The organism is Thauera sp. 28, assembly GCF_000310145.2.
GTDB lineage: Bacteria > Pseudomonadota > Gammaproteobacteria > Burkholderiales > Rhodocyclaceae > Thauera > Thauera mechernichensis.
In genome coordinates, this window is the sequence record NZ_AMXA01000008.1 from 57672 (window position 1) to 115342 (window position 57671).

At 65.3% G+C, this 57671-nt stretch carries 48 protein-coding genes (2 of these 48 cut by a window edge); 20 read left to right on the forward strand and 28 right to left on the reverse strand.

Annotated features, from left to right (window positions below; translation table 11 throughout):
- The 10 genes from C662_RS08240 to C662_RS08285 form a co-directional block, all read left to right on the forward strand.
- Positions 1–490 carry the 3' portion of a cbb3-type cytochrome c oxidase subunit I gene (locus C662_RS08240; protein ID WP_002927169.1) on the forward strand. It extends 890 nt beyond the left edge of the window, so 490 of the gene's 1380 nt are visible here — the last part of the coding sequence; its start codon lies beyond the left edge, outside the window; its stop codon occupies positions 488–490.
- 248 nt (positions 491–738) lie between these two features.
- Positions 739–1776 (forward strand): type I glyceraldehyde-3-phosphate dehydrogenase, encoded by a 1038-nt coding sequence (locus C662_RS08245; protein WP_002927171.1) that lies wholly within the window; start codon positions 739–741, stop codon positions 1774–1776.
- Positions 1777–1821: 45 nt separating this feature from the next.
- On the forward strand, positions 1822–2436 hold the full coding sequence (locus tag C662_RS08250; RefSeq protein WP_002927174.1) for a cytochrome c oxidase subunit 3: 615 nt from the start codon (positions 1822–1824) through the stop codon (positions 2434–2436).
- 11 nt (positions 2437–2447) lie between these two features.
- Positions 2448–2729, forward strand: a complete 282-nt coding sequence (locus tag C662_RS08255; RefSeq protein WP_002927180.1) for a cytochrome C oxidase subunit IV family protein — start codon at positions 2448–2450, stop codon at positions 2727–2729.
- Positions 2726–3526, forward strand: coding sequence for a CbbQ/NirQ/NorQ/GpvN family protein (locus C662_RS08260; RefSeq protein ID WP_002927181.1), 801 nt, complete (start codon positions 2726–2728; stop codon positions 3524–3526). Before C662_RS08255 ends, C662_RS08260 begins: the two co-directional genes overlap by 4 nt.
- A gap of 28 nt (positions 3527–3554) precedes the next feature.
- Positions 3555–3962, forward strand: a complete 408-nt coding sequence (locus C662_RS08265) for a hypothetical protein (protein ID WP_002927183.1) — start codon at positions 3555–3557, stop codon at positions 3960–3962.
- A gap of 16 nt (positions 3963–3978) precedes the next feature.
- The gene (locus C662_RS08270; protein WP_002927185.1) at positions 3979–4986 is read left to right on the forward strand and encodes a 4Fe-4S binding protein; all 1008 of its coding nucleotides are present in this window, start codon (positions 3979–3981) and stop codon (positions 4984–4986) included.
- Positions 4987–5005: 19 nt separating this feature from the next.
- Positions 5006–6931, forward strand: a complete 1926-nt coding sequence (locus C662_RS08275; protein WP_002927187.1) for a nitric oxide reductase activation protein NorD — start codon at positions 5006–5008, stop codon at positions 6929–6931.
- 4 nt (positions 6932–6935) lie between these two features.
- Entirely contained in the window at positions 6936–7694 is a 759-nt protein-coding gene (locus C662_RS08280; RefSeq protein ID WP_002927189.1) for a Crp/Fnr family transcriptional regulator, read from the forward strand.
- Positions 7695–7829: 135 nt separating this feature from the next.
- Positions 7830–8636, forward strand: a complete 807-nt coding sequence (locus tag C662_RS08285; RefSeq protein ID WP_002927191.1) for an EAL domain-containing protein — start codon at positions 7830–7832, stop codon at positions 8634–8636.
- A gap of 46 nt (positions 8637–8682) precedes the next feature.
- On the opposite strand, the gene C662_RS08290 is transcribed toward C662_RS08285, so the two are convergent.
- From C662_RS08290 to C662_RS08345, 12 genes are all read right to left on the reverse strand, one after another.
- Positions 8683–9870, reverse strand: a complete 1188-nt coding sequence (locus tag C662_RS08290; RefSeq protein WP_002927193.1) for an NnrS family protein — start codon at positions 9868–9870, stop codon at positions 8683–8685.
- A gap of 103 nt (positions 9871–9973) precedes the next feature.
- On the reverse strand, positions 9974–11590 hold the full coding sequence (locus C662_RS08295) for a cytochrome D1 domain-containing protein (protein WP_083485746.1): 1617 nt from the start codon (positions 11588–11590) through the stop codon (positions 9974–9976).
- A complete protein-coding gene (nirJ, locus tag C662_RS08300; RefSeq protein ID WP_198291884.1) occupies positions 11587–12795 on the reverse strand; it encodes a heme d1 biosynthesis radical SAM protein NirJ in 1209 nt (402 codons plus the stop codon). Before nirJ ends, C662_RS08295 begins: the two co-directional genes overlap by 4 nt.
- A gap of 114 nt (positions 12796–12909) precedes the next feature.
- On the reverse strand, positions 12910–13473 hold the full coding sequence (gene ahbB / locus C662_RS08305) for a siroheme decarboxylase subunit beta (protein WP_002927199.1): 564 nt from the start codon (positions 13471–13473) through the stop codon (positions 12910–12912).
- A complete protein-coding gene (locus C662_RS08310; protein ID WP_002927204.1) occupies positions 13470–13985 on the reverse strand; it encodes an Lrp/AsnC family transcriptional regulator in 516 nt (171 codons plus the stop codon). Before C662_RS08310 ends, ahbB (C662_RS08305) begins: the two co-directional genes overlap by 4 nt.
- The gene (gene ahbB / locus C662_RS08315; RefSeq protein ID WP_002927206.1) at positions 13978–15033 is read right to left on the reverse strand and encodes a siroheme decarboxylase subunit beta; all 1056 of its coding nucleotides are present in this window, start codon (positions 15031–15033) and stop codon (positions 13978–13980) included. The genes C662_RS08310 and ahbB (C662_RS08315) overlap by 8 nt, the downstream gene beginning before the upstream one ends.
- Positions 15033–16241, reverse strand: a complete 1209-nt coding sequence (locus C662_RS08320; protein ID WP_002927208.1) for a cytochrome D1 domain-containing protein — start codon at positions 16239–16241, stop codon at positions 15033–15035. Before C662_RS08320 ends, ahbB (C662_RS08315) begins: the two co-directional genes overlap by 1 nt.
- A gap of 151 nt (positions 16242–16392) precedes the next feature.
- A complete protein-coding gene (locus C662_RS08325; RefSeq protein ID WP_002927210.1) occupies positions 16393–16776 on the reverse strand; it encodes a c-type cytochrome in 384 nt (127 codons plus the stop codon).
- 114 nt (positions 16777–16890) lie between these two features.
- Entirely contained in the window at positions 16891–17220 is a 330-nt protein-coding gene (locus tag C662_RS08330) for a cupredoxin domain-containing protein (RefSeq protein WP_002927212.1), read from the reverse strand.
- Positions 17221–17364: 144 nt separating this feature from the next.
- The gene (locus C662_RS08335) at positions 17365–18243 is read right to left on the reverse strand and encodes an ethylbenzene dehydrogenase-related protein (protein ID WP_002927213.1); all 879 of its coding nucleotides are present in this window, start codon (positions 18241–18243) and stop codon (positions 17365–17367) included.
- A gap of 42 nt (positions 18244–18285) precedes the next feature.
- Complete coding sequence (locus C662_RS08340; protein WP_002927217.1) at positions 18286–18846, reverse strand: NapC/NirT family cytochrome c; 561 nt, start codon at positions 18844–18846, stop codon at positions 18286–18288.
- Positions 18847–18962: 116 nt separating this feature from the next.
- Complete coding sequence (locus C662_RS08345; protein ID WP_002927218.1) at positions 18963–20645, reverse strand: nitrite reductase; 1683 nt, start codon at positions 20643–20645, stop codon at positions 18963–18965.
- Between the two features lie 266 nt (positions 20646–20911).
- Between C662_RS08345 and cobA the strand changes: the two genes are divergently transcribed.
- Positions 20912–21814, forward strand: coding sequence for a uroporphyrinogen-III C-methyltransferase (gene cobA / locus C662_RS08350; RefSeq protein WP_002927223.1), 903 nt, complete (start codon positions 20912–20914; stop codon positions 21812–21814).
- A gap of 85 nt (positions 21815–21899) precedes the next feature.
- A complete protein-coding gene (locus tag C662_RS08355) occupies positions 21900–23342 on the forward strand; it encodes a DUF294 nucleotidyltransferase-like domain-containing protein (protein ID WP_002927225.1) in 1443 nt (480 codons plus the stop codon).
- Between the two features lie 9 nt (positions 23343–23351).
- Here C662_RS08355 and C662_RS08360 read toward each other — a convergent pair whose 3' ends face one another.
- The gene (locus tag C662_RS08360) at positions 23352–24251 is read right to left on the reverse strand and encodes a YihY/virulence factor BrkB family protein (protein ID WP_002927226.1); all 900 of its coding nucleotides are present in this window, start codon (positions 24249–24251) and stop codon (positions 23352–23354) included.
- Positions 24251–24439, reverse strand: a complete 189-nt coding sequence (locus C662_RS08365) for a hypothetical protein (protein WP_232431405.1) — start codon at positions 24437–24439, stop codon at positions 24251–24253. The genes C662_RS08360 and C662_RS08365 overlap by 1 nt, the downstream gene beginning before the upstream one ends.
- A gap of 54 nt (positions 24440–24493) precedes the next feature.
- Here C662_RS08365 and C662_RS08370 point away from each other — a divergent pair, with 54 nt between their 5' ends.
- The 4 genes from C662_RS08370 to C662_RS08385 are packed head-to-tail and all read left to right on the forward strand — an operon-like array spanning position 24494 to position 31504.
- A complete protein-coding gene (locus tag C662_RS08370; RefSeq protein WP_002927230.1) occupies positions 24494–24919 on the forward strand; it encodes a response regulator in 426 nt (141 codons plus the stop codon).
- 5 nt (positions 24920–24924) lie between these two features.
- Positions 24925–28281: an EAL domain-containing protein gene (locus C662_RS08375; RefSeq protein ID WP_232433244.1), complete on the forward strand. Its 3357-nt coding sequence runs from the start codon at positions 24925–24927 to the stop codon at positions 28279–28281.
- Positions 28278–29210: an ABC transporter substrate-binding protein gene (locus C662_RS08380; protein WP_002927234.1), complete on the forward strand. Its 933-nt coding sequence runs from the start codon at positions 28278–28280 to the stop codon at positions 29208–29210. Before C662_RS08375 ends, C662_RS08380 begins: the two co-directional genes overlap by 4 nt.
- Positions 29207–31504: a PAS domain-containing protein gene (locus tag C662_RS08385; protein WP_002927235.1), complete on the forward strand. Its 2298-nt coding sequence runs from the start codon at positions 29207–29209 to the stop codon at positions 31502–31504. The genes C662_RS08380 and C662_RS08385 overlap by 4 nt, the downstream gene beginning before the upstream one ends.
- 22 nt (positions 31505–31526) lie before the next feature.
- Here C662_RS08385 and guaA read toward each other — a convergent pair whose 3' ends face one another.
- Positions 31527–33092 (reverse strand): glutamine-hydrolyzing GMP synthase, encoded by a 1566-nt coding sequence (guaA, locus tag C662_RS08390; protein WP_002927237.1) that lies wholly within the window; start codon positions 33090–33092, stop codon positions 31527–31529.
- A gap of 75 nt (positions 33093–33167) precedes the next feature.
- Entirely contained in the window at positions 33168–34631 is a 1464-nt protein-coding gene (gene guaB, locus C662_RS08395) for an IMP dehydrogenase (RefSeq protein ID WP_002927238.1), read from the reverse strand.
- 79 nt (positions 34632–34710) lie between these two features.
- On the opposite strand from guaB, the gene C662_RS08400 reads away from it, so the two are divergent.
- On the forward strand, positions 34711–35211 hold the full coding sequence (locus C662_RS08400; RefSeq protein ID WP_002927239.1) for a DUF4124 domain-containing protein: 501 nt from the start codon (positions 34711–34713) through the stop codon (positions 35209–35211).
- 5 nt (positions 35212–35216) lie between these two features.
- Here the strand turns inward: C662_RS08400 and C662_RS08405 are convergent, their stop codons facing one another.
- Positions 35217–35543, reverse strand: a complete 327-nt coding sequence (locus C662_RS08405) for an RnfH family protein (RefSeq protein WP_002927241.1) — start codon at positions 35541–35543, stop codon at positions 35217–35219.
- Positions 35543–35983, reverse strand: coding sequence for a type II toxin-antitoxin system RatA family toxin (locus tag C662_RS08410; protein WP_002927243.1), 441 nt, complete (start codon positions 35981–35983; stop codon positions 35543–35545). The genes C662_RS08405 and C662_RS08410 overlap by 1 nt, the downstream gene beginning before the upstream one ends.
- Positions 35984–36115: 132 nt before the next feature.
- Here C662_RS08410 and smpB point away from each other — a divergent pair, with 132 nt between their 5' ends.
- Positions 36116–36562 (forward strand): SsrA-binding protein SmpB, encoded by a 447-nt coding sequence (gene smpB / locus C662_RS08415; protein WP_002927245.1) that lies wholly within the window; start codon positions 36116–36118, stop codon positions 36560–36562.
- A gap of 13 nt (positions 36563–36575) precedes the next feature.
- On the opposite strand, the gene C662_RS08420 is transcribed toward smpB, so the two are convergent.
- The 4 genes from C662_RS08420 to C662_RS08435 are packed head-to-tail and all read right to left on the reverse strand — an operon-like array spanning position 36576 to position 42936.
- Positions 36576–38180 carry a protein adenylyltransferase SelO gene (locus tag C662_RS08420; RefSeq protein WP_002927247.1) on the reverse strand — a complete coding sequence of 535 codons (1605 nt, stop codon included), beginning with the start codon at positions 38178–38180 and terminating at the stop codon, positions 36576–36578.
- A 15-nt stretch (positions 38181–38195) separates the two neighbouring features.
- Positions 38196–39722, reverse strand: a complete 1527-nt coding sequence (locus C662_RS08425; RefSeq protein WP_002927248.1) for an ABC transporter permease — start codon at positions 39720–39722, stop codon at positions 38196–38198.
- A gap of 20 nt (positions 39723–39742) precedes the next feature.
- Positions 39743–40720: an ABC transporter permease gene (locus C662_RS08430; RefSeq protein ID WP_002927249.1), complete on the reverse strand. Its 978-nt coding sequence runs from the start codon at positions 40718–40720 to the stop codon at positions 39743–39745.
- On the reverse strand, positions 40720–42936 hold the full coding sequence (locus tag C662_RS08435) for an ABC transporter substrate-binding protein (protein ID WP_051018555.1): 2217 nt from the start codon (positions 42934–42936) through the stop codon (positions 40720–40722). The genes C662_RS08430 and C662_RS08435 overlap by 1 nt, the downstream gene beginning before the upstream one ends.
- Positions 42937–43112: 176 nt before the next feature.
- Between C662_RS08435 and fabI the strand changes: the two genes are divergently transcribed.
- A complete protein-coding gene (gene fabI / locus C662_RS08440; protein ID WP_002927251.1) occupies positions 43113–43907 on the forward strand; it encodes an enoyl-ACP reductase FabI in 795 nt (264 codons plus the stop codon).
- A gap of 97 nt (positions 43908–44004) precedes the next feature.
- Here fabI and C662_RS08445 read toward each other — a convergent pair whose 3' ends face one another.
- Positions 44005–45894, reverse strand: a complete 1890-nt coding sequence (locus C662_RS08445; protein ID WP_002927253.1) for a SurA N-terminal domain-containing protein — start codon at positions 45892–45894, stop codon at positions 44005–44007.
- Between the two features lie 172 nt (positions 45895–46066).
- Here C662_RS08445 and C662_RS08450 point away from each other — a divergent pair, with 172 nt between their 5' ends.
- Positions 46067–49363, forward strand: a complete 3297-nt coding sequence (locus C662_RS08450) for an EAL domain-containing protein (protein WP_002927264.1) — start codon at positions 46067–46069, stop codon at positions 49361–49363.
- A gap of 6 nt (positions 49364–49369) precedes the next feature.
- Here C662_RS08450 and clpB read toward each other — a convergent pair whose 3' ends face one another.
- From clpB to C662_RS08475, 5 genes are all read right to left on the reverse strand, one after another.
- Positions 49370–51955 (reverse strand): ATP-dependent chaperone ClpB, encoded by a 2586-nt coding sequence (clpB, locus tag C662_RS08455; protein ID WP_002927268.1) that lies wholly within the window; start codon positions 51953–51955, stop codon positions 49370–49372.
- A gap of 70 nt (positions 51956–52025) precedes the next feature.
- Complete coding sequence (locus tag C662_RS08460; protein WP_002927270.1) at positions 52026–54071, reverse strand: sodium:solute symporter family protein; 2046 nt, start codon at positions 54069–54071, stop codon at positions 52026–52028.
- Between the two features lie 34 nt (positions 54072–54105).
- Positions 54106–56364, reverse strand: coding sequence for an exonuclease domain-containing protein (locus tag C662_RS08465; protein WP_002927273.1), 2259 nt, complete (start codon positions 56362–56364; stop codon positions 54106–54108).
- A gap of 3 nt (positions 56365–56367) precedes the next feature.
- Positions 56368–56736, reverse strand: coding sequence for a response regulator transcription factor (locus C662_RS08470; protein ID WP_002927274.1), 369 nt, complete (start codon positions 56734–56736; stop codon positions 56368–56370).
- A gap of 18 nt (positions 56737–56754) precedes the next feature.
- Positions 56755–57671, reverse strand: the end of a protein-coding gene (locus C662_RS08475) for a sensor histidine kinase (protein ID WP_002927276.1). The gene runs 1840 nt beyond the window's last position; the window shows 917 of its 2757 coding nt (coding positions 1841–2757); the start codon falls outside the window, past its right edge; it ends in the stop codon at positions 56755–56757.

Sequence of the window (57671 nt, forward strand, 5' to 3'; positions counted from 1 at the left end):
CAAGGCTGCCGTGCTGTGGGCACTGGGCACCGGCGTGATGGCCTTCCTCGGCGCCGGCGTGTGGGGCTTCCTGCACACTCTGGCTCCGGTGAACTACTTCACCCACGGCTCGCAGATCACCGCTGCACACGGTCACATGGCCTTCTACGGTGCGTACGTGATGGTCGTCATCACCATCATCAGCTACGCGATGCCGATCCTGCGCGGCCGTGCCGCCAACAGCGAGAAGGCTCAGGTCGTAGAGATGTGGTCGTTCTGGCTGATGACGATCGCCATGGTCTTCATCACCCTGTTCCTGACCGCCGCCGGCATCCTGCAGGTCTGGCTGCAGCGCATCTCCGATACGCCCATGTCCTTCATGGCGACCCAGGACCAGCTCATGCTGTTCTACTGGATGCGTGAATGGGCAGGTGTGATGTTCTTCATCGGTCTGCTGACCTATCTCGCCAGCTTCTTCATCAAGGGCGAAGCGAAGACAGCGAAGGCCTGATGAGCAAGGGTGTCTCTCTGTAGTACCTCCTGGGCGATCCAGGGGAAGGGGTTGGGGCGGCGAAAGCCGCCCCTTTTTTTCGTCCCGGCGCCGGAGGCCGCCGCGCCAGCCGCTAGAATGAGCGCTTCGCGCGGGTGCCACACCTCGGCCCCGCCAGGCCAAGCCCTACTGTCGACATCGTGCCCGCTGCAAGCCACTCCCCTGTACCCTCGACGCCCTGCGCCGATCAGTCGTCCCCTTTTCGCATCGTGATCAACGGCTACGGCCGCATCGGGCGCTGCTACCTGCGCGCGCTCCACGAAGCTGGTCTGGTCGACACCTTCAAGGTCGTCGCCATCAACGAACCGGCCGATCTCGCAAGCATCAGCTACCTGACCCGCTTCGACTCCACGCATGGCCGCTTTCCCGGACAGGTGGACAGCAGCGATGAAGCCCTGCTGGTGGACGGTCATCCGATCCTGATCAGCCATGCCGACAGCCCCGAGGCCGTGGACTGGGCCGCGCTCGAACCCGACCTGATCGTGGAGTGCTCAGGCCAGTACGGCAGTCGTGCCGAACTTCAGCGCTTCATCGACGCCGGCTGCCCCCGCCTGCTCCTGTCCCACCCCGGCAACGGCGCCGAGGACGTGGACGCCACCATCGTGTACGGCATCAACCACGAGACGCTGGACGGCCGCGAGGGGCTGGTATCGAACGCCTCATGCACGACCAACGCGGTGGTTCCCGTACTCGACCTGCTGCAGCGCGAGATCGGCATCGACAACGTGCTGCTGAGCACATTGCACTCCGCCATGAATGATCAGCCGCTGATCGACGGCTACCACCACACCGACCTGCGCCGCACGCGGTCGGCGATGCAATCCATCATCCCGGTGTCGACCGGACTGGCACGCGGGGTGGAGCGCCTGCTGCCCGAGCTCGCGGGCAAGGTCCAGGCCAAGGCGATCCGCGTCCCGACGCACAATGTCTCGGCGATTGACATGGTGCTCGGCTTCTCGCGCGACGTCACCGCAGGCGAGATCAACCGCTTGCTGCGCGAGGCGGCCCAGGGTCGCTACCGCAATCTGATCGCCTATTCGGACGAGCCGCACGCTTCGATCGACTTCAACCACGATCCCCACTCCGCAATCGTCGACGGCGGCCAGACGCGCAGCATCGGCAAGCGCATGGTCAACCTGATGGTGTGGTTCGACAACGAGTGGGGGTTCGCGAGCCGCATGGTGGATGTGACTCGCCATTGGCTGGCCCGCACGAGGCGCGCGGACGCGGGTCCCGGCACCAGTTAACCACGATCAAGTTCAAACCATGCGCGCTTGCCTAGACTGCCGCGCATGGAAACGACAAGCACATCCCTCCCCCACGGCGCCGCAGGTCACCCCACACCGGCAGCCGAGCCACGCCTTGCCGGCGACCTGGCGATCTGGGTCTTCATCATGGCGGAGCTGCTTGCCTTCGGCGCCTTCTTCGCCGCCTACGCCTTCACCCGTGCAAACAACATCGAGCTGTTCAATGCCGAGCAGGCAGGGCTCGACCGTACGGCAGGCGCAATCAACACGATCCTGCTGCTGACCTCGAGCTACTTCGTTGTTCGTGCCGTACAGGCTGCCGAGCTGCGTGCCGCACGTGCCGCTGCGAACTGGCTGCTGGCCGCCATCGTCACCGGCCTGGGCTTCATCGTCGTCAAGCTCGGCGAGTACGCCGCTGCCTTCGCACACGACATCAGCCTGTCGAGCAGCCCCTTCCACATGTTCTACCTGTCGCTCACCTTCTTTCACTTCATGCACGTGATCCTCGGGCTCGTGATCCTGGTGGCGATGTGGAACAACGCCCGCCAGGGGCGCTACGGCCCGGGCAACATGAACGGGATAGAGACCGGCGCCGCCTACTGGCACATGGTGGATCTGGTGTGGCTGATCCTCTTTCCCCTTGTCTACGTGATCCACTGAGGAGCCCGGCCATGGACACGCACATGCACGGCACCCCCAAGCGCGCCACCTGGCTGTGGCTCTCGCTGATCGGCGCAACCTTGCTCACCTGGGGCATGGGCACGCACGGCGCAGCGGGCACCTGGGCCATCGCTGCCCTCGCCGCCATCTCCTTCTGGAAAGGCGCAGTGATCATTCTCGATTTCATGGCCCTGCGCCACGCGCCCCTCCTTTGGCGTGCCATCACCATGGGCTGGATGATCCTGGTGTGGGCCGTCATCGCCATCGCCTATCTCAAAGGACTCGGACAATGAAGCCCGACACGCCCAACCTCGACATCCCCTTCTACCAACCCGCCGCAGACGAGGTCGAGGTCTTCCAGCACGCCTGGAAGAACCGTCTGCCCCTGCTCATCAAGGGCCCCACCGGTTGCGGCAAGACCCGCTTCGTCGCCCACATGGCCGCGCGCCTCGGCTTGCCGCTGTTTACCGTGGCCTGCCACGACGATCTCACCGCAGCCGATCTCGTCGGTCGCCACCTGATCGGCGAGGGCCGCACCATGTGGTGCGACGGTCCGCTCACACGCGCGGTGCGCGAGGGTGGCATCTGCTACCTGGACGAAGTGGTCGAGGCGCGCAAGGACACGACCGTCGTCCTACACCCGCTGGCCGACGATCGCCGCATCCTGCCCATCGACCGCACCGGCGAGCTCATCGAGGCTCCACCCAGCTTCATGCTGGTGGTGTCCTACAACCCGGGCTACCAGAACCTGCTCAAGGGCATGAAGCCGTCCACCCGCCAGCGCTTCATCAGCCTGCGCTTCGACTTTCCGCGCGCCGAACAGGAGGAGGCCATCCTGATCGGTGAAACCGCCTGCCCGCCGGATCTCGCTCGCCGCCTGGTCGCCATCGCCGGTGCGCTGCGCTCGCTCAAGGACCGCGACCTCGAGGAATCAGCCAGCACACGCTTGCTCGTCTATGCCGCACTGCTCATCAAGGACGGCATGGACCCCGTGGCAGCCTGCCGCGTCGGCATCGTCGAGAGCCTGACCGACGACGCCGACATCGCCGAGGGACTCATGGAGGTGGTATCCGCCACCTTCGGCCGCTGAACACCACCCCACGCGTCACAAGGAAGCCATGAACATCCAACGCCAGGACCCGCTCAAGCACGCCATGCCGGGGCCGCAACTCGCCGTGGTGGCCGAGGCCCTGTTCCTGATCAACCTGATGCTGCTGCCCGTCCTGGCCTTCCTGGTGCTGATGGTGCTGTGGGCCAAGTTTCACGACCACGAAGACCCACTGGTGCGCAACCACCTGCGCCAGACCGGCTGGACCTGCATCTGGGGCGGCCTGGTACTCGTATGCACCAGCATCGCAATCCTGCTGCTCGGCGGCTTCGACAACCCGTGGACCTGGGTCATCGGCATCCTGTACTTCGTACTCGTCCATGCGGGTCTGATCCTGCTTGGCGTCATGGGGCTGTCGCGCGCCATCAACGGCCGCAGCTGGCGCTACCCGGTGTTCGGGCCGCGCGAACCCGTCTGAGTACCACGAGCCCGTGATGAGCACACCCGCGCCGGCACGCCGAATCATCCCCATCGCCCGGGCAGGTACGGACGATGGGGCGCACAGCCCGCGCCAGAGCTTGCGACTGGCCTTTCAGGTCGGCTTTTTTGCACTCTTCGTGCTCGCACCGGTGTTCGACCTCTTTCGCTACGACCTCAACGCCGACCATGCGTGGTTGCTGGGCATGGAGTGGCGGCTCGGGCTTGACCCATTTCTTGCCGGCCAGGCAAGCGCGCTCGAGGCTGCCGGCAGCATCATGCTGCGCCTGTTCGTGCCGCTGCTGACGGTCGCTGCAGTGGTGCTCTGGGTGGCCTGGAAGTGGGGGCGCATGTATTGCGGCTGGCTATGCCCGCACTTCTCGGTGGTCGAATCCATCAACAAGCTCATGGCGCGCGCCTCGGGCAAACCCAGCGTGTGGGAAAAACACCGCCTGCCGGCCTGGAAGCCGGACGGTTCACGCGCCAAGGTCGATGCACGCTGGTGGGGCCTCGTCGTACCTGCAGCCGTCGCCTTCGCCTTCCTGTGGGCGGTGGTACTGCTGACCTACCTGCTGCCACCTGCCGAGGTGTATGGAAACCTCATCGCTGGCGAACTGACGCGCAACCAGTTCATCTTCATCACTGCCGCAACGGTCGTGCTGAGCCTGGAGTTCCTGTTCGCACGCCACCTGTTCTGCCGCTTCGTCTGTGCGGTCGGCCTGTTCCAGAGCCTGGCCTGGATGGGCAACCGCGACGCGATGGTGGTGGGCTTTGCGCGCGCTCGTGCCACCAACTGCTCGAGCTGCCTCCCCGAGCGCCAGTCGGCCTGTGACGCGGTATGCCCGATGCGGCTGCGCCCGCGCAACATCAAGCGCCACATGTTCACCTGCACGCAATGCCGGCAGTGCATCGACGCCTGTGGCGAGACCCAGCGCGACAACCCCGAAGGCCCGCTACTGAGCTGGGTGACGGGCGAAGCCGCGCGCCAGAACGAAGCGGGTTTCCGCGCGTTCAAGGAACGCTGAACCGAGGGAACGCTGAACCATGGAAGAACACGTCGGACTATTCTGGCACCGTCTGATCACCCGCGCAGCGGGCGGGCACTTCCCCAAGGCCGCGGTCAGGCTCAAGGACATCGAGAAGGTCGCGGGGGTGTTCTTCCGCGCGCTCGGCGGCGACCCGGGCTTGCGCGTGGCCGCTGCCACCGTTGATACCCATGGCGCGCGGCGCAGCCTGCTACAGCGCATCGCCGGCGCAGACGAACGCATTGCCCGCGGCCGCATGGACATCGCCACCCTGCGCCTGCCGCCGGAGATCGACGCCCTGCCAGAACGCAGCCTCAACCGCGACCTCTATCTGTGGCTGGCCGCACTGGCCGCGGGTCATGGCAACGGCGATGCCACCCATGACGCACAGGTGGAGGCCGCACTCGCCCCCCTGCCGACCGGCACCTTCGATACCGAGGCCAGTCGTGAACTGCGCGAGAACCAGCGTGCCACCCTGCGCGCGCTACAACGCTGGCCAGGTATCGAGCCGCGCTATCGCCGACTGGTGGACGCCGTGATCGCCCAGCGCCGCAACCCCGCCAAGCTACCTGCAGCCGAAGCCGAGCGCGAACGCCTGCTGCGCCAGGCAATGCATGCACCGGGCAGCGTTGCCGCCTTACCGGCATTGCCGGTCAAGGCACAGCCCACGCAACCGGTGCTGCTGTGGCTGAGCGACTTCCGTGCCAAGCCCGCAGCAGGCCTCGCCGGCAGCGGCAGCGGCGCCGAGGCTGCCGAGGGCGGCAGCACCAAGCCGGGTCGCGACGCCAGCCAGCAGGCCCACCGTGTCGAGCGCCAGGAGAACGCGCCCGAGAAGCACGGCATGATCATTCCCTTCCGCGCCGAAAGCCTGCTATCGGTTGCCGAATTCATCAAGGTCAAGCGCAGCACCGACGACGACCCGGACGACAACGCCGCCGATGCCGCAGCCAACCTCGACCACCTGTCGATCACCCGCGACAACGAGCGTGTTGCTTCCAAGGTCCGCTTCGACCTCGACCTGCCCTCGGCCGCCGAGGACGACGTCGTCCTCGGCGACGGCATCCCGCTGCCGGAGTGGGACTACCGCAAGAACCTGCTGCGCGAGGATCATGTCCGCCTCAACGAACTGACGCCGTCGATCAACGATCCTCGTGCGGCACCCTGCGCGCTACCCGAACACCTGCGCCGCACCGCCCGCCGCCTGCACCGTCAGTTCGCCGCGCTGACACCGGGCCGGCGCTGGCTCAAGGGCCAGGTCGACGGCACCGAGCTCGACGTCGACGCCGTGGTGCGCGCGACCACCGACCGTGCCTGCGGTCACCACCCATCCGACCAGCTCTACCTGTCGCTGGAGAAGCGCGAGCGCGATCTGGCTTGCCTCGCACTCGCCGACCTTTCCTTGTCAACCGACGCCTGGGTGTCCTCCGAAGCACGCGTGATCGACGTCATCCGCGACTCGTTGCTGCTGTTCGGTGAAGCGCTGATGGCGACCGGCGACCGCTTCGCACTGTGTGGCTTCTCCTCGGTCAAGCGCAGCAACGTGCGCTTTCATCGTCTCAAGGACTTCGACCAGCGCTTCGACGACCGTGCCCGCGGCCGCATCATGGCGATCAAGCCCGGCTACTACACCCGCCTGGGTGCCGCCATCCGCCACGCCACCACCATCCTCGAAAAGCAGACCGCAGCGCGCCGCATTCTGCTCATCCTCTCCGATGGCAAACCGAACGACCTCGACCTTTACGACGGCCGCTACGGCATCGAGGACACCCGGGTCGCGATCGTCGAGGCCCGCAGCCATGGCATCGTTCCCTTCTGCGTCACCATCGACCGCGAAGGCGCAAGCTACCTGCCACACCTGTTCGGTCCGGCGGGCTTCGCAGTGATCCGCCAGCCCGATGAACTCCCCGCCCGCCTGCCCATGTTCTATGCCCAGCTCACTCGGTGAAGCCATGAACTACCGCGACCTCCCCTGCACCGAAGCACTGCGCGACACGCCGCCCGCCGACCAGCCTTCGCCCGAGATCGAGCGCCTGTGCCGCCTGCTGAGCCAGGCCTCGCTCTTCAACGGCCTGGGTTGCCACGACATCGCCCGCTTCGCGCGTGGCGTGCGCGAGCTCAAGGTCGGGCGGGGCGACATTCTTTTCCACCGCGGCGATACCTGCTCCGGCTTTCACTTCATCCTCAGCGGCCAGGTCAAGCTCGCGTTCACCTCTGCGGAGGGCAACGAGAAGGTCGTCGACATCCTGCGTCCTGGGCAGAGCTTCGGCGAAGCCGTGATGTTCATGGACAAACCCTATGTGGTGATGGCCCAGGCCCTGACCGATGCCAGTCTTCTCCACATCGCCAAGCAGGTGTTCTTCGATGAAATGGCTGGCGACCCGGTGTTCTGCCGCAAGATCATCGCCGGCCTGGCCCAGCGCCTGCACCACCTGATGGCCGACGTCGAGAGCTACTCGCTGCGCTCGGGGCGCGAACGCATCATTGGCTACCTGCTGCGCGAGGAAGAGCGCGAGGGCGACGGCATTGCCAACGGGCGGGTGTCAATTCGCCTGCCGACCAGCAAGGGCACGATCGCCTCGCGCCTGAACCTCACCCAGGAGCACTTCTCACGCATCCTGCACGAGCTCACCGACTCCGGCCTGATCGAAGTCGAGGGCCGCACGATCCATATCCCCGACATCGGCAAACTCAGGCGAAGCCTGGGCTGAGGCGGCCCTGTCAGCTCGCTCGGGTGCAGCCACCTACTGAGACGCCGCTATCGCACTTCGTGCATGTACCCGACCTTGACGAGGCCTGTTCGACATCATTACTGTCGCACTTACAACCCAACCCAGGCAGCGCACATGACCAACACGGAATTCCCGCTGCACGCGCCACGAAGTGAGTCCTTACTCCCCGACTGCGGCCGTTGCCGCGCACTTCCGCCCCTGCCCTTCGACTTTACGATGGCCTTCCAGCCGATCATCGACCTCGACAGCGGTTCGTCGTGGGCATGGGAGGCATTGGTCCGCGGCCCCAATGGCGAGAGTGCAGCCAGCGTATTGGCCAAGCTCACGGACGAAAACCGCTATCAGTTCGACCAGCGTTGCCGGACGAAGGCGATCGAACTCGCTCACCAGCTCGGCTTGTCGTCACGGCTTAGCATCAACTTCCTGCCTAATGCGGTGTACGAACCGCGAGCCTGCATCCGCGCCACCATCGAGGCTGCAAACCGGGTCGGATTTCCGCTCGAGCGGCTTCAGTTCGAAATCACCGAGGTCGAGGAAGTGCGCAATGACGGCCACCTGCGCCGCATCGTAGAGGAATACCGTGCAATCGGCTTTGGCACTGCGATCGACGATTTCGGCGCCGGCTACGCGGGGCTCAACCTGCTGACATACTTCCAGCCCGACGTGTTGAAGCTCGACATGAACCTGATTCGCAACATCGATCAGGACCGCCGTCGGCAATTGATCGTTCGCCACCTGGTCAGCCTCGCCGCTGAACTGCCGTGCACTCTGATTGCAGAAGGCGTGGAAACGCTCGACGAGGCGCGCTGTCTCGCCGGCATGGGAATCAGGCTGCAGCAGGGCTATCTATACGCCCGCCCGGGCTTCGAAGCGCTGCCCGTTGCCGACCCGGGGGTACTGGCAGCACTGCTTGGCAGCTGATCGCCCCTGCCCCACCGCACGCACAGGGGCGATCGGCACGAGGGTCTCAACCCTCCTTGCCATCAACCCGCGCCTTGAGCAGGAAAGGCGCATAGCGCCACAGATAGAGGGCAAAGCCAAGCGCCCATAGCGTCGCCGCGGCATGCACACCGCCCACCAGCGCGGCGGGAAAGAGCGCCACGCTCAACACGCGAACCAGCGCCGCCAGCAGCACCAGCGCGTAGGCGGCGGTCTCCACCGGCCCCGCCACGAGCATGCGTCCAGTGTGTCCAAGCGCAGTGCGGGTGATCATGCCGATGATCAATCCACCTGTTGCGCCAATCGCAAGCGCATGAATGCCCGCCGAACGCGGCAGTACGCCGAACTGGGTGAGCGCGATCAGCGCCAGACCGAGCGGAATCCACAGGTAGGCCAGATGCAGTACCCACAGCAGAGGGGCGCCTCGCGTCGCCCACGGGTTCCAGCCGCCCAGCCGCAGCGCCTGCAACAAGGCGGCGACCAGCGACACCGCGCCCGCCCACATGCCGGCCCCGAGTGCCCACAGCAACAGCGCGACACCCGTCGCAATCGCCGCCGCCCAGTCCAGGCGCGGATCTCGCCACTGCTTGATGCCGCGCACGGCGTTGAAGGTGAACATCGGGATCACGCGCCCGCCGACAATCGTCTCGAGTACCACGATCAGCCCGAGCGCCAGATGCATCGCCATCAGCGGATCGACCGCAAGCACGCCGAGTACGGCGAGATGGAAGACCAGGTTCGCCAGCGCGAGCAGGGCCGGCAGGACGCCGACAAAGTAATTGCGCCTGCTCTTGGCCTTGATCAGCACACGCAACAACAGGGCTGCCGCGACGGGCAGAAAAGCCATGTCGACGATCGCCACCCAGGCACCACTGCCGAATGCCATCGCCAGCCGTCCAGCCAGCCACAGCGCCGCCAGCGCTGCAAGCGGCGGGCCCGCGGGCGTATCGAGCCCGGTCCAGTTGCGCCCAGCGGTAAACAGGAAACCGATGATCACCGCCACCGCGAAACCGAAGATCATCTCGTGTGCGTGCCACCACATCCCGGGAATCGGCAGTTCGATTCCACCCGAGTAGGCCACCGCCCATACCGGTACGGCGATGGCGGCAAACAGCGCCGCAAGCAGGTAGAAAGGCCTGAAACCAAGCGCCCAGAGCGAGAAGGTATCGGGCGGAATACGGCGGGTGGTGGGTTCGTCGATGCGAATCAGCGGCATGTCTATTTTCTCTGTAATGCTCTTGGGGTTGATGAAGTCAGCTGCAGCGAAGGCACCCGCGGCATACCTGGCGCCCGCGCACCTGCGCGGATGCCGGCTGCACTCAGTGGCTGGTGCCTTCCTCGCGCGTGATCTTGTTCCAGACGTTGTACTTGCCGACGGGTTTTCTCATCGGCAGACGCTTGACCTCTTCGAGGGTCTGCGCGTCGAGAACGATGACCGCCCCCTCATCCTCCCACAGGCTGGCCAGCGCATAGCGGCCATCGCGGGTGAACTCGATGTGGGCAAGCGTCTTGCCAGGCTCGCCGACAATCTCCCTGACCACCTCCAGCGTCTGCTTGTCGATCACCTGCAGGATGTGCTTGGCCTCCGGACTCATCATCGAATCGACGAAGGCATAGCGGCTGTTGCCGTGGCTGCGCAGGAAGAAGCCCGGGCCGCGGGTCTGGATGCGCTTGATGACTTCCCAGGTCTTCATGTCGATGACCGTGACCTCGCCCGCCTTGAGGTTGGTGCTCGCCATGACCGTGCGCGGCTTCGCGTCAGGTCCTGCGGCAGGGTCGGTCCACTCCCAGGTGATGCCCGAGCCCAGGTGGGGCATGCCGTCCAGCGGCAGGTTGGCGATCTTCTTGCGCACATCCAGGTTCACCACCTGGCCGACACCCTCACGCGATGCGCCCATCAGCTCGGAGTAGTCCTGGGTGAAGAAGAAATCGTCGAGCACCTCGGCGAGGATGGTGCGGCGCGGATTGAGATAGCCGGGGATGAAGGTCCCCTCGCGCTGGGTGTAGTCGTGGATGTAGCTGGTCGGGATGTCCTCGACCGCCTTGGTGTAGCTGATCTCCCACACCTCGCCGACATCCTTGAGCGCGGCGATGAAGGACTGGCGCGGGGTGGCGTCGTACACCGCCGAGACGCGCGAACTCTGCTTGCCATCCCGATCCATCGCGGGGAGGGTCTTGATCAGGTTCAGATCGCCATCGAGCAACACCAGCGTGTGCGGCAGGTAGTTGGCCACCGCGACGTGCTTGCCATCGGGCGAGGCCGCGACGTTACGGGTATTGATGCCGGCACGCACCTCGGCCACCACCTTCAGGTTCCACAGGTCGAACTTGGTGATCCAGCCGTCGCGCGAACCGAAGAACACATACCGCCCTTCGGCTGCGAACTTGGGACCGCCGTGCAGCGCAAAGCGCGACTGGAAGCGGAAGATCGGCTCGAGCTTGTCGCCGTCGAGCACGCTGACATGGTGGTCCCCTGCCTCGACGACGAGGAAAAGGTTGAGCGGGTCGGCGTCGAACACCGGCTTGTCCGACAAGGTGGCCGGGTCGACATGCTCGATGCGCGAGGCGGTGATGTCGGCATCCGACCAGCGCGGCTCGGGCACCACCGGTGTGTAGATCCAGTCGGCAATCGCGGCGATCTCATGTTGGCCGAGTTGGGCCGCGAAGCCAGGCATCTGGGTGGCTGTACGCCCCTCTGCGATCACCTTGAGCGCTTCGCCCTTGCGCAGACGCGACAGGTTCTCGGGCAGCAGCGCCGGCCCCATCCCGCCCAATCGGCTCGAGGCGTGGCAAGCGGCACAGTGCTGCTCATAGAGTGCGGCAACATCGGCAACAGGCGTAACGGCTGCGGGCGATGCGGCAACAACGGACTGCGCCGCAGGGAAGGCAAGGGCGAGACCCGCCACAACGGCGGCGACGGAACGGAGCGGCTTCATGCGGACACCTTGTTGAGGCGGACCCAGGGCGTGGTGACGACGCGCTCGGCACCGTAGTCATCGGCGCTGACGCCGATCTCTTCGTCATCCAGATAACAGGCCGGATCCTCCGCCCAGGGGTTGCCAGTCACCTGCTCGGCACGCACCCGCGAACTGCCATTGCAGATGTCCAGATAACGGCAGGCGCCGCAGCGCCCCTTGAGCTTGCGCGGGTGCTGCTTGAGGCCGGCGAGCAGCGGATTGCTCAGGTCGTTCCAGATCTCGCCGAAGGCACGCTGGCGAACGTTGCCCAGCGGCACATGCCACCACATGGTGTCGGGGTGCACGATGCCGAGGTTGTCGATATTCGAGACATTCACCCCGCTCGCATTGCCGCCCCATTGGCGCAGCCTGGCCTCGACGTGTGCGGCCTTGTCAGGGAATCGGCGCTGCACCCAGTGCAGCAGGAAGGGGCCATCGGCGTCGTTGTTGCCGGTGACGAAGTCCTTTTCGATGCCGCGCCGGTGCAGGTCCAGACAGGTCTCGAACAGCAGTTCCATCGCCTCACGCGTGGTGCGGTGGCGAGCATCGCCTGCGCGGTTCTTGTTGCCGCGGCCGGCGTAGTTCAGGTGTGAGAAGTAGAACTTGTCGATACGCTCGTCCTCGACCAGCTTCAACAGCGCGGGCAGATCGTGGGCGTTGCCCTCTGTCATGGTGTAGCGCACGCCGACCTTGATGCCACGGTCCCGGCACAGGCGGATGCCGTGCATCGAGGCCTCGAAGGCCCCCTGCTTGCGGCGGAAGTGGTCGTGGGTGGCGCCGATTCCGTCCAGGCTCACGCCAACGTAATCGAAGCCGATCTCGTCTATGGCGTCAATGTTCGATTCGTCGATCAAGGTGCCATTGGACGACAGGCCGACATAAAAGCCCATGCCCTTGGCACGACGGGCAATGTCGAAGATGTCCGGCCGCAACAGCGGCTCGCCGCCCGACAGGATCAACACCGGCACGTGCGCTGCCTTGAGATCATCCATGACCTTGAAGATCTCGGCGGTATTCAGCTCACCCGGAAAGTCCTTGTCTGCAGAGATGGAATAGCAGTGCTCGCAGGTGAGGTTGCAGCGCCGGATCAGGTTCCAGATGACCACCGGCCCGGGCGGGTTACGGCGCGGGCCGGCGGGGGTCGGGTGGTCGAGTTCGCGGATGAATTGGGAGATGCGGAACATGGAAGCCTCCTTGTTGCCGCGATTACAGCCGACCTTGGTGGCGGGAAAAATGACGCCGGTCAAGGGGCCGGCCTGGCGCAGCAAATCGCGCTGCTGCGCCCTTCGGCGAGTTCCTCAAGCGCCGATGCGCAAGCCTGTTTTCTTCAGGATCCCGGCCGAAAACAACACGTCGCGGCTACGGCAGACACCCGGGAAGTCACGCTCGATCGCTGCTGCGATCTCGCCAACGCGCTCGAGCGCTGCTTCGCGCGTCGCCGCATGCACCATCGCAAACAGGTTGTAGGGCCAGTCCGGCAGGTGGCGCGGACGCCGATAGCAGTGGGTGACGAAGGGCAAGCCCCCGACCCGCTCGCCGACCGCATCGATGCATTCGTCATCGATGTCCCAGACGCTCATGCCGTTTGCAGGGTAGCCGATGGCGTAATGGTTCGGGACCGCACCGATGCGCCGGATGCGACCATCGGCCAGCATGACCGCCAGGCGCTCACGCACCAACGCTTCGCTCGTGCCCAATTGCTCGGCGAGCAAGGCATAGGGGCGCGCGACCAAGGCCAGCCCACCCTGGGTAGCGAGGACGAGCCGACGGTCGAGGTCGGCAGCTGCCTGCACATCGCCCAGCTTGCCGCTCGGCACCCCGGCACCGCCCACCGCAAAATCAATCGGATCGCTCACCGTCACGCCTCCAGCTTCATCTCGACAAAGTACTCGCGCTCCTTGGGGAACAGGTGCACCGGCAAACCGGTCGCGGCTTCCATGCGCGCAGCACAGTCGGCGATGCCTCCCGGGGTCTCGGTCGCGAGCACGAACCACATGTTCAAGGCATGTTCACGGCGGTAGTTATGCGCCACTTCGGTAAAGGCATTGACGGCCTCGACAACCTCGCCCCAACGCGCCTCCGGCACGGCCATTGCGGCCAGGCAGAAAGCCCCGCCCATGCGCTCGATCTGGAACATGGGGCCGAAGCGTGTCAATACACGGTCGTCGAGCAGACTCTGCAGACGGGCAATGAGCGCCTCCTCGCTCAAGCCCACGGCATCGGCTACCTGCGCGAAGGGGCGCTCCACCAGCGGGAAGTCACCCTGCAAGGCATTGATCAGCCGGCGATCGACGTCGTCGGGCGCGCGGCGTGCGGCGATGCCCTGGCGTCCGGCGACCTTGCTGCCAGACGGGCGTTCTCGAGCTTCAGGCATGGGCAAGGGCTCCGGGGGAGAGATAGTGCGCACCGGTCTGCTTGAAGCGGCGGCAACTGAACAGGGTCGCGCTCGGATAGGCATCCAGGCCCAGGCGCTGTGCGAGGTCTGCCCGCGCCGCCAGCACGTCCTCGCGGGCACTGCCATGGATCATGCAGAACAGGTTGTAGGGCCAGTCGGGCAAGGCCCGTCGGCGACGATAGCACAACGTCACCGCATGCTCGCGTGCGAGGCTTCGCCCCAGCGCGGAAACGTCCTGCTCGGGGACATCCCAAACGCACATCGCATTGGCCTCCATGCCGAGCTCGTGGTGGTGCACCACCACACCAAAGCGCCGAATCAGGCCTTCACATACCCAACGCGCGATGAACTCCAGCGTCATCGCCTCGCTCAGCCCGACCTTCTTGCCAAGGGACTCGAATGGACGAGCCTCCAGCGCCAGCCCCCCCTGCAAGGCAGTGACCAACTCGCGCTCGATGGCGGGTAGCGCGCAGGCAGCGTCGCCGTCGAGCACGATCGACGCGCGTTCGCGGCGACGCCCGGCCGGGCTGTTGCACGCGCCCTCGCCCGCCGGTTCGCGCAGATCGAAACCCAGGTCGATATGGAACTCTTCCTCCAAGGGCAACACGATCACCGCGCAGCCGGTATCACGCTCGAGGCCGGCCACGACCTGCTGCAGGCGCGCAGCGGACGACGCCGTCACCACGAACCAGAGGTTGTAACGATGCTCGCGCTGGTAGTTGTGGTTGATCGCCGCCTCGGCGCTGACACGCGCTGCAACCGCCTCGAGCCGCGAGGGCGGCACCGCCATCGCGGCCAGTGCGCTCGCGCCCAAGCGTCGGGGCGCAAACACGGCGCCAATGCGGCTCACCACGCCCTTGGTACGCAACTCACCGTAGGCATCGATCACATCCCCCTCGTCCATGCCGACGGCCGCAGCGATCCGAGCGAACGGCCGGCTCTCGAGCGGGAAGTCGCGCTGCCAGTCGTTGAGCAGGCGCAGTCCGATGTCGCCGACGCCCGCGGGCAGGCAAAGCTTGCGCGGCATCAGAACCCCGTGCGCGCCGCGCGCGTAGTGAAGAAAATGCCGCTCGGGCTCAACGAATCGAAGCCGCCGATGGGCGTCTTGGTGGCCGTGTCGTAGATCACCACGCGATTGTCATCGCGCGCGGACAGCCACACCTCGTGCCCTTTGGAGAGGAACTCCATATGCAGAATGCCGCGCCCGGGCTGGAGGGTATGGGTGACCTGGCCGCTGACGGTGTCGATCACCTGCACCCAGCCATTGTCGGGAAACGCGAAGTTGACCCAGATCTCGCGACCGTCGGGGCGTGCCATTGCGAACACCGGCTGGCTCTTGACCGGGATGCGCCCGACTTCCTGCCAGGTCGTGGTGTCGACCACCAGCACCTCATGACGCCCGATCGCGGGCAGGTAGGCACGCCCTCCTGCCACCGACCACCCACGCAGGTGCGGCATCTTGAAGACCGGCAGCGGCTGCTCACCCCGGCCATAGCCGTCGAGGATCTTGCTGCTGCCCTTGTCCAGGTTCCACAGATCGACCAAGGCCAGGCCGTCCTCCCCGAACAGACCAGCGATGTAATGGCGGCCGTTGGGCGTCACCAGCGCATCGTAGGGTTGGTTACCACCGGCAAAGCGTTGCGTGACCGGATTGCGCGGATCGGCGAAGTCGGTGATGCGGATCTCTCCCGCCTCGAACAGCGCATAGATGAAGCGCTTGCCCGACAGGTCGGCAAGGCCCACCACCTTGGAGCGACGACCGTCCTCGGTCGTGGCTGGCACGTCGGCGACCAATTCGAGCGTATGTGCATCGAAGGCCTTGATCCCGCCAGGCTCATAGTTCTGCACCACCACGAGGCTGCCGTCGTGCGAGATCGAACCGCCGATGGCGTTGCCCGCCTGGACGACGCGGCCGGCGATCCTGGCCTCGAGCAGGTCGACCTTGGTCAGGCCACCGTCGCGACCGAAGACATACGCATAACGCGCATCGCGCGAGAACACCACCGAGGCGTGCGACAGGTCGCCAAGGCCCTCTACGGTGGCGAGTACGCTGCGCCCGCTTGTCTCGACGATCTTGACCCGTCCGTCCGCGCGCTCGATGACGACGCCGAGGTCGCCCGTGCCGCGCAGCGCAGCGGGCGGCGTCGACGCGCAGGCTGAAAGGAGGAACACCATTGCGGAGAGCACGACACCCCACAGGACGGGCGGTGCGAGGCGAGGTTTCTGCGATGACATGCGGACTCCGTCAATCAAGCTCGGGCGCGATACGCGAACGAGGGTGGAATTGGAATGTTGAGGAAGCTGGAGAAAACGAAATGGGCGAGCGGCCTTGAAGAGCTGCCACGACCGACTGACGAAGGCACTGCGCCGGCGCTCTGCGAGTGGATCAGTTCCGCGCCTGAACGGGCGGCAAACCGGTGTCAGGCGGGAATCCGCGCATCAACTGATCGACGATCCACTCGGCCTCGGACTCGGTCACGATGCCTCGGAACGGTGGCATGGGGGTGCCCGGGCGCCCACCGATGATCGTGGCTACCATGCTCTCGGCAGGCTTGCCCGCCATGGCTTCGATCGTAAGTGCGGGCCCCAGCCCGCCATTGAGGGTCAGGCCATGACAGGACCCACAGTCCTGGCGGACGATGTGCACGAGTTCGCGGGCACGCTCGGCATCGGGCGGCGCCGGCTGGGACTCGTTGGCCGCAGCAAACGCGGAGACCAACGCGGCGCCGATGAACACGGCAACATGGGCGACAAGGGGCGGTAGTTTCATCTCGTTCTTCCGACGGTCGATCAGTCGGAAACAGGATGAACCTTCGCCCCTTCATTAACCTTGACTCGAATCAACCCCACGGGATGTGAGGTTGTCGTGTCCCTGCGGCGCGCCTCAGTCCTCGACGATGACCACGCCGAGCATCTCCGGATGCGGCCCACAGCGGTACTCGAAGCGCCCAGCCTGCTCGAAGCGGTGCGACCAGCGCTCACCGGGGAAGAAGCGCTCGGACTCCTGGTTCGCAGCGATGAAGTACACCGAGTGGCTGACGCGCTTCTCCTGATTCACCCAGACCACGGTGTCGCCCGTCTTCACGCGCAACTCCATCGGCGTGAACGCGTAGCTCTCGATCAGGACTTCGTGCTCGGCTGCCATCGCCGGTGCCGAGATACCGAGCGCAAACAGCACTGCGCCCGCCACCGCCCGCCATGAACGCATCATCATGATCACCACTCCTTGATCAAAAACCCGTGGCGGCAAGCGATGCGCGTCCGGGCTCACCAACAAACAGGCGGAAACCCGGGCACCCCCGGATTTCCGCCTGAGCCATGGCCTGTACTACCTCGGCGCAGTACCGAGGGTCGAGCCTTACTGCTTGGCCGCCTTTACATCGCCATCGGCATCCACACCCAGCTTGTAGCCGAGCGAGACGTGATGGTAGCGACCAGCCGAGTTGTCGTTGTGGATGGCAAAGCCGAAGTTGTAGCTCTTGCCGGACTCTAGCGTGACGTCGCCCTCGCCGCCCGCGAGCTTGCGGGTGAACACCACCGACCAGGTGTCGCCGTCCTGCTTGCCCTCGGCGCTCACCAGCGCCGTACCGCCTTCCATCACGCGGGTGTCGGCGACGTGGCCATTGAAGCCCTTGTTCTCGCCGCTGCGCCACTGGTAGAGGTCGTAGAACTTGCCTTCGGCAACCGAGCCACCCTTGACGTACTTCTTCTTGGCGTCATCCGCACCGGGCATGGTGCGCGAATCCTGGTGGCAGGTGGCCCAGCAGCCACTCTGGTCGGCAAGCTCGACCTTGCCACCCGACTCGAGCATGAAGGCGATCTTGACCGGGTTGGCCTCGTCCATCTTGGCCGCGCCGGAGGCGGCAGGCTGCTTCCAGGAGAAGCGCAGGTAGAGGTTCTCGCCGTCATGCGCAGCCTGGACCTTGACCGGGATGGCCGGCGCCTTGCCTGGGATGGGGTTCGGCTCGAGCTTCTGGCCGCTGGCGATCTTCTTGCCCATGTCGGCCGCTTCGTCGCTGTGACAATCGGCACAGGTTTCACCCTTGCGCAATGCACGGGCGCCACCGTGCTCGGTACCCTTCTGAATCCACTCCAGCGGTGACACGCCGGGGTAGAACAGGGTGATGTCCTTGGCCTCGACCTTGCCCCAGTCCGGTGCGGCGGCAAAGGCGCCGCCAGCGCCAAGGGCAAGGAGTGCGCCCACGGCGCCGGCAATCATCGTCTTCTTCATCGTCATTCCCTCACTGTGCTTGGGTTGGCCTGTGCTGCACGAGGAGGCTCACTCCTCGTCTTCCTCGGTCATGCCTTCGGGCTTGTGGTGCGCGATACCCTTGTGGCAGTCGATGCAGGTCATCTTGTCCTCGAGCGCCATCTCGTGCTGCTTGCGCGCACGCTGCTTCTGGGACTCCTTGTTCATGCTGTCGAAGCTGTGGCAGTTGCGGCATTCGCGCGAATCGTTTGCCTTCATGCGCGCCCATTCGCGGCGTGCCAGTTCCAGGCGCTTGGCCTCGAACTTCTCGCGGGTGTCGATGGTGCCGGTGATCTTGCCCCAGACTTCGCGCGAAGCCTGGATCTTGCGGATCATCTTGTAGGTCCAGTCCTTCGGCACGTGGCAATCGGAACATACGGCGCGCACGCCGGTCCGGTTGCTGTAGTGGATGGTCTCCTTGTACTCCATGTACACGTTGTCATGCATTTCGTGGCAGGAGATACAGAACTTCTCGGTGTTGGTGGCCTCCATGGCGGTATTGAAGCCGCCCCAGAACAGGATGCCAACGACAATACCGACAGCGAGCAGACCGCCCAGCGACTTCTTCGAGGGGCGGCGCAGGCGGGCCATGAGGCCGCCAGATTGTTCTTGTTTGGTGTTGCTGTCTCGATCTGACATGGAACTTGTACCCTTCAGACCCCCGCGCCGAAGCGCGGGGGTTTTTCAGAGATTGACCGTGGTGGCGATCAATACACGTCGTGCATCGTGTTATACACGTTGAACTTGCCGGTCGGCGTGACGATCGCCGGGTCGGTGATGACCTTCTTGACCTTCAGCGTCTTGTCGTCATAGACAACGATGGCCGACTGGTCGGTCTTGCCGCCCCACAGCGAGATCCACACTTCGTCGCCAGCCTCGTTGTACTCAGGCTGGACAGCGCGGCGGATCGCCTTGCTTTCGGGCAGACCCGAGTCCTTGGCAACGTCGAGGCGCACCGGATCCTTCGTCAGATCGTTCATGTCGAACACGAACACCGACTCGGCGATCTCACGCTCCGGGTTCATCGGCGCGTCAGCCCAGAAGTGCTTCGACTTCGGGTGCGTCTTGACGAACAGGTTGCCAGCGCCCGGCATCTTCAGCTCCTGGACGACCTTCCAGTTGTGCTCCTTGAACTTGGCGTTCTTGGCTTCATCGGAGGGCGTCGAGATCAGCGAAACGACGGCATCGCCGAGGTGGCCGGTCGACCAGACAGGACCGAACTGCGGATGCACGAAGTTGGCGCCACGACCCGGGTGCGGGATCTTCGCGGTGTCGACCAGGGCGGCGAGCTTGCCTTCCTTGGTATCGACCGCAGCGATCTTGTTCGACGCATTGGCGGCGACCAGGAAGTAGCGACCCGAGGCATCCCAACCACCGTCATGCAGGAACTTGGCGGAATCGATCTGGGTGGTCTTCAGGTTCATGATGTCGCTGTAGTCCACCAGCAGAATCATGCCGGTTTCCTTCACGTTCACCACCCACTCCGGCTTGGTCATCGAGGCCACAATGGAGGCCACGCGCGGCTCGGGGTGGTAATCGCCATCGACAGTGTTCCCACGGGTCGACACGATCTTGATCGGCTCGAGGGTTTCGCCATCCATGATCGAGTACTGGGGCGGCCAGTAGGTGCCACCGATCAGGTACTTGTCCTCGTAGCCCTTGAACTTCGAGGTATCGACCGAACGGGCATCCGAACCGAGGCGCACGGTAGCGACTGTGGTCGGCTCTTCGAACCACATGTCGATGATGGTGGTCAGGCCGTCGCGACCAACCGTATACACATAGCGACCCGAGGCCGACAGGCGCGAGATGTGCACCGCGTAGCCGGTGTCGAGGATCTTCCAGATCTGGTGCGTGTCACCGTCGATCAGCGCCAGCTTGCCCGCGTCGCGCAGCGTGACTGCGAACACGTTCTTCAGGTTGATCTTGTTCATCTGCTTGGTCGGACGCTGATCAACCGGAACCAGAAGCTTCCAGCTGTCCTTCATGTCCTTGAGCGAGAACTCGGGCGGGATCGGCGGCTCGACCTGGATGTAGCGCGCCATCAGGTTGATTTCTTGCGGCGTGAGGATGTCGTCGTAGTTGACCATGCCGCCTTCGGTACCGTAGGCAATGATCTTCTCGAGACGGTCGGTGCCCAGCTTGAGAGTGCCGCCTTCCATCTTCGTGCCGTCGGGCATGGTCTTGCTCCACGCCGGCTCGAGGTTCTTGCCGGTGGCGCCCTTGCGCAGCACGCCGTGGCAGCCGGCACAGCGCTCGAAGTAGATCAGCTTGCCCTGCTCCATTTCCTCGGCAGTCAGCTTGGGTGCTTCCTGCGCCCAGGCGCTGCTCATCGCCAGCGGCAGGATTGCCATGGCGAGCGTTTTACCGATCAAGCTCTTGTTTTGCATTTCCCTCTCCTTTACGACACGGGATGTGAAACAACACGGTGACGGCAGTATGGTTTTCGAGGCAGTTCGTGATCCTTGATGTGAATTAATTTTCCACATGAGGCGTAAGGATAAAGTTGCGACACGGTCGAAACCCTTCCTGTACAGGGGGTTTATGGCCCGAAGAAAGCCCGTTGCATGACACGGGCAGGTGCCTGAAAGCCGCTCCGGCACCGATCTCGCAAGCACAGACTGCCCCTAATACACGCCTCGCCGGAGTCACAACCATGTATGCAGCTCACCACACTCCCACCGCCGCGCTGGCAAGCCGTCGCACGAGCCGCTCATCCCGGGCACCCGGCGACAACCCGGCACGAAGCCGCGGCGGCGACTCGTCGGGTGCGGCACCCGCATCCCTGGACCAGGCGCCGCCGGTAGTCGGCAAGGTGCATCTGGTGGGCGCAGGCCCCGGCGACCCCGAGTTGCTCACGCTCCGGGCTGCCCGCCTGATCGCCAACGCCAAGGCGGTCGTATATGACCACCTCGTCGGCGACGCCATCGTGGACCTCATCCCGCCTACGGCACGCCGTGTCTATGCCGGGAAGGAAGCCGGCAACCATGCGCTGCCGCAGCATGCAATCAACCAGTTGCTCGTCGACCTGGCACGCGAGGGCCTGGACGTCGTGCGTCTCAAAGGAGGCGACCCCTTCATCTTCGGTCGCGGCGGCGAGGAGATGCAGGCGGTGCAGGCGGCCGGAATCCGCTGCGAGATCGTGCCTGGAATCACCGCGGCGGCAGGTGCGGCATCCTGTACGGGGATTCCTCTTACCCACCGTGAACACGCCCAGACCCTGATGTTCGCGACCGGCCACCTCAAGGACGGCACGGTCGATCTCGACTGGCCGGCGCTTGCGCGCCCGCGTCAGACCCTGGTGATCTACATGGGGCTGGGCGCGCTCGAGGCGATCTGCACGCAACTGATTGCCCACGGGCTGCCGGCAACGACACCCGCCGCGGTGATCCACGCCGCCACCACCCCAGCCCAGTGCGGGGTGCATAGCACCCTTGCCGACCTGCCCAATGACGTTCGCGAGCGCGGCATTCGCGCGCCGGCACTGATCATGGTCGGCGAGGTCATCTCCATCGACCCGGGCATGCTGCTCACCCAGACGCTTGCAACCACCGCCTGATACAAGCACAAGCGCGGCGGGGTCTCCATGATGCGGGTGGGGTTATAATGACAACCCCATCGACTGCAATCAGGACCGCCCGCGCATGGCCGAAGAAAACCAGTTTTTCCGTCCGATCAGGGATTTCTGCCAGCGCAACGTGGTGACCTGTGCCGCGGCCGACGGCGTCGTCGATGTCGTCGCGCGCATGCGCGAGCGCAATATCTCGAGTGTCGTCGTCGTCGGCGATGGCCGCCCGCTGGGCATCCTGACCGACCGCGACCTGCGCAACAAGGTTGTCGCCCAGGGGCGCGACCCCAATACGCTCCACGTTGCCAACATCATGAATGCCCCGCTGGCGGTAATCGGCGAGGACGACGTGCTGTACGAAGCGCTCTACCGCATGTCGAGGCTGAAGATCCACCGCCTGGTGGTGGTGACACCCGGGGGCGAGCTGGCAGGCATCATCACCGACACCGATATCCTCCGCCTTCAGGCGCACTCGCCGCACCAACTGGTGCTGGACATCGAAAAAGCGGACTCGATCGACAGCCTGCGCCTGCTGCACGAACGCATCCAGAAGCTGGTCGTACACCTGTCCGGCACCGGGATTCCGATCCGCGACATGGTCAAGCTGATCGCGAACCTCAACGACCAGGTGCTGATCCGCCTGATCCACCTGCTGCGCGGCACCCGCTTCCCCGACCTCACCGAGGACTTCGCCTTCGTCGTGATGGGCTCCGAAGGCCGTAGCGAGCAGACCCTGTCGACCGACCAGGACAACGCAATCATCTACGACGACGGCCTGGATCCGGCGCAGGTCGCTCGTCTGGAAGCGTTTTCGCACGAGCTCATCGACGCCCTCATTTCGATCGGCGTCCCGCCTTGCTCGGGCGGCATCATGGCGCGCAACCCCGCCTGGCGGCGCAGCCTCGGGGCTTGGAAGCAAGAGCTCAACCGCTGGCTGTCCACCCCGACACCCGAGAACGTGATGACCGGCAGCATGTTCATGGACCTGCGCGCGCTGTACGGCCGCGCCGACCTGGTCGAGGCCTTGCGCCAGCATGCCTTCCGTCACATGAGCAACGACCAGGGCTTCCTGATGCGCATGGCGCAGAACATGACGAACTTCCTGCCTCCACTAGGCTGGTTCGGCCGCATCAAGGTCGAGAAGTCCGGACCGTATAGCGGCAAGGTGGACGTCAAGAAGGCCGGCATCTTCGCCATCACGGACGGCATCAAGGCGCTCGCCATCGAGGCACGCAAGCTGGATGGCAGCACCCACGACCGCATGGAGGCGCTGGTCGCCGGGGGCGCGCTCAAGGAAGACGCCGCCGCGGACCTGCGCGCAGCCTTCGACTTCCTCGTGCTGATGCGCCTGCGCGGCCATGTCGATGCACTGCGCCAGGGCGTCGAGCCAAGCAACTACATCGCGCTCGACCAGCTCAACGCGATGGAGCAAGGCGAGTTCCGCCTCGCGCTCGAGGGCGTCGCAAAGTTTCAGGCCTTCATCAAGCACCACTTCAAGCTGCATCTGCTGCGGCACTGAGGAGCGTCCTCAGTCCTCCACCAGTTGCCTGTGCACACAGACGGCCGAAGCGCGCGGACGTACGATACGTCCGCGCGCTTCGACATGCGCCCGTGTGAAAGCCGCTCCCAGCAACAGGATCAGCGCCGAATAGTTCACCCATAGTAGCAGCATCACCAAGGACCCCGCCGCACCATAGGTGGAGGCAGTCGCCGTCGTGGCCAGATACAGCGCGATCAGCGAACGCCCGACCGCAAACAGCAGCGCGGTTGCGAAAGCGCCGAGGAGCACGTCGCGCCACAACAGCACGACGTCGGGCAAGACCCTGAAGATGGTGGCGAACAGCAAGGTGATGACCACCAGGGAGACGGCCCAGTCCATGCCCAGCACGAGCGCGGCAGGTACCGGCAGCCAGTCCTGTGCGAAAGCGATCAGCGCACGCACGAGGACGCTGGCCGTAAGCGACACGAGCAGCACGAAGCCGATGCCCAGCACCACGGCCAGCGACAGCAGGCGTGTCTTGACGTAGATGAACACGCTGTTGCGTGTCGGCCTTGGCGCCACCCCCCAGATCGCATTGAGCGACGTCTGCATCTGCGAAAAAACCGTGGTCGCGCCAAAAAGGATGGCGGCAAAGCCGGCCACCGACGGCAGCAGGCCGCTCTGCTCGATACGGCTGTTGCTCACCGCCGACTGTATCGCCGAGGCGGCCTGGGCGCCGATGGCAGCCTCGAGTTGCGCCGCCACCTCACCTTGCGCTGCGCTCTCACCAAGCACCAGTCCGACAATGGTGACCGCGATGATCACCACCGGCGCAATCGAGAACAGCGTGAAGAAGGCCAGCGCGGCGGCATGAACGAACACCTGTGCTTCAAGCCACAGTCGCACCGTACGGCGCATCACGCCGATCCAGTATGCCAGGCCCGGCATCACCCCTTGCCTCCGCCCGCAAGGAGAACGAGACTCAAGGTATCGAAGATCGGGCCAGCGCCGAAGCGGGCGAGACGCAGCATGGAAGGATGGGCATGAATGTTCATGCGCGAAAGATAACCGATGACGCGGCGCCGGGGCACCATGCAGCCGGCCGCCCTGTCTATAATCGCCTGCATCACGCCCACGTCATGCACCGCGAGGACCGTGTGGAGACCGCACAAGAGGGGAGACAGCAAACGATGACTTCGGAATTTCCGCCCATCCTGCTCGTGGAGGACAGCCCGATCGATGTCGACCTGACGTTGCGGGCGTTCGCTCGGCGCAAGCTCGCCAATACCGTGCTTGTCGCCCGCGACGGCGAGGAAGCGCTCGAATGGATCCCGCGCTGGCTGGCAGGCGAGCAGAAGCCGGCAGTGATCCTGCTCGATCTCAACATGCCGCGCGTGGATGGCCTTACCGTGCTCAAGGAGATCAAGGCGCATTCGGCGCTGCAGCGTATCCCGGTCGTCATCCTCACCACCTCGCGCGAGGACCGCGACCTCACCGCCGCCTACGCACTGGGCGCCAACTCCTACATCGTCAAGCCGGTCGATTTCGGCAACTTCATGGAGGTTGCGCAGCAGATCGAGCTGTACTGGTGCGTCCTCAACGAACGACCAAAGTGATCGACATGCGGGTGCTCTACATCGAGGACTCCAGCGCGGATGCCGACCTGGCCCGCCGCGTGCTCGCACGCTCGGCGCCCCAGGTCGAACTGACCCACGCCGACACATTGGCACGCGGGTTCGAATACCTGGCCGAATCGGAGCCGTTCGACCTCGTCCTCTGCGACCTCGCCCTCCCCGACGGCTCCGGCCTGGAAGTGCTTTCACACGTGCGTGAGAACGGCTTGCCGATCGCGGTCGTCATGCTGACCGGCTCGGGTGATCAGGATTCGGCGGTTGCCGCCCTCAAGGCGGGTGCCGACGACTACCTCGTCAAACGCAACGACTATCTCGACCACCTTGCTGACAGCATCGATACGGCCCTCGCCCGTCGCCGCGGCGCGGCGGACTGGCAAGGGCGCGGGCTACGCGTGCTCTATGTCGAACACAACGGCTTCGATGCCGACCTGCTCGCCCGCCATCTTGCCGAGCACGCACCCCACATCCGGCTGACGGTATCGAGCACGGCGGACGAAGCCCTCGATCTGCTGCCGGCGGGGCCGGACGAATCCACGGCGTTCGACGTCATCCTTACCGACTACCGGCTACCGGGCATGGACGGGCTCGAGCTCGTACGCACCCTGCGCAGAGTCCGGCGGCTCGACCTCCCGATCGTGCTCATAACCGGCCAGGGCAGTGAAGACCTCGCTGCCAAAGCCCTCGGCATGGGCATAGACGACTACCTCGCCAAGCATGAAGGCTACCTGTTCGAGGTGGCGGCCATCCTTGAGAAGGTGCAGCGCCAGGCCGAACTCAAGCGCGAGCGCGAAACCCTGCGCGCAACCAGCGATCGCCTCAGCCGGTTGATCGATGCCAGCCCGACGATCCTCTACAGTCTGTCGCTTGACGCCGGCATTCCGCGTGCGACCTGGGTCAGCGAGAACATCACCCGCCACTTGGGTTATACCGTCAGCGAGGCGCTGCAGCCCGGATGGTGGGCGAGCAAGCTGCATGCAGACGACCGCGCTGCCGCAATTGCCCGCTCGGCCTCACTGTCCGCCATCGAGAGCCTGGTGCACGAGTACCGGTTCGCCGACGCCCACGGCCAGACACGCTGGATCCGCGACCAGTTGCGGCTCGTACGTGCGGCCGACGGTCAGCCGCAGGAGGCTGTCGGCGTCTGGCTGGACGTAACCACCGAAAAACGCGACGAGGTCCTGCAACGCGCACGCGTCGCCGTGCTCGACGAGGTCCTCTCCGGGCGCGCACTCGCGGACATCCTCGCCGACCTGGCTCGCCGCCTCGAAGAGCTCGACCAGGACATGCTGGTGTCGATCCTGCTGATCGACACCGACGGCAAGCTCCACACCGCCGCAGCGCCCTCGCTGCCGGCAGACTACAACGCAGCAGTCGATGGCCTGACGCCTGGCGAAGGCCACGGCTCCTGCGGCACCGCGGCCTGGCTGGGCAAGCCGGTGATCGTCAGCGAGATAGAGCACCACCCTTACTGGCAGCCCTATCTCGCAATTGCACGCAAGGCGGGCCTGGCCGCCTGCTGGTCGATACCGCTCAAGGACGACACCGGCAGGGTGATCGGCACCTTCGGCATCTACCACCGCAGGCCGCGCGCGCCGGGGGCTGCCGAACTCGCGCTGATGGAAGAGTTCGGCCGTCTGACGTCGCTGGCGATCATCAAGGTCAGGGACCGCGAGGCGCTCAAGCAGGCTGCTGCGGTTTTTTCTGCCACCCGCGACGGCGTTTTCATCACCGACCTGCAACCCCGCATCGTCGCAGTCAACCGCGCATTCTCGGAGATCACCGGTTACGCAGAGACAGAGGCCCTGGGCCGCAACCCATCGATGCTGCAGTCCGGGCGCCACGAGCGCAGCTTTTTCCAGTCCTTGTGGAAGACGCCCGGCGAAACCGGCCACTGGCACGGCGAGGTCTGGAACCGGCGCAAGAGTGGCGAAATCTACCCGCAGTGGCTGTCGATCAGCACCGTCAAGGACGACAAGGGCGAGCCGCATCGTTACGTGGGCGTGTTCACCGACATCGGCGAGCTGAAATCCTTCGAAGCGCGGCTCGAGCATCTCGCACACCATGACCCCCTTACCGACCTGCCCAACCGGCTGCTGATGCAGTCACGGCTGCAGAACGCCATCGATCGTGCCGAACGACACGGCAACAAGGTCGCCGTGCTCTACCTCGACCTTGACCGTTTCAAGACCGTCAATGACAGCCTCGGCCACCCGGTCGGTGACGAACTGCTGGTGCAGTTGACCCAACGCCTGTCGAGCCGGCTGCGCGACGAAGACACCCTTGCACGCCTCGGTGGCGACGAATTCCTGCTCCTGGTCGAATCCGTGACCCAGCCCGGCCACGCAGTCGCCGTTGCGCAATCGCTCATCGAACTGCTCCACACCCCCTTCGCACTGCCATCGGGCCATGAGGTGTTCATCGGCCTTAGCATCGGCATCAGCCTTTACCCGGACGACGCCCTGACCGCAACCGAGCTCGTCCAGCATGCGGATGCGGCGATGTATCTGGCCAAGCAGCAGGGGCGCAACACCTACCGCTTCCACACCCACGCACTGACCCGCGCTGCGGCCGAACGCCTGTCGCTCGAAACACGGCTGCGCCATGGGCTGGACCGCGGCGAGTTCCTGCTCCACTACCAACCGCTCGTCGACGCGACGACAGGCAAGGCGCTGGGCGTCGAGGCACTGGTACGCTGGCAGCCCCCGGGGGAGGATCTGGTGCCCCCAGGGCGCTTCATCCCGCTTACCGAAGAGACCGGCCTCATCGTTCGACTCGGTGCCTTCGTGTTGCGGGCGGCCTGCGTGCAGGCCCAGGCGTGGCGTGAGCAGGGCCTGGCGCTCGGCACGGTGGCGGTGAACCTATCCGCTCGCCAGTTCATGGACGACGGCCTGGTCGAGGAAGTGAAGACTGCACTGGCGATCTCCGGCCTGCCCCCGCACTGCCTCGAACTCGAACTCACCGAGAGCCTGCTCATGGAGCAAGCCCCGCGCACGATTGCAACGCTCAGCGCACTGAAACAGTTGGGCTTGCGCCTGGCGATCGATGACTTCGGCACCGGCTATTCATCGCTCGCCTATATCAAGCGCTTTTCCATCGACAAACTGAAGATCGATCAGAGCTTCGTCCGCAGCCTCGAACGCTCGGCCGACGACAAGGCCATCGTCGCCACCATCGTCGCCATGGCACGTACGCTACGCCTGGAGGTACTGGCCGAGGGCGTGGAGACGGACGCACAAGCGAGCATCCTCGCCTCGCTCGGCTGCGTCGAACATCAAGGCTACCTCTACGCACGCCCGCTACCGCCAGCCGAACTCGAGACATGGCTGCGGAGCCATGGCCGATGACCACACGCCTGCTGCTTGCCCTGCTCGTCTCCGTGCTCGCCCTGGCGTGCGCGAAAGTACCCGAGCCGCCCCTCCGCGTGGCCGTCAATCCCTGGGTCGGCTACGACCCACTGGTGCTCGCCCGCGAGCGCGGGCTGATCGATCCGGCCACGCTTCAGGTCATCGAACTGCCATCGGCAACCGAATGCAAGCGCGCCCTGCGCAACGGGCTCGCCGACGCCGCCGCACTGACCCTGGACGAAGCACTGCGCCTGGCCGACGAAGGCACGGAACTTCGTATCGTCACCCTGCTGAGCGACTCCAGGGGCGCCGACGCCGTGCTCGCACGCCCCGGCATCTCGAGCCTGGCGGAACTCCGCGGCAAACGTATCGCCCTCGAAGAAAGCGCGCTTGGCAGCCTGATGCTGGCACGCTTGCTGACCGCTGCGGGTCTCACGCGAGATGACGTTCACACCGTGCACGGCGAAGCCTCGCAACACGCCGCCATGGTGCAGGACGGCGGGGCAGACGTGGTCATCACCTTCGAACCCATCAGGAGCCAATTGCTTGCCGCAGGCTTGAGGGTGATCTTCGACAGCGCCGAGCTGCCGGGAGAAATCGTGGACGTGCTCGTCGTCCGCGCAGACCTCGTCGAACATCGCGTTCAGCAGCTACGGGCCGCCTGGCGGACCGGGCTGGCCGCTCTCGAGGCCGACCTGCCCGCAGCGGCCGCCCTACTCTCTCCCGCCGCGGACCTGACGGTCGAACAATACCTCGCCACCTTGGACGGGCTCCGCTTCATTCCTGCCGCCGAGAGCGCTCAGCGACTGGACGCCGAAGCGCTCGCACTGTCTGCAGGCCCGCTTGCAGGCCATCTTCAAGGGCTTGGCCTGCTCCAGCGCCCGCCCGACTGGGTGGCCCTGACCACTGACACCGGAGCCGCACGGTGAGGATCGGCAACCCCCTGCTCGCATTCCCCGCCCGACTGGTTCTGCCTATCGTGCTGTCCCTGCTTGCCGTCATCGCGCTGGGCATACTCTATTGGGTGCAGATGGGCGTCCTGGAAAGAGAGGTCGAGCACGCCGAGCGCCTGCGCCTTGCCGAACGCCTGACCCTGGAACAGACCAGGCTGGAGAGCCAGTCCGAACATGGAACGCCGCTGCAGATCCGCCGACTCGTGAGCAGCCTTGCACTGCACCGTGGTCTGAGCCACGCCTGGCTGGTCGACGCCAACGGACAGATTCGCGCCAGCCTGAGCAGATCGGAGCTCGGGCAGCCGATGCTCGCGCATCTGCCTCTGCTGGCACCTGAAACGCGTCTTGCCGTCGCCAAGGCGCTTGCACGACGTACCCCCCAGGCCAGCATCCAGCGCCTGGAAGCCGAACAAGCCTTACTGGGCGTGGTCGCCGTCGGCCCGAGCGACACCCTCATCGTGCGCGTGGACCTTGCGCAGCCACTGGCAAGCCGTCTCGAAGCGAGCCGCCTCGATTTCATCGCCGGTGCGGCGGCATGGCTCGCCTTCGCCCTGCTCGCCGGCCTGATCACCCATCTGCTCTGGTTCCGTCGTGCCGCCCTCCTCACCCGCACCGCAGCCACGCTTGCCACCGGCGACCTCTCAGCGCGCACCCGCCTGCAGGGCGCAGACGAACTCGCGAACGTCGGTGCTGCGCTCGACGCCATGGCCGAACGGCTCGAGGCTCAGCACCTCCAGTTGCACCGCCTCGGCACGATCATCGACCACTCCCCGGTCATTGCCATCTCATGGGCAAATGCGCCGGGCTGGCCCGCCACCTTCGTGAGCAGCAACATTCGGCGCTGGGGCTACAAGCCTGAAGACTTCACCGCCGGCACACTGCACTACAGCACACTGATTCACGCCGACGATCTACCCAGGATCACTGACGACGTCGCCAGCCACTTCGCACACGGCCCGGACGCCTATACCCAGAATTACCGGCTGCGCATGGCCAACGGCCAGTGGATACACATCGAGGACCACACCTGGCTTACCCGCGACGCCAACGGCGAAGTCGTCCGCATCCAGGGCATGTTGCTCGACGTCAGCGCACGCGCAGCGCTTGCCGAGGCCCTGCATGACAACGAACAGCGCCTGCGCCTGGCCCTCGCGGCTGCCAACCAGGGGCTGTACGACCTCGATCTGCGTACGGGCCACGCCCAGGTAAGCCCGGAGTACGCCACGATGATGGGCTACGATCCGGCTACCTTCGTCGAGACCAACGCCGCCTGGCGGGCGCGGCTCCACCCGGACGATGCGGAAAGGGTGTTCAGGACTTTCGAGGACTACGTCGCCGGTCGCCTGCCCGAGTACCGCGTCGAGTTCCGCCAGCGCACCCGTGACGGACGCTGGAAGTGGATCCTCTCGCTGGGCCGTATCGAGCAATGGTCGGCCGACGGTACGCCGCTGCGCCTGCTGGGCACCCATACCGACATCGATGCAATCAAGGCGGCGGAGGCTGCACTGCGCGAAGCCAATGCCTCGCTCGAAGCCCGTGTCGCCGAACGTACGGCCGAACTGCAGGCACTCAACCAGTCGCTCGAGAGCTTCGTCTATTCGGTTTCGCACGACCTGAAGGCGCCCCTTCGCGGCGTGGAGGGCTACAGCAGACTGCTCGAAGAAGACTACGCCGCGCGCCTCGATGACGAGGGGCGACTCTTCATCACCAACATCCGCAGCGGCGTGACCCGTATGGGCGAGCTCATCGACGACCTGCTCGAGTACTCGCGCATGGAGCGCCGCAGCTTGAACCTCGGTACGCTCGATCCAGCGGAGCTCGTGCGCCAACTGCTCGCGGCACGCCGGGACGAATTCGACACGAAGGGCATCCATGTGCACACCGCAATGCCCGCGCTCGAGGTCATCGCAGACCCCAACGGTCTGGGCATGGCGCTGCGCAACCTGCTGGAGAACGCCGTCAAGTTCAGCCGCAACGTGCCCGAACCGCGCATCGACATCGGTGCCCGGAGCGAAGACGGCATGGCCGTCATGTGGGTGCGCGACAACGGTATCGGCTTCGACATGAAGTACCACGACCGCATCTTCGAAATCTTCCAGCGCCTGCACCGCGTCGAAGACTATCCCGGCACCGGCATCGGCCTCGCCCTGGTACGCAAGGCCATGCAACGCATGAACGGCCGCGCCTGGGCCGACAGCAGCCCGGGCGCAGGCGCCACGTTCTACCTCGCGCTTCCTCTTGCCCCGACGCCGACAAGCGCCGAGGCCTGATCGGCTGGGGTAAGGGCCAGGATCACTCCCACTCGATTGTCGCCGGCGGCTTGCCGGAAATGTCGTACACCACCCGGTTGATGCCACGCACTTCATTGATGATACGGTTGCTGACCTTGCCGAGCAGGCTGTGCGGCAGCTCCGCCCAGTGCGCGGTCATGAAGTCCTGGGTCTGCACGGCACGCAGCGCCACCACGTACTCGTAGGTACGGCCGTCGCCCATCACGCCCACGCTCTTGACCGGCAGGAACACCGCGAAGGCCTGGCTGGTCTTGTCGTACCAGTCGGCGGCGCGCAGCTCGTCGATGAAGATCGCATCGGCGCGGCGCAGCAGGTCGGCATACTCCTGCTTCACCTCGCCGAGGATGCGCACACCCAGGCCCGGTCCCGGGAAGGGGTGGCGATAGACCATGTCGTGCGGCAGGCCGAGCGCCACGCCGAGCTCGCGCACCTCGTCCTTGAACAGGTCGCGCAGCGGCTCGAGCAGCTTCAGGCCGAGGGTTTCGGGCAGGCCGCCGACGTTGTGGTGGCTCTTGATCGTGTGCGCCTTCTTGCTCTTGGCACCACCCGACTCGATCACGTCGGGGTAGATCGTGCCTTGCGCAAGCCACTTGGCGTTGGGGAGCTTCCCGGCTTCGACCTGGAAGACTTCGACGAACTCGCGGCCGATGATCTTGCGCTTCTGCTCAGGGTCGGTGACGCCCTTCAGGTGGCCCATGAACTGCTCGGTGGCATCGACATGCACGACCTTCGCGTGCAGGCGGCCGGCGAACATCTCCATGACCAGCTTGCCTTCGTTCAGGCGCAGCAGGCCGTGGTCGACGAACACGCAGGTGAGCTGGTCGCCGATTGCGCGATGAATCAGCGCCGCCGCCACGGACGAATCAACGCCACCCGACAGGCCAAGGATGACCTCCTCGTCGCCGACCTGATCGCGGATCTTCTGCACCGCCTCGGCGATGTAGTCGGGCATGTTCCAGTCGTGACCGCAACCGCAGATGTCGTGCACGAAGCGCGCGATCATCTCCTTGCCCTTGATCGTGTGCGTGACCTCGGGGTGGAACTGCACGCCGTAGAAGCCGCGTGCTTCGTCCGCCATTGCCGCGATCGGGGTCGATTCGTTGCTGCCGATGACCTTGAACCCGGGCGGCAGTTCGGTGACCTTGTCGCCGTGGCTCATCCACACGTCGAGCAGGCCATGGCCCTCCGCATTGGTCCGGTCCTCGATGCCCTCGAACAGCTTCGAGTGACCGCGCGCGCGCATTTCGGCGTAGCCGAACTCGCGCTTGCTCGAGCTCTCGACCTTGCCACCGAGCTGGCTGGCCATGGTCTGCATGCCGTAGCAGATGCCGAGCACCGGGACGCCGAGCTCGAACACGGCCTGCGGCGCCCGCCAGTCCTCGGCTTCGTACACCGAGTTCGGGCCGCCGGACAGGATCACGCCCTGGGCGCCGAAGTTGCGCACGAATTCGTCCGATACATCGAAGGGGTGGAGTTCGCAGTACACCTGCTGCTCGCGCACACGGCGGGCGATGAGCTGGGAAACCTGGGAACCGAAGTCGAGGATGAGGATTTTCTGGTGAGCCATGGGCGCGAGCGTCTCTAGCGTCGTGAAAAAAGTAAAGGCGGCCTTGCAGCCGCCCGGGGTTTCGCAACCGCCAGATCAGCTGATCTGGTAGTTGGGCGCTTCCTTGGTGATCTGGACATCATGGACATGCGATTCGCGCATACCCGCCGAGCTGATCTGCACGAACTGCGCGCGCTCATGCATGCTGGCAATGTCGGCGCAACCCAGATAACCCATGGACGCACGCAGGCCACCGATGAGCTGGTGGATCACCGCTCCCACGGCACCCTTGTAGGGCACGCGACCCTCGATGCCCTCAGGCACGAGCTTGTCGATGTTGCCCGAGTTCTCATCCTGGAAATAGCGATCCGCCGCCCCCTTCTCCATCGCCCCGAGCGAACCCATGCCGCGATAGGATTTGTAGGAACGCCCCTGGAACAGCACCGTCTCACCCGGCGCCTCCTCGGTACCTGCGAACAGCCCCCCCAGCATGACGACATTGGCGCCGGCAGCGATGGCCTTGGCGATGTCGCCCGAAAAGCGGATGCCGCCATCTGCGATCATCGGTACGCCAGTGCCGGCAAGCGCATTGGCGACATTGTCGACCGCCGTGATCTGCGGCACGCCGACCCCTGCGACGATACGCGTGGTGCAGATGGAGCCGGGGCCGATGCCCACCTTGACGCCGTCGGCGCCGGCATCGACGAGCGCACGCGCGGCATCGGCCGTGGCGATGTTGCCACCAACGACTTCGATCTGCGGGAAGTGCTTCTTGACCCAATTCACGCGGTCGAGCACGCCTTGGGAATGGCCATGGGCAGTATCGACCACGATCATGTCCACACCGGCCTCGGCCAGGCGCTCGGCGCGTTCCTCGGTGCCTGCCCCCACACCGATGGCGGCAGCGACGCGCAGGCGCCCTTGCTCGTCCTTGGCTGCGAACGGGTGCTCGGTGGACTTCATCATGTCCTTGACCGTGATGAGGCCGCTGAGCTCGCCGGCATCGTTGAGCACCAGCACGCGCTCGAGGCGATGCACGCGCAGCAGTTCGCGCGCCTCTTCGAGGCTGGCCCCCTCGCGGACGGTGACAAGCCTGTCCTGCGGGGTCATGATCTCGGAGACAAGCGCATCGAGCTTGGTTTCGAAGCGGGTGTCGCGGTTGGTGACGATACCGACCACCTTACCGGCCTGGACGACGGGCACACCCGAAAAACGGTGCTGGCGTTGCAGCGCGATGACCTCGCCGACGGTCATGGTCGGCCCAATGGTGATCGGATCCTTGAGGATGCCGGACTCGTGGCGCTTGACCTTGTGCACCTCGGCCGCCTGCTCGGCAGGGGTGAGGTTCTTGTGCACCACGCCGATGCCGCCTTCCTGCGCCAGCGCGATCGCCAGGCGACTCTCGGTGACGGTGTCCATGGCTGCGGACACGAGCGGAATGTTGAGGCGGATACGGCGCGTGACCTGGCTCTGCAGGCTCACGTCGCGCGGGAGGACCGTGGAGTGGGCGGGAACGAGAAGGACGTCATCGAAGGTCAGCGCCTTCTGAATCACTCGCATGGCTTTTTTCCTTTCGACCAAATCCGTATTATACAGAGCGCCAAAGCGCCATGTAAGCCGCGCCTTCCGGAGATTTTCCATGTCGCGCCCCGCGGTAGTCCTCCTCGCACTGCTCATTGCCCTTCCCGCCTCGGCGCAGATCTACCGCTGGACGGACAGCGCCGGCCAGGTGCATTTCACCGACACCCCACCGCCCAGTGAAGACTACGCGGTGATTCAGCGTCCGCGCACGACCGCAGCGCCGACACCTGCCGCGGTGGCGCCAGAGCCCGCCCCGGAAAGCGAGGACGAGACAGCTGAAGCACAAGCGGGCCCGCAGACCACGGCCGAACGCGAGCAGGCGCTACGCAAGCGCCGCCTGGAAAAGGAAGAGGCCGAGGCCAAACAACAGGATGAGGCGGCGCGGGAAGCTGAACGCAAGCGCTTCTGCGAGGACACCGCAAACCAGATCACTGCCCTCAGGTCAGGGCAACGCGTGTCACGCTTCAATGCGCGCGGCGAACGCGAATTCCTCGACGATTCAGCCCGCGCCGCCGAGACCGAGCGCCTCGAGCGCCAGATCGCCGAACACTGCCGCTGAGCGCCTCAGGCCTGCTCTTCGGCCGGCCCGCCGCCTTTCTTCATCACCTTGCCCTCGTCGGCGCGCTTCTTGCGCACGGCCTTCGGGTCGGCGATGAGCGGACGGTAGATCTCCACCCGGTCACGGTCGCGCAGTTCGGTATCCGCCTTCACCAGCTTGGCAAACACGCCGAGCTTGTTCTTCTTGTCGAGCTCGATGTCAGGGTACTTCGCGAGCAGTCCCGAGGCCTCGATGGCCTCGCGTACGGTCGCCCCCTCGGGCAAGCGCAGTTCGACGAGTTCCTGGCGCTGCGGCAGTGCGTACACCACCTCGACATTGATCATCGCGGTCATCACGAAACCCTGGGGTAGACCTGCCCGGCACGCTTCACGAACGAATCGACGAAGGTGTTGGCAATGTGGTTGAACACCGGCCCCAGCACCTTCTCCAGCAGCTTGCTGGAAAACGCGTAGTGCAGGCTGAACTCGACCTTGCACGCGGTATCCCCGAGCGCAGTGAACAGCCAATGGCCATCGAGATGGGTGAAGGGCCCGTCGGTCAAGCGCAGGCGCATCTCGGCAGGATAGCGCTTGGCGTTCTCGGTGCTGAAATGCGCCTTGATGCCGTGGTAATTGATGTGCAGGGTGGCCGAGGTGACGGTGTCGGTGCGCTGATGCACATCGGCGCCGCCGCACCAGGGCAGGAACTGGGGGTAGTCCTCGCAGCGATCGACCAGGTCGAACATCTGCGCCGGAGTGAATTCGATGAGTACGAGCTTCTTGACGTCGGCCATGAAGGAGGAGCGGTTGCGTTGCCGGCACGGCGTCGGAAACGCGGCGCGGCCAAACTGTTAAGATGCGCGATTCTACCGCATGCGGACACCCGGTTTCGCAGCCGCGCGCGGTATCCGGGGAATCACCACACCATGAGCATCATCGAAAACCGCAAGGCCACTCACGACTACTTCATCGAGGAACGGCACGAAGCCGGCATGGTCCTCGAGGGCTGGGAAGTGAAGGCCATCCGCGCTGGACGCGCCAACATCAAGGAGTCCTACGTCGTCATTCGCGGCGAGGAGATCTTCCTGTTCGGCATGCACATCACGCCGCTCACCACGGCCTCGAGCCACGTCCGCCACGACCCCACGCGTACGCGCAAGCTCCTGCTGCACAAGAAGGAGATCGCCCGCCTGATCGGCAAGGTCGAGCGCGCCGGCTATACACTGGTGCCACTCGACATGCACTTCAAGCAGGGCCGCATCAAGCTCGAGATCGGGCTTGCCAAGGGCAAGAAGCTGCACGACAAGCGCGAGGACGAGAAGAAGAAGGACTGGGAGCGCGAAAAGCAGCGCCTGATGCGGGTGAAAGTCTGAAGCACGCGGCGCGTCACGAACTGCACGACAGCATCGAACACCCGGCCTTGTCGCGCGCCCAGTCCGGGCGCTTGGCGGCAAAGCGCTCCCGCCCCGGCTGCGCCTCGTAGGGCTTGCGCAGCACGTCGAACAGGGTCTCGAGTTCGCCGAGATCACCCTGCTCGGCGGCGTCGATGGCTTGCTGCGCCAGATAGTTGCGCGGCACGTAGAGCGGATTGACCGCGTTCATCCGAGCCCGCCGAGCCTCCACCGGCACGCCCTCCTCCGCCACCCGCACCGCGTAGCGCCGCAGCCAGGCGGCAAAGTCGCGCGCCACTTCGGCGCGGCGCGCCTCGGCGTAGAACACGCCAGCGTCGAGCCCGGTCTCGAACAAGACCGGGTCGGGTTCGGCCACGTCCAGGTCGGCGAGTCGGCGGAAAAACAGCGTCATGTCCATCTCGCCCGCCTGCAGGATACGGTGCAGTTCATCGAGCAGGTAGCCGTCGCCGTGTGTGTCATCGTCCGTCGCTCCGGCACGCCACGATGCCAGGCCGAGCTTGGCGCCCATCATCCGCCGGTATTCGGCCTCGTGCAGCTCGGCATAGCCAACCAGCGCACGCTCGAGCGGCTCGACCTGCTGCAGCACCGGATACACCGCATTCGCCAGCTGCCACAGGTTCCAGTGCGCGATGCGTGGCTGATGTCCGAAGCGATAGCGCCGGCCTGCGGCGTCGGTCGTGTTCGGCGTCCACTCGGGGTCGAAGTCATCGATCCAGCCATAGGGGCCATAGTCGATCGTCAGGCCCAGAATGGACATGTTGTCGGTGTTCATCACCCCATGCACAAAGCCGACCCTCATCCAGTGTGCGAGCAACACCGCCGTTCGCCGGCAAACCTCCTCGAACCACGCCACGCGGCGCGCAACCGGGTCGCGCTCGGCAGCAAGGGCGGGAAAGTCGCGGGCGATGGTGAAGTCGATCAGGCGCTCGAGCAGGGGCTCTTCGCCGCGCGAGGCAAAGATTTCGAAATTGCCGAAGCGGATGAAGGACGGCGCCACCCGGCACACCACCGCCCCCGGCTCTGGCCGCGGATGGCCGTCGTAGAACATGTCGCGCACCACCTGTTCGCCGGTGGCCACCAGGCTGAGCGCGCGTGTGGTCGGCACGCCAAGGTGGTGCATCGCTTCGCTGCACAGGAACTCGCGGATCGACGAGCGCAGCACCGCACGCCCATCGGCCCGGCGCGAATACGGCGTCGGCCCCGCACCCTTCAGCTGCAGTTCCCAGCGCTGGCCTTGCAGGTTGATCGCCTCGCCCAGGGTGATCGCCCGCCCGTCACCGAGTTGCCCCGCCCAGTTGCCGAACTGATGGCCACCATAGCAGGCGGCGTAGGGCTCCATGCCCGGCAGCAGCGCGTTGCCGCCGAACACCTCCGCAAACTGCTGGCTGCGGACATCCGCCTCATCAAGACCGAGGAGCGCCGCCACCTCCGGCGACCACGCCAGCAGCGCCGGGGCACGTACCGGTGTCGGCTCGACGCGCGAATAGCAGGCACCATGCACCTGGCGAACATGACGCCCCAGCACCGGGTCGGCAGGCAGTTCACGCACGAAAAGGTTATCGAATCGAAGCTCTTTCATCTGAATCCGGCAAGCTCATCCACGGCGGGGATCGAAAGCGTCACGCACGACATCGGCGAACAGGTTGGCGGCAAGCACGAGCACGAACATGAACACAAAGGCGGCCGCCAGTGACCACCAGACCATCGGCTCGCGGGCAAGTTCGGCACGCGCCATGTTGATCATGGTGCCGAAGCTGATCGTGGTCGGATCGACGCCGATGCCGACATAGGACAGCACCGCCTCGGCCAGCACCAGCCCGGAGAAATCCATCACCAGCGCGATCATCACGATGTGCATCACGTTGGGCAGGATGTGACGGCGCAGAATGGCCGGCGTCCTCACCCCGAAGGCGCGCGCCGCCTGGACGTACTCCAGCTCGCGCAACTTGAGCGTCTCGCCGCGCAGCAAGCGGGCCAGCCCCGTCCAGCTGGTGATGCCGAGGATGAAGCACAGCGCCAGCAGGCGCGCGTCCGACCGCTCGGCGGCGGTATCGAACCACTGCGGGTTGGTGTCGATGACAACCTGCATCATCAGCACCGCAGCAGCGATCAGCAGCACGCCGGGAATGGCGTTGAGCACCGTGTACAGGTACTGCACGACATCATCCACCCAACCGCCCAGGTATCCGGCTGCAATACCGAGGGCAACCGCAAAGGGCATCATCACCAGCGTGGTGATGGTGCCGATCACCAGTGCCGTACGCACGCTCTTGAGCGCGAGATACAGCACGTCCTGGCCGACCTTGTCGGTACCGAGCACGTGATACAGCGGCGCAAGCTGCAGGCAGAGGGCGACGATCAGGAGCAGGACGGCAAGCGTGAACAGCGCCGCGCGCCACGCCAGCACCGTGCGCCCGCCGAGCACCGCCGCTGCCACCGCACCCCAGCCCAGGCCGCTTCCACGCCATACCATCGTTACCAGGAGCAGGAAGGCAAGGACCGACCACAGCGCGGCCTGCCCCACTGCGCTCAGCACCCGCGCCACCACGTCCGCGCTGCGCTCATGCTCGGGGACCTGCAGATGGGCAGCGCCATGGACCAGCCGCGGGTAGTCGCGCACTTGCCGGCCATCCTCGAGCTCCATCGTCTCGCGCTGGTACAGGCGCCAGGCAAAGGGCGCCGAATAGGTCTTCTCGGTCTGCAGGCGCAGCGGCATCAACAGCGCATCGAGCAGGGAAAGCACCTCGGTCGAGTACTGCGCGACCGGCGTGCCCTCACCCTTGTCCTGTCTCGCGTCCTCTCCCGCGTCCTTTCCCGCGTCCTCTCCCGACGCAGTCTGGTCGGTGCCGACCGGGGCCGGCGCGCCCTCAGGATCCGCCACTGCGATCGTGGTCGCCAATGCCGGCAACAAAGGCCGGTAATGCAGGCTGTCGAGCAGGCCGACCGCAATGAAGGCGAGCAACACGGTCGCCGCCGCCATGCCGGCCGGTCGCTTGCCGACCCGGCGCCATGCGTCACGCAAGGGCGCTTGCCCGCGCACGTAGAGCGCGGCGAGCACGGCCACGCCAACGAGCAGGAAAAGCAGCGCATCGGTCCACAGCAGCACCGGCTGGAAGCCCATCGGTATTCCCCACGGCGCGCTCATTGCAGCCTTACCCTGGGATCGACCAGCGTGTAGGAAATGTCGGTCAGGATCAGACCGATGATGTAAAGCACCGACCCGATGAACACCATCGCCCTCACCACCGCGAAGTCCTGTGCATTGATCGCATCGATCGTGTAGCTGCCCAGGCCGGGAATGGCGAAGAAGGACTCCACGAGCAGGCTGCCCATGAACAGCAGCGGAATGACCACCACCACCCCGGTCAGGATCGGGATCAGGGCATTGCGCAGCACATGACGGAACAGCACCGCGAGCTCGGACAGCCCCTTGGCGCGCGCGGTGCGCACGTAGTCCTTCGAGACCTCCTCGAGGAAGATGGTGCGATACCAGCGCGCGCTCGAGCCAATGCCCGCGAGTACGCTGATAAGCACCGGCAGCACGAGGAAGCGCGCAGCATCGAGCCCGGGCGCGTAGCCGGAGATCGGCACCAGCGACCACATCTTGGACACCAGCCACTGGCCGCCGATGATGTAGAACAGGCTCGAGATCGACATCATCGCCACGCACAGCACCACACCCCAGAAATCCAGGTAGGTGGCGCGGAAGAACACCAGCAACAGAGCGAAGCTGATCGACACGACCAGGCTCAGTACGAAGGTCGGCAGCGCAATCGCCAGCGAGGGCCCCATGCGGTCGCGGATCTCCTGGCCGATATCACGCCCGTCGTCGGCGCGGCCGAACTCGAGCGCGAACATGCGCAGCGACTTGTCGAAAAAGATGGTGTCGGTGAAGCGCGCACTGCCCGCGGCCTCGGCATTGACGAACAGCGGCTTGTCATAGCCGCGATCGACCTTCCAGCGCTCGATCGCCTCGGGTGTGGCGCGCTTGACGCCGATATGCATGCGCGCCATGTCGTCGGGCGAGTTGACGACGAAGAAGAGCAGGAAAGTGAGCAGGTTAACCCCGATCAGGATCGGGATCGCGTACAGCAACCGCCGGACAAGGTAGGCCAGCATCAGCGCTCGCCTCCTTCAACCGAGGACGATGACGCCGCCGCCGGCAAGGGCGACACCGGCGCTGCGGTCGCAGTCTCGCGCCGTCGCCAATGGATCAGCGCAGGGGCGATCGCCGCAGAGAGCAAGCATGCCACCAGCGCCAACGGCCACAGCACCGGCCGGTTCCACTCGGCCCGCGCCGCCTCACGGCGTTCCACATCGAGGCGCTGGTACTGCATCGTGTTGCGCACCATCGCACCCGGCTTGCGGTTGAGCACCCAGCCATGCTGCAACGAATAGGCCTTGGGGTGGAAGGCGAAGATCCACGGCGCATCGTGCTGAAGCATCGCCACCATGCGGTCGATGATCTGCTGGCGCGCCGGGCCGTCGGGCATCGCCTTCATGCGCTCGAACAAGGCGTCGTACTCCGGGTTCTCGTAATTGGCGGCGTTCTGGCCGTTGAAGCGCACCTTGCCTTGCGCACCATGGAGCAGGAAGAGCAGGTTCTCGGGATCGGGGTAGTCGGCATTCCAGCCGAAGAAGAACAGCTGCGCATTGCCCTGACGGATCTTGTCCTGGAAGCGGTTGAAGTCGGTCGGGCGGACGACGAACTGCACGCCAAGCTCGCGGAACTGCTTGGCCAGCCAGTCCGAGCGCGCCTTGTCGCCCAACGCGCCCGGGGTGGTGTCGAGGTTGATGATGAGCGGCTCACCGGTACGCGCATTGCGCCCGTTTGGCCAGCCCGCCTCGGCCAGCAGCCGGCGCGCCTCGTCCACGCTGCGACGCACCGGACGCCCATCGACCTCGTCCCCGCGCCACTCGTACACCACCGGATTGATGCCCGCCCTGCCCTCGCGGGCGCCGAAGATACCCGGCGGAATCGGACTCATGCCCGGCACCCCCCGGCCATTGAGGAAAATCGATACGAACTCCTCCATGTCGAGCGCGATCGAGATCGCCTGGCGCAGTTTGCGCGCGCGCTCCTGCTCAGCCTTCGACGGCCCGCCGCCCAGCAAGGGATCGAGCATGTTGAAGCCCAGGTAGAAGATCGACGGCGATACCGCGGTCAGCAGGCGGATACCGCGCGCCTCCATTTCCTGAGACAAGGACACGTCGCCTTGGCTGGTCAGCGTCACCGCCTGGTCGAAATTGTCCGAAGACACACCCGAGGCGTCGTAATAGCCTTGCAGGAACTTGTTCCAGTAGGGGATGCCTTCGCGCTCGCGGGAAAACACCACCTTGTCGATGAAAGGCATGGTCTTGCCGCAATCGGCCAGGCGCCCTGCCGCCGCATCGCTATCCTCGCCCTCGCACGGATAGGGCGTCCCACGGTAGTTCGGGTTGCGTACCAGCACCATGCGTGCATTCGGGTTGTTCTCAACAAGCATGTAGGGGCCGGTTCCAACCGGCCACCAGTCCAGGGTCAGGTTGCGCTCGGCCATGCCGGGCTGGGCGAAGAATCGGTCCACCTCGGGCGGAACCGGACTGAAAAAGGGCATCGCCAGCCAATACAGGAACTGCGGATAAGCGCCCTGCAGGGTGATGCGGTAAGTATGGCGATCGACCACCTCGACACCGGGCAGTTCGAAGCGGGCAAGGTCCAGCCAGCCGCCATCGCTCGCGGCAGCGACGGCGAGCGCTTCCTGCAGCGTCTTGAGCCCCGGCAGGTACTCGGCCATCAGTTCGAAGATCGGCGAGTGCAGGCGCGGATTGGCGAGACGCTTGATCTGATGCACGTAGTCGCCTGCCTCGAGCTCGCGCGTGCCGGTGTGCTCGAAGTCACCCAGGCCGCGCACCCCGCGCAGGTCCGCGGGCTGCAGGTTCATGTAGCGCGGCGCCCCCGCCTCATCGAGCGCAAACGCCGGGTGTGGCTGGTAAAGGATGCCGGGCTTGATGCGCACCTCGACCACCGTCCTGGCCGCCTTGGAGGCGTCGGCCGACACTGCCAGCTCACGACCCGAGGCATCGTAGCGGCGCAGCGTCGGCATCGCCGCCGCGGTCGCCGGTTCGAGCACGTAGGGCCGCTTGAGGTAGTGATACTGCAGCGGCGGCTCGACGATCTGGTAAAGGAAGGTCGCCTCGTCCTCGCTGTAGGACTGCACCGGATCGAGATGCTTGGGGCGCTCGGTGAACGCCGTATAGAGCACGTTGGCGCCGCGCTCCTCACCCGGGTAGGGGTCGTTCCATGCCGAGCCGCAGGCGCTCGCCACAAGGCCTGCCAGCAGCGGCACACACATCACGCACAGGTTACGACGCAGGCCGGAAAAGCGGAACACGTGCAAGGATCTGGATCAAAAGAAGGGCCGATTCTGGCAGGTTTACCGTGTCGGCGCGACCGCTGAAGCGCGCCGGACCGTTAGCCCTTGCAGCCTTGCGGCTATAATCGTGCCCTTGTCATCGGGAGTCATCGTCCATGGGTTTTCTTGCCGGCAAACGCATCCTCATCACCGGCCTGCTGAGCAACCGCTCGATCGCCTACGGTATCGCGAAGGCGATGCACCGTGAGGGCGCGGAACTCGCATTCACGTACCAGAACGAACGTTTCCAGGAGCGCGTGGCGAAGATGGCCGCGGACTTCGGCAGCGCGCTCGTGTTCCCGCTCGACGTCCAGGACGACGCCCAGATCGACGGCCTGTTTACCGCGCTCGGGCAGCACTGGGATGGCCTGGACGGGCTGGTGCATTCGATCGCCTACGCCCCGGGCGAGGCCTTGGAGGGCGACTTCCTCGACGGCCTGTCGCGTGACGCCTTTCGCGTCGCGCAGGAGATCAGCGCCTACAGCTTCCCCGCGCTGGCCAAGGCGGCGCGGCCGATGATGAAGGGACGCAAGGGGGCACTGCTCACGCTGTCCTACCTGGGTGCCGTGCGTACCATGCCCAACTACAACGTGATGGGCCTGGCCAAGGCCAGCCTCGAAGCCTCGGTGCGCTACCTGGCCGTCACCCTCGGCCCCGAAGGCACGCGTGCAAACGCCATCTCCGCCGGCCCGATCAAGACACTCGCAGCCTCCGGCATCGGCAGCTTCGGCAAGCTGCTCGCCTTCAACGAACACAACGCGCCGTTGCGCCGCAACGTGACCATCGACGAAGTCGGCAACACAGCCGCCTTCCTGTGCTCCGATCTCGCCAGCGGCATCACCGGCGAAGTCATGTATGTCGACGCCGGCTTCAACATCACCGCGCTCGGCAATCCTGCGCCCATGGACTGACGCGCCTGCGCGCGGCGATGGCGTGACCGCACACCTATAAAAAAGCCCGGCAACAGTACCGGGCTTTTTTCGTTGCGGCAGCGCTTACCTGAAGGCCTTACTGCACCTGCAGCGCGCCCGGGCTGATCTCGACCTTGTAGCGCTGGCGCAGATCGGCTAGGAAACCGGCAAAATCACGGCCCGCGAGCAACTGCGAGTACTGCGCGGCGACCAGCTCGATACGCTCGTCGTCGCCGGCAATCTGCGGTCGCTCGACGGCATCGACACGGTAGATCACGTAGTCGCCTTCGCTCGAAGCCACCCCGACGAAGGCAGGAAGCGGCTCGGCAGGCGCGGAAAACACCGCCTGCATGGCCGCTGCAGGCAGGCCCGGTGCGCCACGTTGCAGCGTACGCGCCTCGGCCCAATCCCCCACGGCCTCGCCGCCCTTCTGCAGCGCTGCGAGCATCTCGGCTCCAGACTCGGCCGCGCGTGCGCGTGCGTGCTCCAGCCTCAGGTCGTCGGCAATGCGCGTGCGCACCTCTTCCAGCGGCAAGCGCTTGGCAGGCTCGGAGGCCTTGACCCGTGCCGACACCAGCGTGCCGTTGCCGATCTCGATCGCTTCGGTGTTGCGGCCCTTGTTCAGCGACTCATCGCCGAACAGCGCGCTCCGCAGACGTTCGTTGGCGAACGGGCCACTACCTTCAGCACGCGACATCCAGTCGGTGGTCAGCACCTCGAGTCCAAGCAATTCTGCAGCCGGCGCCAGGCTGTCGGACTGTTCGTACACCGTGTTGGCGAACTGCTCGGCAAGCTCTGCAAAACGCCGGCCGGCGGCCGCACCGCGCAGCTCGGCGACGATCTCGTCACGCACTTCTTCCAGCGCCTTGATCGTGGCCGGCTTGATGTCGGTCACCTCGATGACATGGACGCCAAACTCGCTGCGCACCGGGTCGCCGATTTCGCCCTTGCTCTGGGCGAAGACCGCGTCTTCGAAGGCGCCCACCATCATGCCCCGGCCAAAGAAGCCAAGGTCGCCGCCCCGCCCTGCAGAACCCGGATCCTGGGACTGCGCGCGGGCGATCTCGGCAAAGCGCTCGGGCTGCCCGCGCAGGGTATCGACCAGCGCACGCGCCTCGGCCATCACCTTGTCGACCTCGGCTGCATCGGCAGCGGCGTCAAGGGAGAGCAGGATGTGTCGGGCCTGGCGTTCCTCGGCCACGCCGAAACGGCCCTGGTTGCCTTCGTAGAAGGCCTGGACCTCGTCGTCGGCCACCTCGATGCCGCGCTCGACCGCAGCGCGGTCGAACAGCAGGTACTCGGCCTGCACTCGCGCGGGTTGCTCGAAACGAGCGGCGTTAGCCTCGTAGTAGGCCTTCACTTCGTCGTCGGTGATGCTCACATCGGCGGCAAAGCGGCTGACCGGGAAGCGCAGCTCGCGAATCCGGCGCTCCTCGAGCTGAGCCGCCAGGAAGCGCTGAGCCGACGCCTGCGGCACGATCCCGGCGTCGCCGACCGAGGCGACGATCTGCTGGATGCGCACATCCTGGGCCACCCTGGCCTCGAAGCTGGCAGGCGTCATGCCCTGAGCACGCACCAGCATCTCGTATCGCTGCAGCGAGAAACGACCGTCCTCCTGGAAGGCCGGCACGGCGGCGATCGCCTCCTGCAGTTGCTGCGGCGTTACGACGAGCCGGTTCTCCGCGGCGTAGAGCGCGAGCACACGCTGGTTGATGAGGTTGTCGAGCACGACTCTGCGGAGCTCGGTCGATTCGAGCAGCGCGCGATCGACCTGGCCACCCGCACTCTGGCGCAGTCGGTCCTGCTGTTCGCGCAGGGCCTGGTCGAACTCGAAGGCACTGATGCCCGTACCCGCGACCTTGGCCACTTCGTTACCGGTGGGCGAGTCGCTGAAATAGGCATCCATGCCAAAGAAGGCAAAAGGAACGATGAGGATCGCCAGAATGACCTGGGCGACACGCTTGTTGCTGCGAATGGTTTCGAACATCTCGATTTCCGCGAGGGACTCAGGAAAGGGCCCGGGCATGCATGCACTGCGGGGGCGGAACCGCCGGGCGCCCGGATCAAGCCCGCGAGTTTAACGCATCCACCGCTCAATCAGGCGCGGGCGTGCACGATGCCTCAACAAGCGCAGATCACTGCCCTTTATACTGCGCGCGATGAAACCGGCCCCGGCGCTGCCCTATCTCCTCTCTGTCGTCATCCTTGCGCTGGCATACGCGGTGGCGGGCTGGCTCAGCCTGAACATGGCGATCCCGCCCGGATACGCCGTGCCCGTGTTCCCGGCCGCTGGCATTGCAATGGCTGCACTGCACATCTACGGCAGGCGTCTGTGGCCCGGCGTACTGCTCGGTTCGCTCGCGGTGCAGGCTCTGGCAGGCGCTGCTGTCGGTGCCACCAGCCCCCTTGTCTCAGTGCTTGCGCTCGCGCCCGTCGCCGCGGCATTGCAGGCGGTACTGGGCGCCTGCCTCATCGACCGATTCATTGGCCGCAAGAGTGCCTTCGACGACACCGCGAGCATTCTGCGCCTGCTCGCCCTGATCGCCCCCGCGAGCTGTCTCGTCTCGGCAACCGTCAGCACGCCACTGCTGGTGCAGGAAGGCCTGATCGCCCGCGAGGACCTGTTCTTCAACTGGTGGAACTGGTGGCTCGGCGACACGCTCGGCGTGATCATCGCCACCCCCTTGATGCTGGTGCTGTTCGGTCGCCCGGCGGCGGACTGGCGCAGCAGGCGCAATGCAGTGGCCGTTCCGCTGCTCGTTGCCCTGGCGATGCTGAGTATCGCCTTCAAGCAGGTCATCTCATGGGAGGAGAACCGCATCCACGCGCAATTCGAGCGCGACGCGCACCTCCTTGCCACCCAGGTCCAGCGCAGGTTCGACGCCCAGATCGACATGATGCTGTCGATCAGCGGCCTGATCAGCAACAGCGATCAGATCACCCGCGATGAATTCAAGGCCTTCGTCAGCCCCTGGCTGCACCGCTACCCCGGCACCCAGAACTTTGCCTGGAACCCGCTCGTACGCAACGACGAGCGCGAAGCGTTCGAGGCCGTCATGCGGGAGGACACCCCCGGCTACCGCATCCTCGACCGTGACTTCCAGGGCCAGACCTTTCCAGCCGCTCAAGCCGCGCGCTACTACCCGATCGCCTTCGTCGAGCCCAGGGCGACGAACCTTAGCGTGATCGGCATGAACCCCTACGCGCTACCCGCAGCGGCAGTGGCCATCGAGACAAGTCAGCGCAGCGGTCGCCCGGTGGCGAGCGACCCCTTCCGTCTGGTACAGGAGCGTGACGACCAGCGCGGCATGGTCGTCTATCTCGCCACACTGGCACCAGGCTGGAACAAGGCCGCTGCGCGCACCGGCGAACGACGCAGCGGGATCGTGTCGGCAGCCTTTCGCATGGACGACGCGATTGCGAGCGCACTCGACCCCAGACTGGCTGCGCTCATCGAACTGTGCCTGATCGACCGCTCGGGTGGCGCCCCGGGTACACGCCTGAGCGGAACGCCCGGCTGCGAAGGTCCGGGCTGGCTGGAGCGTAAAGTGCGGCATGCCCACGCGTTCGAGTTCGGCGAGCGTCCGCTCGAAGTCCTGTTGAGGGCAACACCCGCCTATCTGCTCAGCCTGCGCAGTTGGGCCGCATTGGGCACCGTCGTCGTCGCCCTGCTTGCCACCGCCCTGCTCGGCGCCTTCCTGCTGATAAGCTCCGGCAACACGCGCCGCATTGCCGCGCTGGTCGAACGCCGCACGCAGGAACTCGAAGCCACCCATGCCGACCTCCACGACAAGCAGGCTGCACTCAACGAAGCCATGCGAATCGCACAGATGGGTAGCTGGGAGAGCTTCGACGGTCTGCGCGGCCTGCGCTGCTCGCATGGGCTGCACGGCCTGCTCGGCCGCCAGCAGGCCGAGCTGAGCTCGATCGACGACATCGTCGCCAGCTTCCGTGAGGACGACCAGAGCGCGCTGCGCGAAATCATCGACGAGCTTACGCAGGCTGCGGGCCTGCGCACCATCGACTGCCGTACGCTGAGCGAACCGCCACGCGTACTCCACCTGCAGATCGAGAGCGAATGGTCGGAGCATGGCCTGGGACGCCTGCGCGGCATCCTGCAGGACGTTACCCGAGCCCGAGAATCAGAGGCGCACATCCACTACCTGGCGCGCTTCGACACCCTGACCGGACTGCCGAACCGCAGCGCATGGCTCGAACACGGTGCGGTCGCGCTGCGCAGCGCGACCCGTCACCACGACCGTTTCGCCGTGCTCTTCCTCGACCTGGACAACTTCAAGACCATCAACGACTCACTCGGCCACGCCATGGGTGATCGACTGCTGGAAACAGTCGCACACCGCCTGAGCGCATGCGTACGCGCCGAGGATCAACTCGCGCGTCTGGGCGGCGACGAGTTCGTGGCCCTGCTGCCACGCATCGCCGGACCGACCGATGCTGCCGCCGTCGCACGCAAGATGCTCGACGTCCTTGCCGCAACGATCGAGCTTGATGGTCATGAGCTTCGCCCCTCGGTCAGTATCGGGATCGCCCTCTTTCCCGAGGACGGTGACACCGTCGAGATCCTGCTCAAGCACGCCGACACGGCGATGTACGGCGCAAAGGCCGCTGGTCGCAACAACTTCCAGTTCTTCACCGCGGACATGAACGTACGCGCCACCGAGCGCCTCCTGCTCGAGAACGCGCTGCGCCGCGCAATTGCCACAGACCAGCTCAGCTTGCACTACCAGCCCCAGATCGATACGCGCAGCGGACGCACCATGGGTTGCGAAGCGCTCGTGCGCTGGAACGACCCTGCCCAGGGGCCGATATCTCCTGCCCGCTTCATCCCTGTTGCGGAAGACTCCGGCCTGATCATTCAACTCGGTGACTGGGTCTTGCGCGAGGCATGTCGGCAACAGGTACGCTGGTCGCAGGCCGGGCTGGGCGAGGTCTGTATTGCCGTCAACATCTCGGCCCTGCAGTTCCGGCGTGCCGAATTCGTCGATAGTGTGATCGCCATCCTGCAGGAAACGGGCGCTTCGCCGAGCGCGATCGAGCTCGAGATCACCGAAAGCGCGCTGATGCAGCCGGGTGAGCAGCTGCTGGAGCGCCTGCACCAACTCGTCGGCCACGGCCTCAGCCTGGCCCTTGACGATTTCGGTACCGGTTACTCTTCCCTCGCCTACCTGAAACGCCTCCCCATCGCCCGCCTGAAGGTCGACCAGAGCTTCGTCGCCGACCTGCCGGGCGACCCGGAGGACGCTGCCGTCGTCACCGCCACCTTGTCGATGGCGCGCGACCTGGGTCTCGAGGTCGTCGCCGAGGGAGTTGAAACCCAGCAGCAGCGCGCCTTCCTGTGCGAACGACAGTGCACACTGATGCAGGGCTACCTGTTCTCGCGCCCCCTGGCGGCAGACGACTTTGCCGGCTGGCTGAAGGCGCACCCGCCGGCCTGACCCGCCTCAGCGCTGGACGCGCTCGAACTCCAGCCTCCCGGCAGGGGCATCGACACGCACCGTGTCCTTGGCGGCAAACCGGCCCTCGAGAATCGCCTTGGCGAGCGGATTCTCGATGTACTCCTGGATCGCACGCTTGAGCGGACGTGCGCCGAACACCGGATCGAAACCCGCGCTCGCCAGCTCGGCCAGCGCCGCATCGGTAACCTCCAGGCCCATCTCCAGCCTGGCCAGGCGCTTCTCCAGGTACTGCAGCTGGATACGGGCAATGCCGGCGATGTGCTTTTCGTCGAGGGCGTGGAAGACGACCACTTCATCGATACGATTGATGAACTCGGGGCGGAAGTAGGTCTTCACCTCGGCCATTACGGCAAGCTTGATCACGCCGTAGTCGTCACCCGCCATGGCCTGGATCATCTGGCTGCCGAGGTTCGACGTCATCACGATCACGGTGTTCTTGAAGTCCACCGTGCGCCCCTGCCCGTCGGTCATGCGGCCGTCGTCGAGTACCTGCAGCAGCACGTTGAACACATCCGGGTGCGCCTTCTCGACCTCGTCGAACAGGATCACGCTGTAGGGCTTGCGCCGCACCTGCTCGGTGAGGTAACCGCCCTCCTCGTAGCCGACGTAGCCCGGCGGCGCACCGATCAGGCGTGCGACCGAGTGCTTCTCCATGAACTCGCTCATGTCGATGCGGATCAGGTGTTCCTCGGAATCGAACAGGAAATTCGCCAGCGTCTTGCACAGTTCGGTCTTGCCCACGCCCGTCGGGCCAAGGAAGAGGAATGAGCCATAGGGGCGGTTCTCGTCCGACAGGCCGGCTCGCGAACGCCGGATGGCATCAGCCACCAGGCGCACGGCCTCGTCCTGGCCCACCACGCGCTCGTGCAGCTTGTCCTCCATCTTCAGCAACTTGTCGCGCTCGCCCTGCATCATCTTGCTCACCGGGATACCCGTGGCGCGCGACACCACCTCGGCAATTTCCTCGGTGCCGACCTGGGTGCGCAAGAGCTTGTTGGGCGTGGCGCTCTCGCCCGCCTGCTCGGCCATCTTCAATTGCCCCTCGAGCTGAGGCAGCTTGCCGTACTGCAGCTCGGCCACCTTGTCGAGCTGGCCCTTGCGCTGGAACTCGGCCATCTGCGCGCGCAGGGCGTCGATCTCTTCCTTGATATGGGCCGAGCCGGCGACCTTGGCCTTCTCGGCCTTCCAGATCTCTTCCAGATCGTTGTACTCGCGCTGCAGCTTGGCGAGCTCATCCTCGATCAACTGCAGGCGCTTCTGCGAAGCCTCGTCCTTCTCCTTCTTCACCGCCTCGCGCTCGATCTTGAGCTGGATCATGCGGCGGTCGAGCTTGTCCATGACCTCGGGCTTGGAGTCGATCTCCATCTTGATCCGCGCGGCCGCCTCGTCGATCAGGTCGATCGCCTTGTCGGGCAGGAAGCGGTCGGTGATGTAGCGGTTGGACAGCTCGGCCGCAGCCACGATGGCCGGGTCGGTGATGTCGACACCGTGGTGAATCTCGTACTTCTCCTGCAGCCCACGCAGGATGGCGATGGTCGCCTCCACGGTCGGCTCTTCAACCAGCACCTTCTGGAAGCGACGCTCGAGCGCAGCGTCCTTTTCGATGTACTTGCGGTACTCGTCCAGCGTGGTGGCGCCGATGCAGTGCAGTTCTCCACGGGCGAGCGCGGGCTTGAGCATGTTGCCCGCATCCATCGCGCCTTCGGCCTTGCCGGCGCCCACCATGGTGTGGATCTCGTCGATGAAGAGGATGATGCGACCTTCGTCCTGCGCGATCTCCTTCAACACCGCCTTCAGGCGCTCCTCGAACTCGCCACGGTACTTGGCACCGGCCAGTAGCGCCGCCATGTCGAGCGACAGCACCTTCTTGCCCTTGAGCGTCTCGGGCACCTCGTCGTTGACGATGCGCTGCGCCAGGCCCTCGACGATCGCGGTCTTGCCCACACCCGGCTCGCCGATCAACACCGGATTGTTCTTGGTGCGGCGCTGCAGGATCTGGATCGCGCGGCGGATTTCGTCGTCGCGGCCTATCACCGGGTCGAGCTTGCCGCTGCGAGCACGCTCGGTGAGGTCGAGGCAGTACTTCGACAGCGACTCACGCTGGCCCTCGGCATCCTGGCTGCCTACGCTGGCTCCGCCACGCACGGCCTCGATCGCGGCCTCGAGCGGCTTGCGTGCGAGACCATGTTCCTTGAGCAGCCGGCCCGCTTCGCCCTTGTCATCGGCGAGCGCGAGCAGGAACATCTCGCTGGCGATGAACTGGTCGCCGCGCTTCTGGGCTTCCCGATCGGTGATATTGAGCAGGTTATTGAGGTCGCGGCCGATGCTGACCTCGCCGCCATGGCCTTCGACCTTGGCCAGGCGGCCAATGGCCTTGCCGACAGCGCTCTTGAGCGGCGGCACATTGACCCCGGCGCGTTGCAGCAGCGACACGCTGCCGCCATCGTCCTGCTCGAGCAGCGCCTGCAGCACGTGCAAAGGCTCGATGAACTGCTGGTCGTTGCCGACGGCGATGCTTTGCGCATCGGCGAGGGCCTGCTGGAACTTGGTGGTGAGCTTGTCGAAGCGCATGACGGACATCCTCGGGATTCGTTGAACTGAACCCTATGTGGGGCGTATCGGCCGCGGTTCAAGGGGCGACTCAGGGCTCCATCCTGCGTTCGCCCGCAATCTCGGGGTAACGTACGTAGTCCACCAGGTCCTGAATTTCCTGCGGCGGCGGCTTGGTCAGCAGGCTCACCACCACGATGGTGACGAAGCCCAGCGGTACGCCGAACACCCCGGCCGAGATCGGATTGATGTCGAACCAAGCGTTGGCCATCGAGCCGCCGAAGAACGCATGCGTGCGTACGACGTAGAGGAGCGTAACCGACAGGCCGACGAGCATGCCTGCGACCGCACCCGGCCGGTTTGCGCGTTTCCAGAAAATGCCAAGCACCAGCGCCGGGAAGAAGGCCGAGGCGCCGATCGAGAACGCGAGCCCGACCATGAAGAGGATATTGTCCGGGCGCAACGAGGCCACCCAGGCAGCGACCACCGCCACCACCAGCAGCTGGGACTTCGAGATCACCAGCCGGCGGTGGGCAGTCGCCTGCGGGTTGACCACCTTGTAGTACAGGTCATGAGAGAGCGCATTCGATATCGTCAGCAACAGGCCGTCGGCGGTCGACAAGGCTGCCGCCAGGCCCCCTGCGGCGACCAGGCCCGACACCACGTAAGGCAAGCCGGCAATCTCGGGCGTCGCGAGCACGATCACGTCGGTATTGATCCGCAACTCTGCGAGCTGCAGGATGCCATCGCCGTTGAGATCCTCGATCCTGACCAGGCCGACCTTGCCCCAGGACGCCACCCAGTCGGGCAAGATGCTCAGGCTCGAGCCGACCACGTTGTGATAGACCTCCCACTTTGCGAACACGGCGTAGGCCGGCGCGGTCACGTAGAGCAGGAAGATGAAGAACAGCGACCACATCACCGATCGCCGCGCCTCCATCACCCCCGGCGTCGTGTAGTAGCGCATCAGGATGTGCGGCAGCGCCGCAGTGCCCACCATCAGCACGAACATCAGGGCGAGGAAGTTGTTGCGCGCCACCCGCGATTCGTGCTCGTCTCCCCCAGGGTGGGCCTCGGCATGCCGAGGCGGCGGCTTCGAGCGCTCGAGCGCTTCGGCACGCGCACGGGCCCACACCTGCTGGGCCTCGGCGGGGCTGCGCGGCAGATCGCGCAGCGCCCGCTCGGTGAGCGCAATCTCGCGCGCCGGGGCATCGTTCAGGCGCATGTCGTTGAGACGCTCGATGAGTACGCGGCGCTCGATCTCCAGCGACTCCGGCAGCGCCTCCAGCATCGCACTGTAGTTCTGCGCACGCTGGCGGTACATGGCGCGCACCTCGACCTCGGCCGGCGCCTGTAGCAGGTGATCCTCCTGTGCGCTGATCTGCTGCAGCACCGTCCCATACACTGCCTGCGGAATCGGTATCCCGGTCAGCTTGTAGGACAGGATCACCACCGGAACCAGATAGGCGATGATCAGGATCACGTACTGCGCAACCTGGGTCCAGGTCACCGCGCGCATCCCCCCCAGGAAGGAACACACCAGGATCCCCGCCAGTCCGATGAAGAGCCCGATCTCGAACTCGACGCTGACGAAGCGGCTCGTCACCAGCCCCACCCCATAGATCTGCGCGACCAGATAGACGAAGCTTGCGAGCACCGCTGCGGCAAGCCCGACCAGGCGAGCGACGTTGCCCTGGTAACGCGCGCCGAGGAAGTCGGGGATCGTGTACTGGCCGAACTTGCGCAGATAGGGGGCGAGCAGCAAGGCCACGAGCACGAAACCGCCCGTCCACCCGGTCACGAAGGCCAGCCCCTCGAAGCCGCTGAAATAGAGCGTGCCGGCCAGGCCGATGAACGAGGCCGCGCTCATCCAGTCTGCAGCGGTGGCCATGCCGTTGAACATGGCCGGCACCCGCCGCCCGGCGACGTAGTACTCGGACACGTCGGAGGTCCGGCTCATGACGCCAATGCCGGCATAGACGGCAATGGTGACGAACAGGAAGACGTGGCCGATGACCCGCTCGGACAGGCCAAGGTACTCGCCCACCGCAAGCAGGACCACGAACAGCGCGAAGGTCCCCGTATACCAGCCGTAGTAACGCCTGAGCTGGCGGTTGAAGCCGGCGTTGCGCCTCAATCCGGGCCTCCGCGGGCAAGGCCGGCACACGCCATCAGTACTTGATCCGCGCGTAGTAGGTCTTCTCGGCGGCCTCGCGCGCCTCACGCAAGGTTCGTATGCCGCGCTCCGCCAGCAGCGGAACGAGCTTGAGGAACACTTCTGCGGTCACGATCGCGTCACCCAGCGCAGTATGACGACCGATGATGGTCAGGCCCATGCGCTCGGCAATCGCCTCGAGCCTGTGCGACTCCTGATTGGGGTGGATCACCGCCGACAGCAACAGCGTGTCGATGACCGGCTGGTCGAACTTCAGCCCCGTCTGCGCCTCCTTGAGCTGCAGGAAACGCATGTCGAACGCAGCGTTGTGCGCGATCAGCACGGTATCGGCAGCAAACGCGTGGAAGGCCGGCAGTACCTTGTCGACGGTCGGCTGGCCACGCAACATGTCCGAGGTGATGCCGTGTATCTTGGCCGATTCGGCCGCAAGCGGACGCTGCGGGTCGATGAGCTGCTCGAACGATTCGCTGCGCAGCAGCTTGCCGTTGAGGATGCGGGTGGCGCCGATCTGGATGATCTCGTCGCCCTGGGACGGATTCAGGCCGGTGGTCTCGGTGTCGAAGACGGTGTAGGTCAACTCAGAGAGCAGGCGGTCCTCGAGGCCATGGGATCGGTCAGACCAGGCAAAGAGGTCGAAATCGTAGTACTCCGGCCGGCTCTCGCCACGCAGGTAGTTGTCGACGACTGCCGCTTCCTGCGGCGTGGCCGCGGGCAGCACAATGCGGAAGAACGCGCGGTGACGCACCTTCTCGCGCTCGAGCCACATCTCGCCATCATGCCGGTCGATGACGTCGCGCACCGTGAGCGGACTGCTTTCGCCCTCGATCTGCATCGGTTCGAGTTCCCAGCTCATCACCGTCTCGGTGCTCATGGCCTGGCCTTGCCAGATGAGGTCAAGATGCAGCAGCCGCCCTGCGCCGCTGAGCCGGAAACGGATTTCTCGCACTTCGAATTCGTCGGACAGGCGGCTCGCCAGATATGTGATTGCCTGCATGAGCGAGAAGCTGTCGACCTTCATCCACAGCGACTCGTCGACCTCCTCGAGCTTGGTGCGCAGCGAAATGCGGCTCTCGATGCGCCTCTGCACCGCCGAGATCAGGTCGGCGCCGAGCATCTCCTCCAACGGCCAGCGCGCCTTGAGCGAGTCGGCAAACTCGTTTGCGGTCTGGTTGAGACGGCTTCCCATTGCCTCGACCTCGTCGCGGATCACACCACGGAAGCGCTGGCGCATCTCGTCGGGCAAATCGGCATAGTCGAGCATCTCGGCCGCCGCGCGCACGTTCGCCAGCGAGGCGCGATTGCCTTCGGTCAGCGAATGCAGCATCTGATCGCGACGCGACTCGGTCTCGAAGTTGCGCGTGATGTTGTCGAGCATGAGGATGAAGCCGGTCAGTGTGCGTTCGGGCGCAACGGCCGGCTCGCTGTCCGCCGCTTCGGCTGCGGCACTGCCTTGCGTCGGCTCGACCACCGCCACTGCATCGGCCGCGGCATCGCTGCGCGGGGGGGCGATCACCGACAGCACCGGGGCCATCTGCACGCGCAGCAGTTGCCCCGCCTTGGTGGTGGTGACGAAATTGGCCTGCGGCTGCGCAACACCGCGGCGCAGGCGCTGCTGGATGGTGTCGAGCGCGTGCGCAATGAGGTTGCGCTCGAATACGCCGTAGATCGATCGCCCAAGGCCGATCAGCTCACCGCCACCGGCCACAGCCGGCGCATCCGAGAGCGCCCTGAACTGCGTGCGCGCACGGTTGTTGTAGAGCAGGATACGGCCATCGAGATTGCACACGACCACACTCTGCGTGAGCTCGGACATGAGTGCCGCCAGGCGGTTCTTCTCGAGCTCGACGGACTCCTTGGCGCGCGTGATCTGCGCCTCGACGTCGGTCAGCAACTCGTCACGCTGGGTGGCAAGCTCGTTGGCGGCGACTGCAAGCGCCTGCACTTCGGGCGGCCCGTCGGGCTGCACTCGAAAGCCACGATTGGCTCCCAGCATCAGGCGCAGGTGTTCCGACATGCGCAGCAGGCCCTGCACGTACTGCCGAAACAGCGCGCGCACCACACCCACGCCGGCCGCAAAGCCCAGCGCCGTGAGCATCGTCCCCAGGGTCAGGTGGGGGGCGATCACCTGGATCAGCTGCTGGCGTCCCTCGTCCTGTGTCTCAACCCAGATGATCAGCGCTGTCAGCAGAAAAGGGCCGGTCATGAGCAGGAACAGCACGATCACCGCGAGTATGAAACGCGTACGTGCCTGCATCGATCAGCCCTCCAGCAGGCTGCGTACCTTTTCCACCAGCTCCTTGGTGGAAAAGGGCTTGGTCATGTAGGCGTCTGCCCCCAGGGCGAGGCCCTTGGCAACTTCGGTGTCGCGCCCCTTCGCGGTCAGCATCAGGATGCGCACCGACGCCAGCGCCGGATCAGCCTTGATTTCCTGGCAAACCTCGAAACCACTCTTCTTGGGCATCATCACATCGAGCAGGACCAGATCAGGCTGGTCGGCACGGATGCGCTGCACGGCTTCCTCACCGTCATTGGCGATCGCCACCTCGAAGCCTTCGCGCTTCATGAGGAACTCGAGCGAAATGACGATGTTCTGCTCATCGTCGGCAATCAATATTCTCTTGTTCATTCAGACTCCTCCCCGCCACTATTCTAATTCATTGGGCCCGGCCGCCGCAGCCAACGGCAGTTCGAACGAGAAGGTCGCCCCCTCGCCCGGCGTCGACTCGAGCCACAGCCGGCCGCCGAAATGCTCCACGATCTGCAGGCTGATCGGCAGCCCAAGCCCGGTTCCTTGCGGGCGCGAGCGCTCATCGCCGCCCTGCCGGAACTTCTGGAAGATCACCGGGAACAGCCCGGGATCGATACCCGGGCCGTTGTCCTTCACATCGACGCGCAACTGCCGGCCATCGCAGCGCAGGCTCACGTCGACGCGACCGTCATGCTGCGGCACGAACTTGGCAGCATTCGACAACAGGTTGAGCATGACCTGCAGCAGGCGGTCGTGGTCCGCCCGGATGAGCGGCACCCCCTCTGCAAGATCGAGGTGCACCTCGGCGCCGCGGTCACGGAAGAGTTGCATGGTAGCGTCCACCGAATGCTGGACCAGTTCGTGCATATCGACGTCGGTGTTATGCCACTCGGCATGACCCGACTCGATCTTGGCCATGTCCAGAACCTGGTTGACCAGGCGCGTGAGGCGCACCGTCTCGGACACGATGATGCCGAGGAAGCGCTGTCTGTCGTCGACGGAAATGTCTGGATCGTCGACCATCATCTCGGAGAAGGCGCGGATCGAGGTGAGCGGCGTGCGCAGCTCGTGCGTCACCGACGACATGAAATCGTCCTTGAGCCGATCGAGCTCCTTGAGCTGCTCGTTGGCCGCGCGCAGTTCGGCAGTCGCCGCCTCCAGCGCCAGCGACTTCTCCTCGAGCTTGTGCGAGTAGGCGCGCACCTGCGAGGCCTCATCGAGGATATCCATCACTTCGCCAAGGCCAAACGGTTCCTCCTGCACCACCGTGGCCACCATGACCCGAGCCGAGGCACTGCCGATGGCACCGGCGA

What these genes read in the sequence shown, in the direction of transcription:
- C662_RS08340 (WP_002927217.1), bottom strand. Translation starts at nt 18,846, where the DNA reads ATGGCCCGCCTGCGCCGCCCCTCGAAGAAGTCGCTGGGCGGTCTGCTC.
- C662_RS08250 (WP_002927174.1), top strand. Translation starts at nt 1,822, where the DNA reads ATGGAAACGACAAGCACATCCCTCCCCCACGGCGCCGCAGGTCACCCC.
- C662_RS08295 (WP_083485746.1), bottom strand. Translation starts at nt 11,590, where the DNA reads ATGAAGCCGCTCCGTTCCGTCGCCGCCGTTGTGGCGGGTCTCGCCCTT.
- C662_RS08435 (WP_051018555.1), bottom strand. Translation starts at nt 42,936, where the DNA reads ATGTGTGTGCCGCTGCTGGCAGGCCTTGTGGCGAGCGCCTGCGGCTCG.
- C662_RS08425 (WP_002927248.1), bottom strand. Translation starts at nt 39,722, where the DNA reads ATGGGCTTCCAGCCGGTGCTGCTGTGGACCGATGCGCTGCTTTTCCTG.
- C662_RS08310 (WP_002927204.1), bottom strand. Translation starts at nt 13,985, where the DNA reads ATGCCTGAAGCTCGAGAACGCCCGTCTGGCAGCAAGGTCGCCGGACGC.
- C662_RS08290 (WP_002927193.1), bottom strand. Translation starts at nt 9,870, where the DNA reads ATGCCGCTGATTCGCATCGACGAACCCACCACCCGCCGTATTCCGCCC.
- C662_RS08325 (WP_002927210.1), bottom strand. Translation starts at nt 16,776, where the DNA reads ATGAAACTACCGCCCCTTGTCGCCCATGTTGCCGTGTTCATCGGCGCC.
- fabI (WP_002927251.1), top strand. Translation starts at nt 43,113, where the DNA reads ATGGGTTTTCTTGCCGGCAAACGCATCCTCATCACCGGCCTGCTGAGC.
- C662_RS08345 (WP_002927218.1), bottom strand. Translation starts at nt 20,645, where the DNA reads ATGCAAAACAAGAGCTTGATCGGTAAAACGCTCGCCATGGCAATCCTG.
- C662_RS08355 (WP_002927225.1), top strand. Translation starts at nt 21,900, where the DNA reads ATGGCCGAAGAAAACCAGTTTTTCCGTCCGATCAGGGATTTCTGCCAG.
- C662_RS08360 (WP_002927226.1), bottom strand. Translation starts at nt 24,251, where the DNA reads ATGCCGGGCCTGGCATACTGGATCGGCGTGATGCGCCGTACGGTGCGA.
- C662_RS08465 (WP_002927273.1), bottom strand. Translation starts at nt 56,364, where the DNA reads ATGCAGGCACGTACGCGTTTCATACTCGCGGTGATCGTGCTGTTCCTG.
- C662_RS08450 (WP_002927264.1), top strand. Translation starts at nt 46,067, where the DNA reads ATGAAACCGGCCCCGGCGCTGCCCTATCTCCTCTCTGTCGTCATCCTT.
- nirJ (WP_198291884.1), bottom strand. Translation starts at nt 12,795, where the DNA reads ATGTTCCGCATCTCCCAATTCATCCGCGAACTCGACCACCCGACCCCC.
- C662_RS08275 (WP_002927187.1), top strand. Translation starts at nt 5,006, where the DNA reads ATGGAAGAACACGTCGGACTATTCTGGCACCGTCTGATCACCCGCGCA.
- C662_RS08285 (WP_002927191.1), top strand. Translation starts at nt 7,830, where the DNA reads ATGACCAACACGGAATTCCCGCTGCACGCGCCACGAAGTGAGTCCTTA.
- C662_RS08335 (WP_002927213.1), bottom strand. Translation starts at nt 18,243, where the DNA reads ATGACGATGAAGAAGACGATGATTGCCGGCGCCGTGGGCGCACTCCTT.
- ahbB (WP_002927206.1), bottom strand. Translation starts at nt 15,033, where the DNA reads ATGCCGCGCAAGCTTTGCCTGCCCGCGGGCGTCGGCGACATCGGACTG.
- guaB (WP_002927238.1), bottom strand. Translation starts at nt 34,631, where the DNA reads ATGCGAGTGATTCAGAAGGCGCTGACCTTCGATGACGTCCTTCTCGTT.
- C662_RS08320 (WP_002927208.1), bottom strand. Translation starts at nt 16,241, where the DNA reads ATGTCATCGCAGAAACCTCGCCTCGCACCGCCCGTCCTGTGGGGTGTC.
- C662_RS08410 (WP_002927243.1), bottom strand. Translation starts at nt 35,983, where the DNA reads ATGGCCGACGTCAAGAAGCTCGTACTCATCGAATTCACTCCGGCGCAG.
- C662_RS08405 (WP_002927241.1), bottom strand. Translation starts at nt 35,543, where the DNA reads ATGACCGCGATGATCAATGTCGAGGTGGTGTACGCACTGCCGCAGCGC.
- C662_RS08330 (WP_002927212.1), bottom strand. Translation starts at nt 17,220, where the DNA reads ATGATGATGCGTTCATGGCGGGCGGTGGCGGGCGCAGTGCTGTTTGCG.
- smpB (WP_002927245.1), top strand. Translation starts at nt 36,116, where the DNA reads ATGAGCATCATCGAAAACCGCAAGGCCACTCACGACTACTTCATCGAG.
- C662_RS08375 (WP_232433244.1), top strand. Translation starts at nt 24,925, where the DNA reads ATGCGGGTGCTCTACATCGAGGACTCCAGCGCGGATGCCGACCTGGCC.
- cobA (WP_002927223.1), top strand. Translation starts at nt 20,912, where the DNA reads ATGTATGCAGCTCACCACACTCCCACCGCCGCGCTGGCAAGCCGTCGC.
- C662_RS08280 (WP_002927189.1), top strand. Translation starts at nt 6,936, where the DNA reads ATGAACTACCGCGACCTCCCCTGCACCGAAGCACTGCGCGACACGCCG.
- guaA (WP_002927237.1), bottom strand. Translation starts at nt 33,092, where the DNA reads ATGGCTCACCAGAAAATCCTCATCCTCGACTTCGGTTCCCAGGTTTCC.
- C662_RS08420 (WP_002927247.1), bottom strand. Translation starts at nt 38,180, where the DNA reads ATGAAAGAGCTTCGATTCGATAACCTTTTCGTGCGTGAACTGCCTGCC.
- C662_RS08255 (WP_002927180.1), top strand. Translation starts at nt 2,448, where the DNA reads ATGGACACGCACATGCACGGCACCCCCAAGCGCGCCACCTGGCTGTGG.
- C662_RS08370 (WP_002927230.1), top strand. Translation starts at nt 24,494, where the DNA reads ATGACTTCGGAATTTCCGCCCATCCTGCTCGTGGAGGACAGCCCGATC.
- C662_RS08430 (WP_002927249.1), bottom strand. Translation starts at nt 40,720, where the DNA reads ATGCTGGCCTACCTTGTCCGGCGGTTGCTGTACGCGATCCCGATCCTG.
- C662_RS08470 (WP_002927274.1), bottom strand. Translation starts at nt 56,736, where the DNA reads ATGAACAAGAGAATATTGATTGCCGACGATGAGCAGAACATCGTCATT.
- clpB (WP_002927268.1), bottom strand. Translation starts at nt 51,955, where the DNA reads ATGCGCTTCGACAAGCTCACCACCAAGTTCCAGCAGGCCCTCGCCGAT.
- C662_RS08265 (WP_002927183.1), top strand. Translation starts at nt 3,555, where the DNA reads ATGAACATCCAACGCCAGGACCCGCTCAAGCACGCCATGCCGGGGCCG.
- C662_RS08445 (WP_002927253.1), bottom strand. Translation starts at nt 45,894, where the DNA reads ATGTTCGAAACCATTCGCAGCAACAAGCGTGTCGCCCAGGTCATTCTG.
- C662_RS08380 (WP_002927234.1), top strand. Translation starts at nt 28,278, where the DNA reads ATGACCACACGCCTGCTGCTTGCCCTGCTCGTCTCCGTGCTCGCCCTG.
- C662_RS08260 (WP_002927181.1), top strand. Translation starts at nt 2,726, where the DNA reads ATGAAGCCCGACACGCCCAACCTCGACATCCCCTTCTACCAACCCGCC.
- C662_RS08400 (WP_002927239.1), top strand. Translation starts at nt 34,711, where the DNA reads ATGTCGCGCCCCGCGGTAGTCCTCCTCGCACTGCTCATTGCCCTTCCC.
- C662_RS08270 (WP_002927185.1), top strand. Translation starts at nt 3,979, where the DNA reads ATGAGCACACCCGCGCCGGCACGCCGAATCATCCCCATCGCCCGGGCA.